The organism is Type-E symbiont of Plautia stali, assembly GCF_059731115.1.
Genome location: NZ_AP035906.1, coordinates 2,644,869 through 2,702,539, shown reverse-complemented (window position 1 = coordinate 2,702,539; position 57,671 = coordinate 2,644,869). Strand labels below are relative to the sequence as shown.

Sequence of the window (57,671 nt, the reverse complement as noted above, 5' to 3'; positions counted from 1 at the left end):
GCGCCCACCGTGACGGCGAATCGCTTCCGCTTCACCCAGTGCCAGGTTTAACGGATGCAGATGCCCGCCGCGCTTATCCAGCAAGCCGCCGACATAGCGATCGGTCGCCACTTCACGACGAATCGCGCGCTCATCCAGCAGCTCCAGATTATGGTTACCATAGCGCTCCCAGTTGGCTTTCTGGCTGCGCAAGTGCCCCATCTGACGCTGATTCAACGCGGCAAAAATGCCGCCAGGACGGTAATCACAGGCGATAGCATAACGGTCGATGCGATCGCGAATAATCTCCGCGCCCTCAAACATCATATTGCCCAGCATCTTCGCCACGTCTTTGCCGTAGCGTTGTTCAATTACATCCACATCGCGGCTGTAAGAATTCACTACCTGGCCCCCGTTACGACCGCTGGCTCCGAAACCAATCTTTGCCGCTTCGAGTAGCACCACGTCATAACCGGCTTCGGTCAAAAACAGCGCCGAGGAGAGGCCGGTAAATCCGCCGCCAATAATACAGACATCACACTGCACCGATTCCTGCAGTTCGGGCCACGGCTCATGCGCATTCGCGGTTGCGGCGTAATAACTTCCCACATGTTGCATCACATCCTCCTTTAGCGCGTGAACTCAGAAATTCGCTGGGGTGTGCGCACTGACGATGCGACACGGCAGCTCAGACGTATTGGTAAAACTGTGCGGCAAGCCGGTATCGATCACGTAACTCTCGCCACAATAAAGGTGATAACTCTGACCATTAACCACCAGCGTGATTTCTCCTTCCAGCACCGTGCCGGTCTCTTCACCAGGATGACGCAGTTTCTCTCCGGTGCTGGAACCCGGTTCGTAGCGTTCAATCAACATCGCCAGCGCACGTTTTTCAGCGCCGTTCTCCACCAAACGCAACGACACGCCGAGGCTGCCGATCTCCACGCACTCTTCCGGACGTACGATCACGCGCGGCGTGCTGTTTACCTTTGGCTCCGAGAAAAACTCTGACAACGACAAGCCGTACACCTTCAGCAATTTCTGCAAGGTACTCAGCGCTGGGCTGACTTTGTCCTGCTCAATGGTGCTGATAGCACTGTGTGTGAGTCCTGACAACTCAGCGACGCGACGCTGAGACAATCCCATCTCCTGCCGGATTTGCGATAAACGTCGTCCGGGCGCCAGAGTGGCATCATTCATGGCTGTATTTCCTTGTGATAACAGAGAGCCGCGTGGATAAAAGCCGCAAACAGGCGTTGCGAAACCGGGTCGTCATCGGAGTGCCACTCCGGATGCCACTGCACCGCAAGTGCAAACGGATGCTGGCGCAAACTCACCGCTTCAATCAGCCCATCAGGCGCACGTGCTTCAATACGCAGCTGCGGGCCGGGTTCGCGGATGCCTTGTCCATGTAGAGAGTTCACGGCAAAGGATTGCGCGCTGCCAAGCACCTGGCTCAACAAACCTTCCGCTTCAGGCTGAACCTCATGCACCGGCGCGTATTGCTGTTCGAGCGGCAGCGCATCATCTTCACGATGCTCCTGAAACAGATGCGTCATATGCAGCTGGCGATACAGGGAACCCCCGTTGGCCACCACCAACTCCTGCAAGCCACGGCAAATACCGAAAATCGGCATCTTTTTGCCAATCGCATGAGTGATGATGCCGAAGGCGAGGCGGTCACGCGCCGGATCGGCATGCTCCTCTTTACCTTCTTCACCGTAATGCCAGGGTTCGATATTACTCGGGCTGCCGGTAAGCAAAATGCCGTCCAGCAGCGTCATACTGTTTTCTAATAGATGAGGGGCATGCATCAGTTGATGCGGCAAAGGCAAGGGAACACCACCGGCAAGCACGATGGCATCGAGATACTTATTGTGAACCGTTTGCCCGAGATGGCTGCCGATGTGGTTCTGACACATCACTACGCCAATCAAGGGTTTGTCAAAAATAATGCCCATAACGTCTCCGCGTTGCTGTTCAATATTTTCACCGTTTTTGCGCATCCGGCCTGAAAAGTGTGCAATATATTGTCAATCTAGCAACCGGTTGTTCGTTCTTTCAACAGAATTGTTACATTTGCACACTTTTTGCGTTAGCGCTATGTTAGAGGAGTGGCTGTTATTTTGAGCATTGCGCGAACCAATATTAAACGGTAAAGGGCGGGTGGGAACATGACGAACCTCGTAGAAGTAGAAGACTTCACGCGGCACAGTGAAGAGAAACGAACAAGCGCGTTCCAGCTGGAGGTTAAATCCTGGCTGGAACGCCATCCTGAAACGCAGTATGTCGATATTCTTCTTAATGATTTAAATGGGGTCTTTCGCGGTAAGCGCATTCCCATCTCTGCATTGGCAAAACTGGAAAAAGGGTGTTACTTCCCGGCCTCGGTTTTCGCCATGGATATCCTCGGAAATACCGTCGAAGAAGCCGGACTCGGACAGTCACTGGGCGAACCCGACAACCTCTGTATCCCGGTTCCCGGAACTTTAATTCCTTCTGCCGCCGATCCTGAACGCATCGCGCAATTGCTGCTGACAATGTGTAACCAAGATGGCACTCCCTTTGACGTTGAACCCCGCAATGTCCTCAATCGGCTGTGGCAGCAACTGCGCAATCGAGGGCTATTCCCGGTGGTAGCGGTAGAGCTGGAGTTCTATCTGGTCGATAAAAAGCGTGATGCGGAAGGGTACATCCAGCCACCCTGTGCGCCGGGTAGTGACGAACGTAATATCCAGAGTCAGGTTTATTCAGTCGATAATCTCGACCATTTCGCTGATGTTCTGCGGGATATCGACGATATTGCCAAACAGCAGGGCATTCCCGCTGATGGTGCGCTGGCGGAAGCCTCGCCGGGCCAGTTTGAAATCAACCTGCATCATACCCGTGATGTATTGAAAGCCTGCGACCATGCGATTTTGCTCAAACGCCTGGTGCGTCAGGTGGCCGAAAACCACGGTATGACTGCGACCTTTATGGCGAAACCTTATGAAGAGTACGCGGGTAGCGGGATGCATGTGCATATCAGCATGCTGGATGCCGCCGATCATAATGCCTTTTCACTCGACGACGGCAGCGATTCACCGCTGTTGAAACGCGCGCTGGCCGGGATGATCGATTTGATGCCGGCTTCAATGGCACTTCTGGCACCGAACGTTAATGCCTATCGCCGCTTCTTACCGGAAGCCTACGTGCCGTTACAGGCCTCCTGGGGGCACAATAACCGAACTGTTGCTTTACGTATTCCCTGCGGCGATGTGGATAACCATCGCGTGGAGTATCGTGTGGCCGGTGCGGATGCAAATCCTTACCTGGTCGTGTCAACAATTCTTGCCGGTATTTTGCACGGTCTGGATAATCAGCTACCCTTACCGCATGCGGTGCAGGGCAATGGACATGAGGCAGAAGGGCTGCCATTGCCGGTGCGACAGAGCGATGCGCTGTACGAATTCGAGAATAGCTATCCTCTGCAAAAACTGCTCGGCGAGCATTTCAGCGGCGTGTGGCACAGCTGCAAACAGAACGAGTTAATGCAGTTTGAACGGCTTATCACCGCCACGGAGATTGACTGGATGCTGAAGAACGCCTGACTCGCAGAAGAATTTCGCTAACGTCTTGTGCCGATGGCATAAGTTGGGGCAGAATACGTCCCCTGCAAAATTCGAAACATAACCGACGCTTATCACGTCGGTTATTTTTTTGCAGATTGCAGTACACACACACATTACCGAGGCCGGACACGCATCCGGATAGATAGATACTGACAACACGCTTGGGCGTGAGATTTGAGGAAAACAAAGATGGGGCTGTTTACAATTGCACCAGCGCAAGCTGGTTCTCGCTTTCGTGATGATTACGGCGCGGCGACAATCGCAAACACTAATATCACTTCTCACTGCAGCACTTTGCGCAGTATCCCGCAGATCACCTCTGTTGGGGGCCTGAACAATGTCGCTTAACACCGCCGCACCACAGCGTGCACACCTGAAAAAATCCCTGACCTTGATCCCGGTTGTCATGATGGGCCTGGCGTATATGCAGCCAATGACCCTGTTTGATACTTTCGGTATCGTCTCTGGATTGACCGACGGCCACGTCGCCACCGCTTATGCTTTCGCGCTGATCGCGATACTGTTTACTGCCGTGAGCTACGGCAAGCTGGTACGCCGCTTCCCATCTGCGGGCTCCGCTTACACCTATGCTCAGAAGGCTATCAGTCCGCACGTCGGCTTTATGGTGGGCTGGTCATCACTGCTGGACTATTTGTTCATGCCGATGATCAACATCCTGCTGGCGAAAAGCTACTTTGAGACGCTGGTGCCGGGCATTCCGTCGTGGATTTTCGTGGTGTTGCTGGTGGCCTTTATGACCATCTCTAACCTCCGTGGTATCAAAACCGTTGCCAACTTCAACAGCGTGATCGTCGTGCTGCAGGTTGTGGTGATGGTGGTGATTACTGGTATGGTGGTTTACGGTGTGGCGCACGGTGTTGGCGCAGGAACATTGACCAGCAGCAAGCCTTTCTGGTCTGAGAATGCCCATGTGGTGCCGATGATTACCGGTGCAACCATACTTTGCTTCTCGTTCCTCGGCTTTGATGGCATCAGTTCGCTGTCAGAAGAGACCAAAGATGCAGAACGTACTATCCCGCGCGCGATTTTCCTGACCGCGCTGATTGGTGGTGTGATCTTTATCGGTGTGTCTTACTTCCTGCAGTTGTACTTCCCGGACATCTCGCGTTTCCAGAATCCGGACTCTTCACAGCCTGAAATCATGCTGTTCGTGGCAGGTAAAGCCTTGCAGATCGGCATCCTGATTTTCTCTGTGGTTACCGTACTGGCTTCCGGTATGGCGGCACACGCGGGCGTTTCCCGTCTGATGTATGTGATGGGCCGTGATGGCGTGTTCCCGCAGCGTTTCTTTGGCTTCGTGCATCCGAAATACCGCACGCCGTCGCTGAACGTGCTGTTGGTGGGCGCTGTGGCACTGCTGGCGATTAACTTCGACCTGGTGACCGCCACTGCGCTGATCAACTTCGGTGCGCTGGTGGCATTCACCTTCGTCAACCTGTCAGTGATTGCGCAGTTCTGGATCCGTGAAAAGCGTAACAAGACGCTGAAAGATCACCTCAACTATCTGGTGCTGCCAGTGATGGGTGCTTTGACAGTGGGTGCACTGTGGATCAACCTGGAAGAGACCTCGATGGTGCTCGGCCTGGTGTGGGCAGCGGTCGGTATTATTTACCTGGCGTTTGTTACTCGCACCTTCCGCAATCCGGTTCCGCAGTTCAGCGAAGAAGTGTAATTTTCGTTGCGCATTATGCGCAGCGGATAAAGACTTCGTGTCGTATGCAAAAGGTCGCCTTGTTGGCGACCTTTTGCTTTTAGACCAGCAAACTCAACCCGCCAGCACCAACTCCCAACTCCCCGCACTAAGCGTTTCACGTCCCGCTTTACTTAATTCTGTATCGGTTACGAGGGTATCGAAGCGCTCCAGCGGTAATGCCAGATGGGTGGCAATCTTGTTGTATTTCGAGCTGTCGCTCAACAGCACGCGCTTACTGCTGACATCGCTGGCCGCCAGCTTGACCGGCACCTTATCTTCATCGGGTGTAAACAAGCCGCGCGGCCCCCAGCAGGATGCGGAGATAAACGCGATATCAATCGCCAGCATGCGCAGACTTCTCGCCGCTGATTCGCCGACGCTGGAGCGATTCTCGCGACATACGGTGCCGCCAGTGTGAATCAGCTTGCAGCCGCTGCTCTCCATCAATAGCCGGGCAATCACGAAATCATTGGTGACCACCAACAAATCGTCACGCTCGACCAGTTCGCGAGCCAGCGCCAGCGTGGTGGTGCCTGCGTCGAGATAAATACAGCTGTTGCGCGGAATATGGCGCGCGGCAAACTGACCAATCGCCATCTTTTCACTGCTGTACATGCTGGTTTTCGCCAGATGTGATGGCTCAGCAGCCAGACGATCCGCCGAGCGCACGCCGCCCGATACCGACAGCACGGCACCTTGCTCCTCCAGCTTTTGCACATCACGACGTATCGTCATGTGTGATACACCTAAACGCTCGGTAAGCTCGGCAATGCTTACCACGCCGCGTTCGGCAACCAGCGCTAAAATTTGTTGATGACGTTCTACCGGAATCACATCGCTCTCCCTGAATTACCAATTTTTCACATTGTAAGGCATCAATTCACAGCCTGCAGCACAATTTATCCCAGGCAAATGTTAGCAAATATCCCGCCAGAACAGGGGTTCCTGCAGGGATTCCGAAGTGTGAATCGATGTTATACGCTGTGCGTGTAAGTTAATTTTTGTGATTTACCGCACGTTTCTCCGCCAGTAACTGCGGCAGAATTAACACCATTGAACAAAATATCACTTAAATTAACAACGGAGGTGTGCTGTGTCAGCAACCGTGAATAACATTGGCGTCATTGGTTTGGGTTCCATGGGCATGGGCGCAGCGCAGTCCTGTATTCGCGCTGGATTGAACACCTGGGGCGTTGATTTAAATCCGCAGGCGCTGGAAACCCTGCGTCAGGCCGGCGCGCGTGATGCGCAAACTTCCGCTGCCAGCTTCGCGCAAGAGTTAGATGCCGTACTGCTGCTGGTGGTTAACGCGGCGCAGGTGAAAGCGATTTTGTTTGGCGAAACCGGTCTGGCGGCACAACTCAAGCCGGGCACGGTGGTGATGGTTTCTTCCACCATTTCTTCACAAGACGCGCAGGCGATTGAACAGCAACTGGCACAACATCAACTGCTGATGCTGGATGCGCCAGTCTCAGGCGGCGCAGCAAAAGCGGCAGTAGGCGAGATGACCGTGATGGCGTCCGGCAGCGATGAAGCCTTCGCCCTGCTGAAGCCGGTGCTGGACGCGGTTGCCGCCAAAGTGTATCGCGTGGGCAGCGAAATTGGCCTGGGATCAACGGTGAAAATTATTCACCAGCTGTTGGCGGGCGTACATATTGCGGTGGGTGCAGAAGCGATGGCGCTGGCTGCGCGTGCAGGCATCCCACTCGATACCATGTATGACGTGGTGACCAACGCTGCGGGTAACTCGTGGATGTTTGAGAACCGCATGCGTCATGTGGTGGACGGTGACTACTCACCAAAATCTGCCGTCGATATCTTTGTGAAAGATCTCAACCTGGTGGCCGATACCGCCAAATCGTTGCATTTCCCACTGCCGCTGGCGTCTACCGCACTCAACATGTTCACCGAAGCCAGCAATGCCGGTCACGGTCGTGAAGATGACAGCGCAGTCATCAAGATTTTCAGCGGCATCACGCTGCCCGAGTCAAAGGAGAAGTCACCATGCGTTTAGGCGTGATTGCAGACGACTTTACCGGTGCAACGGACATTGCCAGCTTCCTGGTGCAAAACGGTCTGCCCACTATTCAGTTTAACGGCGTGCCGCAAGGTCATGACGATCTGAGCGCGCAGGCGATTGTCATCAGCCTGAAGTCACGTTCTTGCCCGGCACAGCAGGCAATCGACCAGTCTCTGGCAGCGCTTGCCTGGCTGCAACAGCAGGGCTGTGACCGTTTCTATTTCAAATATTGCTCAACCTTCGACAGCACCGAACACGGCAACATCGGTCCCGTCACCGATGCACTACTGGCCGCACTGGGCGAAACGCAAACGGTGATCTCACCGTCGCTGCCGGTGAACGGTCGTACCGTGTATCAGGGCTATCTGTTTGTTGCCGATCAGCTGCTGTCTGAATCGGGCATGCGCCATCATCCGGTGACACCAATGACCGACAGCAATCTGGTGCGTCTGATGACGCGCCAGGCGAAAGGGCAGGCGGCGGTGATCAATGCTGCTCAGCTGGACAAAGGCGCGGAAGCGGTGCGTGAACAGCTGGGTGAGCTGAAAGCGCAGGGCATCAACTACGTGGTGCTGGATGCGCTCAACGAGCAGCATCTGCTAACCCAGGGCGAAGCGCTGAAAGAAACCGTGTTGGTGACCGGCGGTTCCGGACTGGCAATCGGTATCGCACGCGCCTGGGCTACCCAGCAGCAAAACAGCGATGCCGAGCAAGCGGGGCGTCCACAAGGCGAACGTGCAGTGGTGATCTCTGGCTCTTGCTCGCAGATGACCAATCGTCAGGTGCAGGCTTATCGCCAGCAGGCGCCATCACATGAAGTGTTGGTTGAGCGCTGCCTCGACGATGCGCAAGGCTACGCGCAGGAGCTGTGTGATTGGGTGGCGGCGAATAACCAGCAGCCTCTGGCACCTTTGCTCTTTGCCACAGCCGATGCCCAGCAACTGCAGGCAATTCAGCAGCAGTATGGCGCGGCACGCAGCAGCGAAGCGGTTGAGCACTTGTTTGCCGCCGTGACTCGTGAGCTGAAATCACGCGGCTGGCAGCGCTTTATTGTCGCCGGTGGCGAAACCTCTGGCGTGGTCGCGCAAAGCCTGGGCGTAACGGCCTTCCACATCGGCCCGATGATCTCCCCTGGCGTGCCGTGGGTGCGTGACATCCAGCAGCCGCTGTCGCTGGCCCTGAAGTCAGGCAACTTTGGCGACGAACAATTCTTTGCCCGCGCACAAACGGAGTTTTCAGCATGACCGAACAACAAGCACGTGAAGAGATGGTGCAACTGGGCGCCTCCTTTTTCCAGCGCGGTTACGCCACCGGTTCAGCAGGCAACCTGTCACTGCTGCTGGAAGACGGCAACCTGCTGGCCACGCCAACCGGATCCTGCCTCGGCGAACTGCAGGCCGACCGCCTGTCAAAAGTGACGATGCAGGGCGAGTGGATTTCGGGTGACAAGCCTTCTAAGGAAGTGGCGTTTCACCGCGCGCTCTATCTAAACAATCCCGCCTGTAAAGCGGTGGTGCATCTGCACAGTCACTATCTGACGGCGCTTTCGTGCCTCAACGATCTCGACAGCGAAAACTGTATTCGTCCGTTCACGCCCTATGTGGTGATGCGCGTGGGCGATGTGCCGGTCGTACCTTATTACAAACCGGGTGATGACCGCCTGGCTGAAGATCTTGCGCAGCTCGCGCCACGTTACAACGCTTTCCTGCTGGCCAATCACGGCCCGGTAGTGGTGGGTAAATCGCTGCGTGAAGCCGCGAATAACACTGAAGAACTGGAAGAGACCGCGCGTCTGATGTTCACGCTCGGCGACCGCTCTATTCGTTATCTGACTGATGGCGAAGTGGCGGAATTGAGGAATTACTGATGCCTAAGTTTGCAGCCAATTTATCCACGCAGTTCGGCGAAGTGCCGTTTATTGAACGCTTTGCCGCAGCGGCGAACGCCGGTTTCCGTGCCGTTGAGTTTCTGTTCCCGTATGACTATCCGGCCGAGGTGATCCAAGCCGAGCTGGAGAAACATCATCTGGAGTTGGTGCTGTTCAACACCGCAGCCGGAAACGTGCAGGCCGGGGAGTGGGGCGTATCCGCGATTCCTGGTCGTGAAGAAGAGGCGCGTGCCGATATCGATCGTGCGCTGGAATATGCACTGGCGCTCAACTGCCCGCAGGTGCATGTGATGGCGGCGACAGTGCCCAACGGTGCCAATCGTACCGCTTACGAAGAGACCTTTGTGCGCAATATGCATTACGCCGCTGAGCGTTTTGCGCCGCACGGTATTCGCCTGCTGCTGGAAGCGCTGAACCCGATGACGAAGCCGAACTACCTCTACTCCAGCCAGTATCAAACGCTGGCGATGATGGAACGTATCGATCGTCCGAACGTGTTCACGCAGTTGGATCTGTTCCATGCGCAGCTGGTGGACGGCAATCTCAGCCATCTGATTCGCGAATACGCTGGACGTTATCGCCATATTCAGATCGCCTCTGCGCCGCATCGTCACGAACCAGACGAAGGCGAAATCAACTATCCGTACCTGTTCAGCCTGCTGGATGAAGTCGGCTATGACGGCTGGGTCGGCTGCGAGTATTTCCCACGCGGTCGCACCGAAGCGGGCCTCGGCTGGTTCGCGCCTTACGCGAAATAACTTTTGTTGTACCGCCCAGCACAGTGCGTTGCGCCCTGTGCTGGGAAAAAATTGTCTGAATCCGTCAATGCCAGAGAAAGCTGTACCCAAATTATACTAATAGAATTAGAGGTTTATCATGTCTACCGCGTTGCTGTTAGCTATCGCTACTGCCAGCATTGTGATATTGCTGCTATTGGTGATTAAAGCCAAAGTCCATCCGTTTGTTGCTTTACTGATTGTCAGTTTGACCGTCGCCATCAGCACCGGTATCCCGGCTGATAAGATCATGGAAACCATCTTTAGCGGCATGGGCAACCTGCTGGGTCACATCACCATCATCATCGTGCTGGGGGCGATGCTCGGCGCAGTGATTGAAGCCTCGGGCGGTGCCGAATCGCTGGCGCAGCGCTTCAGTAAATCGCTCGGTATCAAGCGTACCGTCGCAGCCTTAACCATGGCGGCGTTTATCCTCGGTATTCCGGTGTTCTTTGAAGTCGGCTTTATCATTGTGATCCCGCTGATTTACGGCTTTACCAAAGTGGCGCGTGTCTCGCCGCTGAAGTTTGGTTTGCCGATGGCGGGCGTGATGTTGACCGTGCATGTCGCGTTGCCGACACACCCAGGCGCAGCCGCCGCCGCCGGTATTCTGCATACCGATATGGGCTGGTTAATGATGCTTGGCATCCTGATTTCGATCCCTGTGGGTATCGTCGGTTACTACGTGGCAAAAGTGATGAACCTGCGTCAATACCACCTCTCAGTGGATGTACTTGAGCAGTTGCAGCTGGCGAAACCTGAAGGCACGCCAAAAAGCGAAGTGCCACCACCGGGTGCGATGACCATTGCGGGTCTGATTGTGGTGCCGATTGTGTTGATCGTGTTAGGTACGCTGGCGCACACCATGCTGGCGGAAGGCAGCATTCTGCGTGACGTGATGACGGTGATTGGTAACCCGCCAATTGCCCTGCTGATTGCACTGGCCCTGGCAGCATGGTTACTGGGCGTGCGCCGCGGCTGGAGCAAAGAGAAGCTGGAAGATCTGACCGGTCGCGCAATTCCTGGCTCTGCAAGTGTGATTCTGGTGGCGGGTGCGGGCGGTGCGTTTGGTAAAGTGCTGGTGGAATCCGGTGTCGGTAAAGCCCTGGCGGTGACGCTGGAAACCCTGCATCTGCCGCTGGTGCCCGCTGCTTTTATCTTGTCACTGGCATTGCGTGCGTCTCAGGGATCGGCCACGGTGGCGATTCTCACCACTAGCGGTTTGTTGAGTCAGGCGGTGGGCGATGTGACCGATATGCAACGTGTGCTGGTCACATTGGCGGCGTGCTTCGGTGGCCTGGGCTTGTCCCACGTTAACGATGCCGGCTTCTGGGTGGTAACACGTTATCTGGGGCTATCCGTCGCCGATGGCCTGAAAACCTGGACGGTGCTGACTACGCTGATGGGGTTAAGTGGTTTTGCGCTGACCTGGCTGGTGTGGGGGATGATTTAAGGTTCACAGCGGTCGCCATTAAGGCGACCCTTAAGTGACAACGGGTATGGCGCACATTTATGTGCGCCTGCATCTGAAATGCATTTCAAACGAACTTCAATCTGGTAAACATCTATGCACACCAGGTTGCGATATGCCACGATCACGCGCGTGAGCGATTAAGACACCAACTCCTGCGCATACAAATACAGCGCTTTCAGCTGCGCCATCTTCTCCGCGTTATCCTCATGCAAACTCGCTAACGACTCCAGCTCTAACAGGAACCCCTGCACGCGATCGGCATTCAGCGCTTCACGGCGATGCTGCAACCAGCGCTGCTGCTCTTGATCATCCAGCGTGCCGGGGAAGTTACGCGCACGATAGCGGAACAGCAGTTTCGCAATGCGCTTGTCGTCGAAGGTCAAATCCAGAGCCGGTAGATTTTGCGGCGGCGTTTGGCGCACGATGTTCATCGCTGCGCGATCGGCATCGCTGAAGAAGCCGTCATACAGTTGCGCATCGACATCATCCGATGGCTTGAACGGCTCGGCTTCCGCAAACAGCGTCACCGCTTTCTCACGCACTTCAGCGTGCTGACGCAGCAGCGCCAGGTTCGCCAGACAGCGTTCTCGATCTATATTCAGGCGTGCAGCATCTTCAGGACGTAAGGTATTCGCTGGGGCTAACACCGGGCATTTATTAATGTGCACCAGCTTAATCGGTACCGCCGCGCGGTCGCCCAGTTCACTCTGTTTGGTGTACAACCGCTCGCGCAGTTCATCCGCATTCAGCTCCAGCAGTGGCTGCATATCGCCCGCCAGATCCACTACGATCAGCGCATTACGATTATCCGGATGCCATGCCAGCGGAACGACCCAACTGGTGTTGCCACGTGCCGCACCGAACATGCCGGAGACGTGCACCAGCGGCTTCATCTGCGGAATATCAATCAGGTTCATCAGTTTCTGCTTGTTGCGATGGGTAAACAGAAACTCAAACAGCTTCGGCTGCTTCTCTTTCACCAGTTTCGCCATCGCCAGCGTGGCATACACATCCGACATCGCATCGTGCGCCTGTTCGTGCGCCACGCCATTGGCCTTGGTGAGATGTTCCAGTTTGAAGCTGGGGAAGCCGTCATCATTTTCCGGCCAGATAATGCCTTCCGGGCGCAGGGCATAACAGGCGCGCATCACATCCAGCAGATCCCAACGTGAGTTGCCGTTCTGCCAGCTCCAGCCGTAAGGATCGAAGAAGTTGCGATAGAAGATATTGCGCGTCACTTCATCGTCGAAGCGCACATTGTTGTAACCGATCACACAGGTTTGCGGCTCGGTAAACAGCCCATGAATGCGTTCAGCAAATGCCGTTTCCGTCACGCCACGCGCTTTAGCCACCTGTGGCGTGATGGCGGTGATCATCACCGCTTCCGGCTGCGGCAGATAGTCATCAGCGGGCTGGCAGTAAAATACCTGCGGTTCACCTACGGCATTGAAATCTTTATCGGTGCGCAGCCCGGCAAACTGCGCCGGACGGTCCAGTGAGGGACTCTTACCGAAGGTCTCGTAATCGTGGAACAAAAAGGTGAACTCAGAGGCGGGCACGGCAGTATCCTGGCAATAGAAAATCAACGCACAGAATAGTCGTGTGCAGCAGGCAGCACAACCTTGTTTACCGCTGCTGTGGGCAGGCGCACAGCATTTGTCCGCAGTTCATACTTTTTTTCAATTTATTCAACTATCCAGGCGCTAATTGCCGTAAAACGTGCGGCGGTAAATTCATTTTTTGATTTGAGGAAGAAGTGTTGAAAAGGCGTCTGCTGGTAACTGTATCTGGAATGATTGTTTGGGCATCACTGGCACACGCTGACGACAGCATGCCATTCCCACTGACGCCTCCGCCGATTGATGCGGCTTCGTGGGTGTTAATGGACGCCACCACGGGCCAGATCCTCACTGCCGGCAATCCCGATGAAGAGCGTAACCCGGCGAGTCTCACCAAGCTGATGACCGGCTATGTAGTGGATCGCGCGGTTGATCAGAAAAAAATCACCCGTGACGATGTGGTCACCGTGGGTAAGGATGCCTGGGCGGCGGGTAATCCGGTGTTCAAAGGCTCCTCGCTGATGTTCCTCAAGCCGGGCGATAAAGTCACCGTGCGCGATCTGATGCGTGGCGTGATCATCGATTCGGGTAACGATGCCTGCGTGGCGCTGGCCGATTATGTGGCGGGCAGCCAGGACAGCTTCGTCAATATGATGAACAACTACGTACAGAAGCTTGGCCTGACGCATACTCACTTTGAAACTGTGCACGGCCTCGATGCGCCGGGTCAGCACACCACCGCGCGAGATTTGGCGGTGCTGTCACGCGCTATTATCAGCGGTGAGCAAGACTTCTACGCCATGTACGCGGAGAAAACCCTGAGCTGGAACGGGATTACGCAAAATAACCGTAACGGTTTGTTATGGGATCAAAACCTTCACGTTGATGGCATGAAAACAGGCCATACTGAAACGGCAGGTTTCAACATCATCGCGTCAAACATTGTTGGTCGTCATCGCCTGATTGCGGTGATCATGGGCGGTAAGAGCTCGAAAGGACGTGAAGAGCAGGCGCGTAAACTGCTGGTGTGGGGTCAGAACAACTTCGATACCGTGCAACTGTTCCATGCAGGTAAGAAAATCGGCACCGAAAACGTCTGGTACGGCAATCCGCACAAAGTGGATGTCGGCACCACTCAGGATATTTATCTGTCTCTGCCGCGTACCGAAGTTTCAAACGTCATGGCGAAATATGTGATTGAGCGTAAAGACCTGGAAGCGCCACTGAAAGCCGGTGAGCAGGTGGGTGAAATCCAGGTCATGGACAAAGACAAGCAGCTGGCGAGCTATCCGCTGTATGCCTTACAAGGCGTGGGTAAAGCCGGCATCATCACGCGTATCAGTGACTACGTGAAACTGAAACTGTAATCCGCAGCGGATGGCGCGGCCGCTCCCGTCGATATCGGGGAGCGGCCAGAGCGGGCTTTCTGCTGCTGAACGGAGGCAAAAGTATGAAAGCATCAATCGTCGAGCGTAATCCTCAAAGCTGGCTGGGCTATCATCTGCAGGGACCCTGGCAGGAAACGGTGCCGCACGGATTTAACCAGCTTAAAAGCTGGGTCGAGCAGCATGGTGTAGAAGGCGAATGGCTCGCCATCTATTACGGTAATCCTGAAATTCTTCCGCCGGAAGAGCTACGCGTTGAAACGGTGATCACCGCGCCTACCGATGCTGTGCCCTCCTATGGCGACGACATCGAGCAAGGCCTGCTGCCCGGTGGGCAATATTTTCATGCGCGCATGGAAGTGATGAACAACGATTTTTTCACTGCCTGGCACAGCCTGTTTGATCATCTCAAGACGAAAACCGATTGGCAGGTGGATAATCGTCCCTGCTTCGAACACTACCTTTCCGACGGCTCTGACAGCGGCGACTGGCTGGTGGATATGTACATTCCGGTACGTGCAGCCGACTAATATCATCAGTGCGTTACTTCTATGTTTCATAAGCGAAAATAAGATGTAGCGCACTTGTTGAATCGCAAAAAAAGTGCGGAAATAGTGCTGCGCAGCACTCATTGTTCGTGTCGCGCCAGGGTAACATAGCGCGCAAATTTTTATCGTTCCCGGACCACCATGTTACGCGCCGACAAACCCATCTCTGCCATTGAGTTCTGGTTCTACCGCCACTATCGCGCTGTGCACGGCGTGCGCATCGCTATCGCCTTTGTGCTCTGTTTTCTGTTTGTGCGTTTGACGGATATTCCGGAAGGCACCTGGCCGCTGATTACCTTGGTGGTGGTGATGGGCCCGATCTCGACCTGGGGCAATGTGTTTCCGCGCGTCATCCAGCGCATCAGCGGCACCTTTGCCGGGTTGGCATCGGGATTAATCGCCCTGAAGCTGGAGCTGATCTCGCTGCCAATGATGCTGTCGTGGTGCTTCGTGGTGATGATCATTTGCGGCTATCTGACGCTCGGCAAACACCCTTATATGGCGCTGCTGATAGGTATCACCCTCGGCGTAGTGGTGGGGGCTCCGGCCGGTGACTTCACCGTGGCGTTATGGCGCGGTGGCGATGTGATCCTCGGTTCGATCATGGCGCTGCTGTTCAGTGCCATTCTCGCCCAGCGTGCTTATACGCACTGGCGCATTCAGCTGTCGGATTCGTTTATCGCCATGGCGAAACTGCATCACACTGGCTTCTCCGCCAACCTGCTGGAGAAACCGCGACTGAACAAACCGTTCCAGAAACAACTCTCCAGCGTGATCAAAATGCGCGCGCTGCTGGAACCGGCCAGCAAAGAGACGCGTATTCCGAAATCAGTGTTTGAAGCGATTCAGACCATCAACCGTAATATGGTTAACACGATGCAGATGCAAATTGATGCATGGTGGTCATCACGTGAGAGCCACCTGTTGCTGCTCAATGCCCCGACGCTGCGCCGCAGTCAGAAAATGACCGAAGACACGTTGAACGCGCTGGCCACATTGATGGTGAAAGGGGAGACGGAAGGCGTGATCGCCAACAGCCATGAACTGGAGGAGATCACCCAGGAACTGGAACAGTTGATTGCCAACCGCAGCGGGCGCTTAGAGACCACGGCGATCTATGGCTACGTGTGGTTGAGTCTGGAACAGGCGCGTCAACTGGAGCGCATTACGGATCTGGTCCGTCTGGCACTGCGCAAATAGTTTTCTCAGGCAATGACTTAATGTGAATCACCCTTTCTTTGCGCTAAGATAAGTGCCAGTCCGAAATTAGCTGTGAAAATTGCGAATCCAGCTAGCAAGCCGCTAAGCTGTAGCTCATGACTATTCCGCCTGCCGCGGCAGGCTCAAAGAAAGGTGCCAACATGGAAAATGCCAAGCAATCATTTCAGGACGTTCTGGAGTTTGTGCGTATGTTTCGTCGTAAAAACAAACTGCAGCGCGAAATCGTGGATAACGAGAAGAAAGTCCGTGATAACCAGAAACGTGTGTTGCTGCTGGACAACCTGAGCGAGTACATCAAACCAGGCATGAGCGTTGAGGCGATTCAGGAAATCATTGCATCTATGCGTGTGGACTATGAAGACCGCGTCGATGAGTACATCATCAAAAACGCTGACCTGTCGAAAGAGCGTCGCGAGCTGTCGAAGAAGTTGAAAGCGATGGGCGAGCCAAAGCCGCAGTAAAAATGTTGGGACCGCAAGGTCCCAATTTTTTTGCATCGTGGCGGGTTACAGCACGCATCTCCATCCGCTGTCTGCGCCATATTCTTCAGCTTCAATACGTTCAGGCTTTTGGTTTTAACTTCCGCGCTAATGCCTGCAGCTGTCCGGCAATCTCCGCCAAATCCACGCCATCTTGCATCGGTACAGCAGTTGTCTCACGCAATACCAGTTCAGTCTTTAAGGGCATGGGCTGCACCACTTCCCCCGCTAACTCTGCCAGCAAGCGATCCACGCTTACCGCACCCAACTGTTGCAAATCCTGACGCACGGTGGTGAGCGGCGGCTGATACCACGCACTTTCGGCGGTGTCGTCGTAGCCGATAATCGACATCTCTCCGGGGATCTTCACGCCATGTTGATGCAGTGCCCGCATCGCACCGAGCGCCATCTGATCGTTCGCTACCAGCAGTGCCTGCGGTAAGCGATCTGGCCGCAATTGCAGCAGCGCCTGATAACCAGATGCAGCACTCCAGTCACCGTGCAGTACACACATCGGTTGCAGTTGATGCGATGCCAATGCCTGCTGCCATGCGGCAAAGCGCGCCCGCGCTGAAGCCGAACTTTCTGGCCCATTCAGCACGCCAATCTGCTGATGGCCCAGCGCGACAAGATGCTCTACCGCCTGCTGCGCCCCCGATTCACTCTGATACTGGCATTGGGCGACAGCGGCATGCTGTTCAACATCCAGAAACAGCACAGGCTTTGTGCCGCACTGCTGCTGTACCTGCGCCGCCTGTTCAGCATCGAGCGGCAGGTTGATCAGCAGCGCATCCACGCGCTGCGCCAGCAATTCATTCACCGTATCCTGAGCACTGCCAGCCGTGTTCGCCATGGCAATCACCAGATGATAACCCTGTGCTGCGGCACGTTCATGAATCGCCGAGGCGATCTGAGCCGGAGCCATCAGTGCCAGATCGCTGGTGGCCAGCCCGAGCGTGCGCGTAGCTTTACCCGCCAGCTTTTGTGCCACACGGTTGGGCACATAGTTAAGCTGCTGCATGGCGGCTTCGACTTTGGCTCGCGTGCGCGGCGAAACCTGCACGGAATGGTTGAGCACACGGGAAACGGTCTGGTAGGAAACCCCCGCCAGTGCAGCGACATCATCGAGGGTAACGGAACGCGCAGTCATAAACTCTCCTGAATCTGATAGCGGCGAGTGTAGCAAATTTTTCTCTGCTGTCGCGGAGTTAAGCCGCTACACTGCCAGTGTTAATGCGAGGAGAACGCGATGCAGCTCAATAGCCAACAGATTCAGGATATCAATACGCTTGCGGCCTGGCTGGCGCTTGACCATATGCCGACAGATGGCACGCTCGAGGTTGATTTGGCAATACTTGCCGGTCACGCGGTACTGCCCAACGTTGAAGGTGTGATTGCGCTGGCGAAGAAGTATCAGCTGCCTCTGATGATCAGCGGCGGTATCGGTCATTCCACGGTGTTACTGGCGGAGATGATCGCTAATCATCCCCTTTATCGTCAGATTTCTACCCAAGGTAAAAGCGAAGCAGAGCTTCTGGGCGACATGGCGCGGGTGTTTGCCGCACTGCCGGACGATCAGCTGCTGCTGGAGACCGCCTCACGCAACTGTGGTGAGAATGCCGCTTTTAGCCAAAAACTGCTGGATGAGCAGAAGTGGCAGCCGCAGCATGTATTGCTGGTGCAGGACCCACTGATGCAGCGACGTACCTGGGAAACCTTCCGCTACCAGTGGCGCGACCGCACCGATGCGCCTGAATTTATTAGCTGGCCGGTGTTTGTTCCGCAGGTCATGATGGATGCGGGTATGCTGCGCATTATCGGTGCGCCACCGCAAGGATTGTGGTCGATGGAGCGTTTTCTTTCGCTGCTGATGGGCGAGATCCAGCGCCTGCGCGATGATGAAAACGGCTACGGTCCACGCGGCAAAGGTTTCCTCGGGCATGTGGATATCCCGGACGAGGTAGAAGCAGGCTGGCAGCGCTTGATGCAACTGAAAGGCGTGCAGTCGCGGCTTGGATAAAACGCGTATAACCCCGATGCGGCGCACTTTATTGCGCATGGGGCGGCGATTTGGCTCAATCAGACTCACGCCTAACCCCGTAGCGGCGCAATTCATTGCGCATAAGTCAGCGAATTAGCCTTCTCAGATTCGCGCGATAATATTGCACCGCAACGGTATTAACCTGCGATTTAACGATTCTGCAAATACACCTGCAAATTCACATACACCGCATTCAACAACGGCGTCACCACGCCACTGCGTGCGCCTCGCACCAGCAGATCGCCAATCACCTGGTCCGCCTCAATCTCATAACCCTGGGTTAAGTCGCGATACATCGAGGAGGTCATCGCCACCTGCGGATTATTTAGCGTCTCATAAATCTTTGCCGTTACCGCTGGCCGTTCCTGATAGCCGTCAGCACCAAGCACGGAAAGCACCTCAGTAAAAATCCCCTGCAACAAGGCTTCACCACCTTGGGATCGCAACACCTGTTGGGTATTACCTCGCGCGATGCAGCACACCGCCCCTAATGTGCTCAGCAGCAGCCACTTCTCCCACAGTTCGCTGATGATGTTGTCAGCAAAGACCGTATCGAAGTGCGCGATGTTCAGCGTCTCATCGACACGTTGCAGACGTGCATCATTGTGCCCATCGAGTGCACCGTAGTAGAGGATATGCAGTGGCGTCATCTGCACCACTTCACCTTGTTCACCCAGCGTGGCGTTGATTTTGCATAAGCCGCCAATCACCTTGTCGCCAAAGCGTGCGCGCAGCGTATCGATATGCCGCATGCCGTTGAGGATCGGCATGATCAGTGTTTCTGGCCCGACGGCGGGTGCGATATCCTCGATAGCCTGATCGAGCCCGAAGCTTTTCACCGTCAGAATGATCAGATCAAACTGGCCGATAAGCTTGCCGGTTTGCGCCAGCTGCGGGTGAATCACTTCTGTGCCGCCCGGTGTTTTTAGCACCAGACCGTTTTGTTGCAGTTGCTGAAAACGGCGCTCGCGCACCAGAAAAGTCACATCACGTCCTGCTTGCGCCAGACGTGCACCGAAATACCCGCCGGTGGCACCGGCGCCGACAACCAGAATGCGCATGGTTAGATTTCCCGTTGAGAGTGAGACCCTTACCATAAATCGCAGCGGCAAGGGTTTCCAGCTATCAAATGTTTAATTTTGCACAGATTGCGGCAGTAACGCGCTGGGTAGATCCTGATAACAGACCGGGCGCAGGAACCGCTGTATCGCGGTTGCCCCCACTGAAGTGGTGCGACTATCACTGGTGGCCGGGAAGGGGCCGCCATGTACCATGGCATAGCCCACATCTACGCCGGTTGGGAAACCATTGGCGAGAATGCGTCCGGCACGTTGTTCAAGCATCGGCAACAATGTGGCGGCCAGCGGCTGATCCTGCGGTGCTAATTGCAGGGTGAGGGTGAGCTGTCCCTGAAGTACCTGCAGCGCGGCCTCAAGTTCATGCTGATTAGCACAGCGCACCAGCAACGAAACAGGGCCGAATACTTCATTCTGCATGCGGGGTTCATTGATGAAATCTCTCGCGTGGGTCATTAACAGCTGTGGCTGTCCCTGATTAGGGCCGTTTTTCTCTTGCCCAACGGCTAATCGCTCAACTCCCTCTAAAGCGGCTAGCGCGCTAGCATGTTGCTCACAGGCCACGGCAATGGCGGGCGTTAACATCGTTGTGCTGGGCTTCTGGTGTAGGGCGTCACAGGCGAACTGAACAAAGCGATCAAAATCTTCGCCATCACAAGCAAGTACCACGCCGGGGTTGGTGCAGAATTGGCCGCAGCCCAACGTCAATGAATCAACAAATCCTTGTGCTAATTTCTCTGCTCGTTGTTGCAGCGCGCCGGGCAGCAATAACATGGGGTTAATGCTACTCATCTCGGCATAAAGCGGAACCGGGCGCGGACGTTGCTGCGCCAACTGCAATAACGCCAGGCCGCCGCTGCGAGAGCCGGTAAATCCTACGGCGCAGATGGCGGGATGCTGCACCAACGCGCAGCCACTGAGCGTCGACGTGCCGTGTAGCAGTGAAAATACCCCTACCGGCAGTTCGCATTGTATGACGGCTTGCGTGATAGCGCGGGCCACAAGCTCACTGGTACCGGGATGCGCAGGGTGTGCTTTCACCACCACCGGGCAACCCGCCGCCAGTGCGGAAGCGGTATCGCCGCCTGCTACTGAGAAGGCCAGTGGAAAATTACTGGCGCCAAAAATGGCCACCGGACCTAATGGCACCAGGCGTTGACGCAGATCGGGACGCGGCAACGGTTGACGATCCGGTAGCGCAGGCTCAATAAGGGCTCCCTGAAATGCACCCTGGTCGACCACATCGGCGAACAGATTGAGCTGACCGATGGTACGCCCACGCTCTCCTTCAATCCGCGCGCGTGGCAGGGCCGTTTCCTGCATCGCACGTTCAATCAGTTCATCTCCGAGCGCCAGAATGTTTTCGCCAATCTGGCGCAGGAATCGCGCACGCACGTCGAGGCCAGCCTGGCCATAAGCGATCAACGCCTCTGCCGCGCTTTGACAGGCGGCATCAATTTGCGATGCATCGGCTTCAAAAAAATTCGGTTCCAGCGCGCAATCTCGTTGTGGATCGATGGCCTGAAAGGCCTGAGCTGCGCCGCGCTGGCGTTGTGTCGCAATAAAGAGTTCTCCCGTGAGTGTCATGCTGCCTCCTCCGTTAATGATTCCACCAGGCGCAACAGCGCCACCATGCCGGGATCGTCGAGCCCCTGCGATTTCCCGGCAAACATCCGGGCGCGCCCCATGCGGTTAGGTAAAGGGCGGAAATGATCGAGTGCCTGCTGCAGAGTGCGCTGCAGGTCGCCTGTTTGAGCGGGTTGTTCCAGGGTGATCGCCAGCGCGTGCAAGCCATCCAGGACCGTTTTATCGCCCAACGCAGCGCCGCCGCGTTGGGCTAAGGTGGCGATCACCTGATGCAGCAGTGCGGCAGTCTCGACACGCGTCAGTTCACTTTTATCCTGACTGAATTTGCTGGCGGTGATCAGCGCTTGCGCGAGTAAGGTACCGAAGCTGGAGCCCGAAGCTTGCATACAGGCCATGGCGGCAACGCGGAAAACGTCGCTCAAGGCTGCATTCGCTGCTACAGCCTGCAGTGCGCTGTCGGTCAGTTGTGCACACTTTTCCAGTGTGGCACCGAGATCGCCATCTCCCAGTTGACCATCCAGCGCATTTAACTCGGCACTGTATTCGGGGACGCGAGTACAAATGTGGCGTAAGGTGGTGGCTAATGGTGTCATGGCTGGCTCCAGAAAGGGCTTGAGGCGGGGGCGCACAACAGGGCTTCCAGCTCGCTATCGAGCGCGCACAGGCTAAGTGAGAAGCCACTCATTTCCATTGAAGTGGCGTAGCGGCCAATCAGAGGTTGCACCAATGTGACCTGCCGATCCGCCATGCGCTGTGCCACCCGGCGATAGAGAATGTAGAGTTCTTCCAGTGGCGTGGCGCCCAGACTGTTGACCATTACGCTGAGTCGCTCACCACGGCCGGCAGGGAGTTCCTCCAGCAGTCGATCAATCATCTCGTCGCACAATACATCGGCGGTGCGCAGTTCGCCTTGCCAGATGCCGGGTTCACCGTGGATGCCCATACCCAAAGCGATTTCGTTTTCCGCCAGACTAAAGGCTGGCGTGCCCGATTCCGGTACGATACACGGTGACAGCGCAACACCAATCGAACGCACCGCGTTGACAGCGCGTTGTGCCGTGGCGGTCACCGCCGATAAATCTGCTCCAGTTGCTGCTTTCGCACCGGCTAATTTATAGGCATATACCAGTCCTGCCACTCCCCGCCGTTTATGGGCTTCTGCTTGCGGAGCACTGGCCACATCGTCGGTCATACGTACCTGAGTGACAGCCATGCCTTCGAGTTCCGCCATTTCCGCGGCCATTTCAAAGTTCATGCGGTCACCGCCATAATTGCCATACAGCTGCAGCACGCCGGCGCCCTGATGGCTGGCCTGCATCGCCGTTAAACAGTCTGCTACACGCGGCCCGGCAAATACGTTACCGATGGCGCAGGCATCCACCAGTCCGCGACCCACGTAACCATGAAATAAGGGGAGATGGCCGGAGCCACCACCGGTCACGATCGCGACTTTAGGTTCCTGAGCATGATGCAGTGCCAACACGCGGCCGCTGTCACCCAGGCGTTGGTAGTGGTGAGGATGGGCGGCACACAGGCCGTCCAGCATCTCGTCGACGTAGCGTTGGGGATCGTTGCAAATCTTCTTCACTCTGCTTCTCCTGTTACCAGGCAACGCCCCCGCGCAATGTGCTGCGCTATTCGGGTAGCGCGGGAAGGTCGCCGCGGCGGGTTGTGATCGAACCTGCGGCAGCCGGGCGGGAAGGTGTCCATCCCAACTCCAGCGATATTTTGTTGGCCATCTCCATCACCAGGCCTGAAAGTCCTTCAAGGCGTGCCAGGGGCAGACGTTCAGCCGCACCGGAGACGCTAATGGCGGCAAAAACCTGACCGTTTGCCGCCCGCACGGGTGCGCCAATGCAGTGCACGTTCAGTTCGTTCTCCTGCAAATCTAGCGCATAGCCTCGTTCACGAATGCGCGCCAGTTCGGCTTCCAGCGCCTCACCATCCGTGATGGTGTAAGCCGTGCGTTGTGGCAGCGAATCGGCGATGATTTTGCGAATCAGCCGTGGAGACTGCCAGGCGAGAAACGCTTTGCCCACGCTGGTGCAGTGCACCAGTGCCGCTTCAATACGTGTGATAGTGGTATTGCCGGTACTGGTCATCTCCTGACGTTCAACAAACGCCATTTGTGCTCCATCGAAAATGCACATGTGCGTGCTTTCGCCGGTGATCAGTTGCAGTTGTGCGGCATAGGGGCGCGCATGGCTGTCGAGATCCAGGTTCTGAATCACTAAATTTCCCAACTGAAACAGCTTCATACCCAGCTTGTAAGTTTCGCGTTTGCCGTTCTGCTCCAGCAGACCAATATCCCGCAGCGACGAGACCAGCCGGTGCGTTGTCGCGCGCGGCAATCCGGTACGCGCCGCAATTTCCGCTGGCGTTAAATTGGCATCGCGCTGCGAAAAACATTCGAGAATTTGCAGTACCTTGGTCAGGCTTTTGATCGATGCCTGATTCAGTTTTTCCGCCTCGGTTCCGCTGTTTGTACTCATACCCACCTCAAAGATCAGCAACAGAGAAGCGTGCTTCACGCACCCGCTCAGTTCACAGTATTTTGCCCTCATGGCTCTTATACTGAGACACTTGCGCCAGAATAGCGCCTTTTCACGAGCCTGCCACCCCCAACTTCCCTGTATTTCGATTTGTATCTCATATTGTGGGATATGATTGTCAATATGTCGACTTAATCCTGATTATAAAGTGACTATCGGACGGTGTTCGACGATGAAGAACGATTAACGTTGAAGCCTGAAATGTAATTTAATGTCCTATTTTCAGTGTGTTAATGCTATTAACGACATAATAAGCGGTTATTGGATCGTATGAAATTTGATCTAGATATGTGATCTTAATTCCACAATGAGAGATTTGATGTTGATCAATTTAACTGTGTCTCACATTAATTGATTACCGCGAGTCGTTATCGCTTTAATCAGCGTCTTGAGAGACAGGAGCATAAAATGAGTCAGCAGATTGCAAGCCAGGCCAAAGAACTCAAAGCCAAACTGCGCGGCGTCTTGCCGCCGATCACCATGCCCTTCAACGCCGAAGGTGAATTGGTGCGCGGTGGCTTGAAAGAGCAGATCGATTTCATCATTAACTCAGGTGCCAGTGCGATTGTGGTGGGCGGCAGCACCGGGGAAGGGCATACGCTATCCGACGAAGAGTTTCGTCAGGCCATGCACGAAGCCTATGAAGCCAACAATGGCCGTGTGCCCTTTGTCGCCGGGTTGATTGTTAACAGCACCCGTCAGGCCATTGCACGGGTGAAAATGCTGGAAGGGATGAAGCTGGATGCGCTACAGGTGACGCCCGTGCATTACCTGTTCAAGCCTGACGATGACGCCACCGTTCGTCATTTCCGCGAAATTTATGAAGCCACGCAAATCCCTATTCTGATTTACAACGTGATCCCGTGGAATTACCTGAGTCTGGATCTGATGAATCGCATCATGGATGAAGTGACGGGTGTGGTCGGTATGAAGCAGAGCGGCGGGGATCTCAAGTCAGTTTCTGATTTGCTACTGCGCTGCCCTGAGAAAATTATCGTTAGTGGGGTGGATGCATTGCTCTATCCCGGCTTTGCCATCGGTTGTCAGGGCGCGATCTCGGCCTTAACCAGTGCCGTGCCGTCGGTGGTGGCCAGGATGTTCAAAGCAGTGGAAGAGAACGATCACGCCACCGCTCGCGATATCCATTTCCGTCTGAGTGATTTGTGGAGCCAGCTGCCGCACGACAATCTGCCCGCCTGCGTGAAATATATCCAGAGCCTGCAAGGCGTAACGCTGTATCAGCCGCGTCCACCCATGCAGCCGGTCAGCGATGCGCTCAAATCCAATATTAAAGCGGCGTTCGATCGTCTGATGGGCTGATTTGCACCCCCGCACAGCGGGACATTATAAAAAATCACGCCACGACCCTCTTAAAACGGGCGTGGCGGAGGTGCAGAAAGATGAAATTTGACCACAACCCTACACTTGAACGTGATGCGGCCTCGGCACCACGGGAAATTCCACGTGAGGTGGTGCGACCGAAGCACCATCTGCGCTGGGCAATTATCGGCATCATTATTCTGTTAACCATCACCAACTACCTCGATCGCGGCAATTTGTCGGTGGCGGCACCCCAGATCATGCAAGATCTCGGCATCAGCCACGCGATGATGGGCGTGATACTGTCGGCTTTTGTCTGGCCTTACGCCATTATGAACCTGCCAACCGGCTGGGCAGTGGACCGCTTTGGCGTCAAAGTCCTGCTGGCGCTGGCGGCAGGCCTCTGGTCACTGGTCGCGATTCTCACTGGCTTCGCGCGCAACATCGGCACTTTTATTGGCCTGCGTATCGCGTTAGGGATCAGCGAAGCACCGTTGTTCCCTGGGGCGTTAAAAGCCACCGATACCTGGTTCCCGGATCGTGAAAAGGCGGCGGCGACCAGCGCCTATATTGCAGCCACTCAAGTGGGGTTAGCCCTGGCTCCACCAATCTCCACGCTGTTAATGGCGGCCTTCGGCTGGCCAGCCATGTTTATCATTATGGGATTGATTGGCTTTGTCGCACTGGCGGGCTGGCTGGTGCTGTATCGTGAGCCGGAGAAACATCCCTGGCTGCATAAGGATGAACTGCGCTATATCCGCGAAGGGCAGGCCACGGCGCAGCAGGCATCCGATGCGCCACGCGTGACAGTGCGCGAGTGGGGTGGGCTCTTCAGACATGCCTCTGTCTGGTACATGGTCATCGGTGGATTTTGTCTGCAGTACGTTTTCTGGTTTTACATTGGCTGGTTGCCAACCTACCTGCAACAGGCGCAGGGTTTTACCCTGAGCCGGGCGGGCTGGCTGTCCGCGCTACCTTACATTGCAGGTGGGGTGGCGGTACTGATTGGCGGGCGCTTCTCAGATCGCCTGGTAAGGAAGGGATTGGATCCCTTCAATGCGCGTCGATATACCATTGCGGGAGCCGCGTTGCTGACGGCAGGCGCGATGTTTGTGACAGCACTGGTGAATGGAGCGGCGCTTGCCGTGGTGATGCTTACACTGGGCATGTTCACATACAGCTTGTCGTCGGGTAACTACTGGACACTGGCGGCAGAGGTGGTCACCACGAAGAAATGGGTGGCTTCCGTAGGCAGTATTCAGAATTTTGGCGGCTTTCTTGGCGGGGCGTTCGCGCCCGTGGTCACCGGGATAGTAGTGGATCATTTTGGCGGGTTCGTGCCGGCACTGATGCTGGCAGGATTCATGGCGTTGATATCGGCAGGCATGTATGGCCTGGCCTTGCGCCACCGTCTACCGGTCTGACTTTTCAGGAGTGACACCATGGATGCGACATCGCAACTTGCGACCGCTGAAGAGCGCAGCGCGCCCCCTGAACTGACGCAGCGTCAGCTCAGGCTGACCCTGATCTCTTCACTGATTGGCACCGCGCTGGAGTGGTATGACTTTTATCTGTATGGCACGGCGGCGGCGCTGATCTTCAACCACTTGTTCTTCCCCTCGCTGTCACCGCTAAGCGGGACGCTGGCCGCTTTTGCCAGTTATGGCGTGGGCTTCCTCGTACGTCCAATCGGCGGGCTGTTCTGGGGCTATATCGGCGATAAATACGGTCGCCGGCCGGTGCTGATTGGCACCCTGATCCTGATGGGTTTAAGCACCACCGCGATTGGCCTATTGCCGGGATATGCCAGTATCGGCATTGCGGCCCCGTTGTTATTAACCTTCTTGCGCTTACTGCAAGGTTTTGGTGCAGGAGCCGAGTTCAGTTCGGCTATCACCCTCAATGCAGAGAAAGCACCCGCTCATCGGCGCGGTTTCTACGCCAGCTGGTCGGGCGTGGGCATTGGCTGCGGAGTCTTACTTTCTGCATCGGCCTTTGCCCTGGCACAACAGATGCCACCAGAGGATTTCGTGAGTTGGGGTTGGCGCGTGCCGTTCCTGCTCAGCATCGTGGCGGTGTTTGTTGGTGGTGCGATCCGCCTCTATGTGACCGAATCCCCCGTGTTTCGCAAGCTGGCAGCAGAGCAGAAGCTGACGCGCGCCCCTTTTGTATCGGTGTGGCAAAACCAGCGTCGCAACTTTTTTGTGGCGCTGGGTGCCCGCATGGCGGAGAACACTGCGGGTTTCTTCCTGCAGGTGTGGACGATCTCCTATGTCACACAATCACTGCACGTTAACAGTGCGATTCCCGTGGCGGGTGTGTTGCTTGGGTCGGGTATCGGTTGCATCACTATTCCCCTGTTCGGTGCGCTCTCCGACCGTGTCGGCCGCAAGCCGGTTTACATCGGCGGTGCACTGTTGTTTGGCGCGGGGATGTTCCCGTACTTTTGGTTGCTCAACAGCGGCAATCCTTGGCTGATCATTAGCGCCATGGTGGCGATGATCTCGCTGGCTAACTACTCGATGTTTTCGGTGCAGGCGGCGTGGTTTGCCGAACTGTTTGATGGAAGGACGCGTGTCACCGCCATCTCCATGTCACGCGAAATCTCCTCGATCTTTGCCGGCGGGTTGGCGCCGATCATCGCCAGCAGCCTTTTGTTGTGGTCAGGAGGCCATTACGGCGCCGTGGCGATCTATATGATCGTCCTGAGCATTATCACCATTGTTTCCGTGTGGCTGGGTCCTGAGACCCGCGGTTGCCGCCTCGACTAAACCTCAATCCTGCGTCGGGAGTTCAGCATGCACTCACATGAATTGACCGCCAGTGCGGCGGTCAGTCGCACCGCTTCGCGCGGAGAAATGCGCAAAATCGTCACCGCCAGTGTGATGGGTACCATAATCGAGTATTACGACTTCACGCTTTACACCACCGCCACCGCGCTGGTGTTCAATAAAATCTTTTTCCCCGGTGAATCTCCGTTGGTGGGGAGTCTGGCGGCCTTCGCCACCTACTTTGTCGGCTACTGTGCACGTCCGCTGGGCGGGGTGCTGTTTGGTCACTTCGGCGATCGCATAGGCCGCAAGTTCGCCTTGATGATGACGCTGATCATCATGGGTCTTGGTACCTTCCTGATCGGTCTGATTCCGCCTTACGCCCAGATTGGCGTCTGGGCACCCATCGCTTTGGTGGTGCTGCGCTGTCTGCAGGGTATTGGCATTGGCGGCGAATATGGCGGCGGGATGACCATGGTGGTGGAACATGCACCGCCGGAACGGCGTGGGTTTTACAGTTCACTGGTGCATATCGGCGTGCCAGCCGGGTTCCTGCTGCCGATTATTTTTATCACCCTTCTTAATGTGGCATTGGACGAAGCCGATTTCCTCAGCTGGGGCTGGCGCGTGCCGTTCCTGCTCAGTGTTGTGCTGCTGGGAGTGGGGATGTTTATTCGTAGCCAGATTGAGGAAACGCCGGCCTTCAAACGGATGAAACGTGATGGCACCCAGGCGAAAGTGCCGGTGCTGGAGGCCTTACGCTATCACACGCGGGATGTGCTGCTGGGTATCGGGGCCAAAATTGCCGAAAGCGGACTTTTCAACATCTACGCGGTGTTTGCCATTAGCTACTGTGTCAACGTGCTGGGGATGAAAAGCCAGGTCGTTTTGTATGGCATTCTGCTGGCTTGCTTGCTGGAGTGTTTCACTTTACCGCTGTTTGGTCGCATGGCCGATCGTTATGGCAAAAAGCGCGTCTATATTGGCGGGATGATCGCTCAGGCGTTGCTGGCGTGGCCCTTTATGCTGATGCTGGCAAGCGGGCAACTCCCCTTGATTTATCTGGCTATCGCACTGGGGCTGGCGATTGGGCACGGCAGCACCTTTGGTGCACAGGGTGCATTCTTCTCTTCGCTGTTCCCGGCACGGGTGCGCTACAGCGGCTTATCCCTGGTGCAACAGATCGGCCCGATTCTTGGTGGCGGGTTATCACCGATGATCGCCACCGCGCTGCTGGTCAGCGGGGAAGGTTATGGTTGGGTGATTGGCTATATGGTGTTTATGGCGCTGCTCTCTGCCCTCAGTGCGTGGCGGCTGCGAGACGCAAAGATGGAATAACCGGCAGGCTGTTGCATTCAATCAATCCACTTTTGCCTATGATTAAAAAAGGCTCAAACTGTTCGTATTTATTCGTACAATGGGTCTATGCTGTTGCGCAGCGGCGGGCAATGGTGCTCGCCCACTTTTCCAGTCGAACAGACTAAGGACGCATCATGCCCCGACCCCTACCTATCGAACGTTATCGCAATATCGGCATCTCCGCGCACATCGATGCCGGTAAAACCACCACCACTGAGCGCATCCTGTTTTACACCGGAATGAGCCACAAGTTAGGTGAAGTGCACGATGGCGCGGCAACCACAGACTGGATGGCGCAGGAGCAGGAGCGCGGCATTACCATTACCTCGGCGGCAGTGAGTTGCTTCTGGCCGGGCATGGATGGCAGCTTCACGCCACACCGCATCAATATCATTGATACCCCCGGACACGTCGATTTCACCATCGAAGTGGAGCGATCCATGCGCGTGCTGGACGGTGCCGTGATGGTGTATGACGCCGTCGGTGGCGTACAGCCGCAGTCGGAAACTGTGTGGCGTCAGGCCAACAAATACCACGTACCGCGCATTGCTTTCGTCAACAAGATGGACCGCCAGGGCGCGGACTTCTTCCGCGTGGTGCAGATGATGAAAGATCGTCTGCATGCCAATCCGGTACCGATCGTGATTCCGATTGGTGCGGAAGAGCATTTTGCAGGCGTAGTGGATCTCAACAAGATGCGCGCCATCTACTGGGATGAGGCCAGCCAGGGCATGACGTTCAGCTATGCGCCGATCCCCGAGGAGCTGCAGGCGCAGGCCGCCGAATGGCGCGAAAATATGGTGGCTGCTGCGGCGGAAGCCAGTGAAGCGCTGATGGATCGCTATCTGGAGCAGGGCGACCTGAGCGAAGAAGAAGTGATCGCCGGATTGCGCCAACGTACCCTGATTGGCGAGATCCAGCCGATGCTGTGTGGTAGCGCGTTCAAAAACAAAGGTGTGCAGCGCATGCTTGATGCGGTGATTGAGCTGATGCCGTCGCCGCTGGACGTGCCGCCGGTTTCCGGTGTGAACGAAAAAGGCGAGCACGATGAGCGCCATGCTGATGACGATGAACCGTTCTCGGCGCTGGCCTTCAAACTGATGAGCGATCCCTATGTGGGCCAACTCACCTTCGTGCGTGTCTACTCCGGTGTATTGCGCAAAGGCGACAGCGTGTGGAATGCGGTGAAAGGGCGCAAGGAGCGTATCGGGCGCATCGTGCAGATGCAGGCTAACGATCGTATCGAAATCGAAGAGATTCGTGCGGGTGACATTGCCGCCTGTGTGGGCTTAAAAGAGGTCACTACCGGTGAAACGCTGTGCGATCCCAATGCAGTGATCACGCTGGAACGCATGGAGTTTCCGGACCCGGTGATCTCGCTGTCGATTGAGCCGAAAACCAAGGCAGATCAGGAGAAAATGGGGCTGGCGCTGCAGCGTCTGGCGGCGGAAGATCCGTCATTCCGCCTGCACACCGATGAGGAGTCAGGCCAGACGATTATTTCCGGCATGGGCGAGTTGCATCTGGAGATCATCGTTGATCGCATGAAGCGTGAATTCGGTGTCGAAGCCAACATTGGTCGGCCACAGGTCACCTATCGCGAAACCATTCGTAAGACGGTGCGCGATGTGGAAGGCAAGTTTGTGCGCCAGTCGGGTGGTAAAGGTCAGTATGGTCATGTGGTGCTGACGCTGGAACCGCAGGCTGCAGGCACCGGTTTTGCCTTTGAAGATGCCACCAAAGGCGGCGTGGTGCCGCGCGAGTTTATTCCTTCTGTGGAGAAGGGGATTCGTGAGGCTCTGAACAGTGGTGTACTGGCGGGTTATCCGGTGGTAGACCTTAAGGCCACGCTGACTTTTGGTTCGTATCATGACGTCGACTCCTCGGAAATGGCGTTCCGCATGGCGGCGATTTTCGGTTTCAAAGCCGCAGCAAAACAGGCTGACCCGGTGATTCTTGAGCCGGTGATGCAGGTGGAAGTGGAGACGCCAGAGGATTACGCCGGTGGGGTGATGGGCGATCTCTCTTCGCGTCGCGGTACGCTGCAAGGTATGGATGAGCGCTTTGGTGCGCGCATCATCCGAGCCGAAGTGCCGCTGTCAGAGATGTTTGGCTACGCCACCACGCTGCGATCCATGTCGCAGGGCCGTGCGACTTACAGCATGGAATTTGCGCATTACGCTGAAGCGCCACGCAATGTGGCCGAGGGAATTATTGCGTCACGCGCAGAGTGATTTTTTGGGCGGCAAGGATGCCGCCTTTAAGCTGCGTGATATATTGCGTATAGCTGCAGCGCGATTAAAGATGGTCGTTGCGCGATAAATTACATCGCGGCTGTTCAAATCACAGCAACTTCACACCGTATTCCGCTGCTTGATCTTCCCACGCTTGCACCTCATCGTAGAATGCGCGTTCTGGCACCGCAAAACCGCTGATCAGGCTCGCCGCCAGCAGATGCTGATACTTCTTATCAGTAGTGAGTTCGGTCAGTGCGCTGCGCAGATGCTCAAGCGTTTGAGCATCGGTTTTTGCTGAGGTGATTAACGGCAATGCGGCACACAGCGGGGTTTCGCCAATGATCTCTAGCCCGGCCAGTGCTTCAGGGTGATGAGCACGCAACAGCGCCCAGGTGATGCAATCGATCGCCGCGATATCCGCTTGTTGTTCACGCAACGCGCCTAACGATTGACGATGGCTGCCACTCTGCAGCGCTTCACTGAAGAAATGCCCGTCGTGTGCCAGAGGGGCGATCACATAACGCAGCGAATTGTAGCCCGAGTGCGAGTCATCACTGTTGCATACGGCGCGGCGACCACGAAAATCGCTCAGGATGAGATTTTCATCCTCTTTGCGCGCCACCAGCCAGCTGCGATAGCGTAGTCCCTCACAGCCTTGCGCGCTGGATTGAAACGCGCCGACCAGTTGCACATCAGGCAATAAAGCAACCAGCGGATAGCCACAGGTCTGGCTTAACAGCAAATCAGCGTCGCGCCAGTGGGGTAAGAGTTCGTTGTGCCATTCAACCTCAGCCTGCACGCCGCGTTGTTTCAGCAGCGTCGTTAGCGCTGCGGTCAGGCCAAGCGTCGTCGGATGATGGATATCGTACATCGGCAGTGAAATGATCGGCATGCTGTGCATCCTTGTGCGTTCCCGGATGGGCGTTAACGTTGACCGGTTTGCGCCAGAAACGCAGCAACCACTCGCCATAACCAGCGACGCGGAAACCGTGATTGCGCTGATGGTAGCCGTCGCGATACAGCAGATAGACTTTGCGCAAGCCGTACCAGGGCAAACCGGGCAGATCGTGATGTACAGAATGATAGTTGAGATTCAGAAATAGCAAACGCCACGGCCAGGCGGCTTCATTATTCACGGAGCGTGCCAGTGGAGCTTCTTCAGCGCGATGTTCGTAGAAAGAACGTATTTTGGTCAGCGCCAATGCCGGATAACTCACGGCAACCACGAACCACAGCGGCGATAATCCATGCTGCTGTATCCAGTAAAAAAGCCCGCCTAGCAGCGTAAAATGAACCATCCACATAGTAATAGCCGCACGATCCCGTGCCAACACCATCACTTTCAGCGTGGCCGCAATATCCAGCAGCGGACCTAACAGCAAACGGCCGGGAAAAGTATTATGCAGGTGAATCAACCGCTGCTGCCACGGCTTGAGTTGTGCCCAGCGTTCCGGTGACAGGTAGTATGTCTCCGGATCTTCATCCGGTTCGGTCAGGGTGTGATTGCGGTGATGCGCCAGATGTGAATCGCGATACAGCCCATACGGATACCACACCGCCAACGGCAGGGTACCAAACAGCTGATTGAGCCCTGGAAAACGCGTGGGATGGCCATGGATCAGCTCATGCTGCAGCGACATATACCAGGTGGTGAAAACAATCAGCAGCAGAGTGGTTAAAAACAGACCCAGCGTTTGCCAATAGATGACGCAGCCAAACCAGCCGCCATACACCCCGACCATCAGCGCCCAGGTGGGCAGTTCACTGCGCCACAGCCAATTGCGGCCCAGCTGATGCACCACTTCACGCTGCTGTGCATTGATATAGTCGTTTGCCATGCGGATGCCATAAACCTGTGAATCGGATGAATTCCCCGCAAGATGATTGATCACCGTGATAAACACAAAGACCGTGTTTTTATGACTTATGCAAAAAAGTTGATGAAGCGCGCGAAAACTATTGGCTATCAGTCACCTCTCGCCTGGCGTAACCTTTCTCCATCGAAACCTAATGCATCATGTGCGGGCCAGTGCGGTCCCTCTGGAGAATTTCACCATGAAAAAGATTGGCTTCTTATCCTTTGGTCACTGGACCCCGTCATCGCAGTAAGCCACCCGTTCCGCTCAGGACGTGTTACTGCAATCCATCGATTTAGCCGTGGCTGCAGAAGAGCTGGGCGCGGATGGCGCTTACTATCGCGTGCACCACTTTGCGCGTCAGTTAAGTTCACCGTTCCCGCTGCTGGCGGCGGTCGGTGCCAAAACCAATCGCATTGAGATTGGTACTGGCGTGATCGATATGCGTTATGAAAACCCGCTGTATATGGCGGAAGATGCCGGTGCGGCAGACCTGATTTCTAACGGCCGTCTGCAACTCGGTCTGAGTCGCGGATCCCCGGAGCAGGTGATTGAAGGCTATCGTTACTTTGGGTTTAACCCGAAAGAGGGTGAAACCGATGCCGATATGGGACGTCGTCACACCGAAGAGTTGCTGGAAGTGCTGCGCGGTGAGGGTTTTGCTAAACCGAATCCACAGCCGATGTTCCCGAATCCACCGGGCTTACTACGTCTGGAGCCGTTCTCAGAAGGACTGCGTGAGCGTATTTGGTGGGGTTCCGGTTCAAATGCAACGTCCATCTGGGCAGCTCAGCAGGGGATGAATCTGCAAAGCTCCACCCTGAAGGATGATGAGACTGGCGAGCCGTTCCACATCCAGCAGGCCAAACAGATTCGCGCTTACCGTGAAGCCTGGAAAGCCGCCGGACATCAGCGCACGCCGCGTGTGTCAGTGAGCCGCAGTATCTTTGCGCTGACCAATGACATCGACCGTGCTTACTTTGGTCGCAGTGGTCAGGATCAGGACTCCGTGGGCTTCCTCGATGAGAAAACCCGCGCCATTTTTGGTCGTAGCTATGCGGCAGAGCCAGATCAGCTGATCAAACAGCTGGCACAGGACGAAGGGATTGCCGAAGCCGATACGCTGCTGCTTACCATCCCGAATCAGCTGGGCGTGGATTACTGTGCGCACGTGATGGAAAGCATCCTGACCCATGTGGCACCGGAACTGGGCTGGCGTTAAAACTAAAGAGGCGCACTTTGCGAAGTGCGCCTCTTTTCTTAATTAACCCCTAACTTCCACCACAGCTTATCCAATGCGTAGTAGCGGTCGCGTTCGCTTTCGGGTTGGTTGAGGTCGCGTTTCCATGGCTTAGCCAGAATAAAGTGCAGGTTCTTCACTTCATCCTCTTGCCACATGGCGCTGTGCTGGAACGGAAGTGTTTTCAGTGCGTTGTAAATATACGGCAGCGGCAGCCAGCGATTCTCAAACACTTCATTAAGTAAATCCTGTTCAGAGAACGGATAGCGGCGTAGATCAGTGATAGCAGCGACTTTTTGCTGTAGCCAGCTAAACACCTCTTGATCCGGTTCGAGCACTAAAAAGCCACCATTCAGATAGCGGTCCAGGCTGGCAGGAGCCGCTTCACCGCGATCCTGCCAGGTGTAATGGCAATTTTCCGGCTGCCAGCTGGCGGGATAACTGGCGATTTTATTCGGATTACAGCGACAGGCGTGGCACGCGGCCAGCGCATGATCGCCGAGGTCCAGCGTAAACAGCTCATCCATATTGCGCAGCACCAGCATGTCGGCATCAAGAAATACCACGCGCTCACAGCCGGTCAGTTCCCATGCCCGCAGCTTGCTCCACACTTCACCAAATTGCGCAGAGGCATAATGCTGCTCCAGTTCCGCATTCGGCATCAGAGGATCGACTGGATGAATCACACAGCCCAATGCCTGCAAATCTTCACGCGTTTCGATGTCGATCGCATCGGTCACCATCACAATCAATGGCCATGCGGTTTCGCTGCGTTTTAGTGAACGGTGCAGCGCTTTCACGCCGATAAAATAGTCCGGTTGTGTCAGTAGTGTTACCCAGGCGTACATAAATCTTCCCCCGTCAAAATTCAATCAAACAAAGCCGTGGCATAGTCATTGCTAAAACGACGCTGCGGATCGAGTTGTTCCCGTACCGCGCGGAACGCATCCCACTGCGGATAGATATCCCGCCAGCTGTAGCGCTGCGGATCGTAGTATTTTCCCCAGTGCGGTCGTCCGCCTTCTGCTGCCAGTAATTTCTCCACCTCGGTGAGGAAATGCAGACCGTCCTGTGACAGCGAACCGTCATCGGCGTAATAGACCACGAAGCCAAAGAAACAGGTCGGCTGCTGATAAGCTGGACTAAGCCAGGCTTCTGACGCGCCCGTGCAGCGCAAAATGATGGGGTAGTGCATGTGCGGGTGATTCTCCGCATACCAGGCTTTGATTTTGCCGATAATTTCCGGTGTTTTATCCAGCGGCACGCCAATTTCCACGTTAATTTGCGGCACGGCAATACCGCGACAAAACAGCTGGTAGATGTCGCCGCTGAGGTCGGTGAAATCGCGGAATCGCGTGACCGTACGGAACTGTTTACCGCCTTTGCCTTCAATCTGCGTATCACGATGCATCTGCGCCAGCGTCTGATCGATGGTGTCATTCAGACTGCTGTCAGTGTCATCGCCATGCTCGATCACCTCTCCACCATTGGCGTGCCACGCCTGAACATCTGCTTCACTGGCGGGGTTGGCATTCCACACGTGCATCAGGTTGTCATCCACAAACCACCAGGCTTTGCTCAGTTCATACTGTTGATTCCAGCGCGGCAGATCCTGCTCCAGCGTATCGGCAGACTCGGCAAATTTATGGCAGGTAAACAGGCGAAACGGCTGGGTGCGCAACGTTATGGCGGTCACAATCCCCAGCGAACCTAATGAGGTTTGCGCCGCAGGGAAATCACTATCGCCACGTTGAAACTCCCGCACGCTGCCGTCGGCCATAACCATGCGGATGCTTATCACTTCATCCGCCAGTGAACTCTGATCCAATCCCTGGCCATGGGTGCCCGTCGCTATCGCGCCCGCCAGCGTCTGAACGGATATCACGCCTGGCGAACAGCCTAACATGCGATTGCGCGCGGTGAGTGCGTCGAACACCTGCTGCAGCAGCGTGCCTGCCGCGAAAGTGATGCTGTCGTCATCCTCTCCCAATACGCCTTGCATGGCGCTGAGATCGAGTAACAGATCGTCGGCATTCACACACAGCATGCGGCCGGGTGATAAACGGCTGCCGATGACGCGCACTTTGCCTGTTGACGAACTCAGCAGCTGTTGCAGTTCGGCTTCGTTTTGCGGCTGATGGACTTGCTCACGCTGGCCCACCACGGTGTTTTGCGCCCAGTTCCACAGGACACTGTCGTGCTCGGTATTTTGCGGGTTGCGAAGGGGGTAAAGGAGGGAATCTCTGTTCACTACGGCGTTCCTTATACTGAGGTCTGTGACGGTCCCAAAGCTTTAAGCGTAGACCATCACAGCACTGCCCATGTTTAAGGTGCCTTGCAGATGTAGCGCAGCGTTGCGGTCACGGCCAGTTGGCGGTTACGACGGATGCTGTCCTCTTCCGTATCCTCAGGGGTGAACAGGAAGTGGAAGGTGTAGCGGTTGGCGACGTGGTGCACACAGATACTGCTCAATAAGCGGTGCACGTCCACGGTGTTCAGGCCATCAATAAAGATGCCTTGCTGCTGACCGCGCGTCAGAATGTCATCCAGCAGATCCAGCGTACTTTTGTTCAACGCTTTGATGCGCTCGGACTGCACAATATAGCGACCGCGCAACAGGTTTTCCGTACACACCAAACGCATGAAATCCTGATGGGTGGCGTGATAGTCGAAGCTGGCTTCGACCAGTTTAATCATCGCCTGCTCGGGTTCCATCTGTGCAAGGTTCAATCCGGTTTCGTGTTCACGAATCGCCTGATAGACCTGCTCCAGCACCTCGATATACAGCTTCTCTTTGTTGACGAAGTGATACACCACCATGCGCTTAGTGGTCTGCGCGTGTTCAGCAATCTGCTCAAGGCGTGCGCCCTGCATACCGAACTCGGCGAAGGTTTTCAGGGCACCGGCAAGGATGCGTTTTTTCAGCCCTTCCGGGTCATTTTTACGTTTCGTTGTAGTGTCCGACATAGCGCTCAATAACAGGTCAATCAAAACGGCATGGTACCACAGCCGTCCGTTCACTTGTGGCGATGCGAGCGGCTGCGTGTCTTTATTCTTTTCAGGAATAGCATTCCCGGATAAATCATAATGCAGGAATAAGCATCTGCGTATACTGCGGCTATCTGTTCATCACGACAGTGTACTTTGACCGCTGCAATTATAACGATTAGGAAATAACTATGCACACACGTCTGGCATCCGCCAAAACGACATTCTTGTTAACCGCCGGCGCTTTGCTGCTGGCGAGCACCGTATTAGCACCGCTGTCACTGGCGCACGCCGCCGATAAAACCTCAGTCAAAGTCGGCATCATGAGCGGAGAAGATGAAGACGTCTGGCGCGAAGTGATCAAGCAAGCCGCTGCCAAAGGACTGACGGTGAAAACCGTGATTTTTAACGACTACAACCAGCCGAATGAGGCACTGCAAAATGGTGAGGTGGATGCCAATGCCTTCCAGCACCAGCCTTTCCTCAATAACCAAATCAAAGTGAATCATTACGATATCGTTCGCGTGGGCGATACGGCAGTGTGGCCGATTGGTCTCTACTCGAAGAAAGTGAAGAAGGCGGCTGAGCTGAAAGACGGGGCGGTAATTGGTGTGCCGAACGATCCTTCCAACGAAGCGCGTGGCTTAGTGCTGCTGGAAAAGCAAGGTCTGATCAAGCTGAAGCCTGGCGTCGGCATTGCCGCCACCACGGCAGATATCACCGCCAACCCTCATCACCTGCAAATTAAGGAGCTCGACTCCGGCATAATTGGCCGTTCAGTGCCGGATCTGGATGCGGCGGTGGTGAACACCGACTGGGCATTGAAAAGCGGTCTGACTGCCGCCGATCGTATCGCGCAGGAGCCGGTGAAGGACAACCCTTACAACAACTTTATCGCCGTGAAGAAAGAGAACGTGAGCGCGCCATGGGTGAAAACCCTGGTGTCCTCGTATCAGAACGACGCTGTGAAGACCGTGTTTGATAAGGTCTATAAAGGCACCGGCGAAACGGCCTGGTAAGGATTAAGCATGACGATTTTCTCGGGTGTCGAAGCACCGTTTAGCGCGTTAACGCGTGGCGTGGTAGAGAATACGCAAGACCGTGAACGTCTTGCTCGCGAAAGCGGCAGCGTAGTGCACTTGCAGGGCGTTTCACGTCGCTTTGGGCAAACTCAGGCGCTGCGCGATATTTCACTGACGGTGCAGAAAGGTGAAATTCTCGGCCTGATTGGCCGCAGTGGTGCGGGCAAATCGACGTTGATTCGCTGTCTGAACGGACTGGAGCAACCTGACGAAGGCGTCATTGAAATCGAAGGCCGGAAAATTACCGGCCTGTCGGAAAAACAGCTGCAATCTGTGCGTAGTCGCGTCGGTATGGTGTTCCAGCACTTCAACCTGCTGTCGGCGAAAACCGTGGCGCAGAATGTCGCGTTGCCGCTGAAAATTGCCGGTCTGGATAAGGTGCAACGTGCCCAACGCGTGGCGGAATTACTGGAATTGGTGGGGCTGGCGGATAAGGCACAGCACTATCCGGCGGCGCTCTCAGGCGGTCAGAAACAGCGTGTTGGCATTGCTCGTGCACTGGCGGCAAGCCCGGCACTGCTGCTATGTGATGAAGCCACTTCAGCACTGGATCCTGAAACCACCCGTTCTATTCTCGCGCTGCTTAAATCACTCAACCAAAAACTGGGTATTACTATTCTGCTGATCACCCATGAAATGGAAGTCATCAAGTCGGTGGCGCAACGCGTGGCGGTAATTGACGCGGGTGAGATCATTGAGCAAGGCCTGGTGTGGCAGGTGTTTGCGCATCCTCAATCTGAGCTGACGCGCACCTTATTGCGTGGATTGCTGCCGCAGCTGCCTGAAGCGCTGGCCGCACGGGTTACCGAGAGGAGACAGGGTGAGGCCATCTATAGCGTGCACTTTGCCGGCGAGGATGCGCAGGGCGATTTGCTGACCCGATTTGCGGCGGCGTTGCCGGACAAGTTCCGCTTATTACAGGGCGGCATCGATCATATTCAGCACTACGCCGTGGTGCGTTTTTTTATCGCGCTTCCGGTCGCCAACGTGGCCGATGAGCAACAGATTCTCAGCTGGCTGCGCGGGCAGCAGGCGCAAGTGGAGTTAGTCGGTTATGTCGCCAGTGATGATTGATTTATTGCTCAACGCGTTGGGCGAAACGGTGTTGATGACGCTGATTTCAGGATTGTTTTCACTGGTTGCCGGTTTACCGTTGGGGCTGATTCTGGTGATGACCAGCGCAGGCGGCATCGCAGAACACCGTGGCATTAACCGGGTGCTGGGGCTGGTGATCAACGGCTTCCGCTCGCTCCCTTTCATCATTTTGCTGGTGGCGCTGATTCCGTTTACCCGCTTTCTGGTCGGTACGTCACTGGGGACGTGGGCGGCGATAGTTCCGCTGTCGATCACCGCAACGCCGTATTTTGCTCGCGTGGCAGAAGTGTCATTACGCGATGTGGATCGCGGCCTGATTGATGCGGTACGCGCGATGGGTGCCAGTAAGCTCCGTATCGTCTGGGATGTTTTAATCCCAGAAGCGCTGCCCGGCATTCTCTCGGGGTTTGTGGTGACGCTGGTGGCATTAATCGGCGCATCGGCGATGGCGGGAGCGATTGGTGCGGGCGGATTAGGCGACCTGGCGATCCGTTACGGTTATCAACGCTTTGAAACCTCAGTGATGATCGCGGTGATTGCGGTGTTGATTGTGCTGGTATGTGGCATTCAGTGGGTCGGCGATCGACTGGTGCAGCACATCGATAAGCGACACTAGACGTCGCGCGATAAATCGCGTCACTAGCGGTTTTACAAACATAGCGAACCGTAGTGAACGTCCAGCACGTCAAGCCTTTGCAGGGTGTAGCCTTCAGGTCGGCCCAATACGGGTGAGCCAGGACTCGCCCGCAGCAAAACAGCCGCAGCGGGGCAATTTATTGCGTATTTTTGCCGTAAATCAGTTGTGCCTTTTCCCGCAATCCTTATCACTATTTCTTGATAAACATCAGCAGCTAACGCGCTTAGAGTGATGGTAATGTCTTGCCAATATTCAGGAGAATTCGTTATGCCGCTGAATACCCTTCAGCTCACGCTGGAAAACTATCTCGAACAGCACAGCGCCTCATATATTGCGGTGGCGAAATCGATCTTTGCGAAACCGGAAACCGGCAACAACGAATACTTTGCCAGTGAGCAGCTGACGCAGTTGCTCACTGAGCAGAGATTTGAGGTCACGCGCAACGTCGCCGGACATGAAACCGCGTTTTACGCGGTCAAAGCCAGCAGTAAACCGGGCCCGACCATTGCCTTCCTGGCGGAATACGATGCGCTCATTGGCATCGGCCATGCCTGCGGACACAACCTGATCGGCACCACCAGCGTCGCGGCGGCCATCACGCTGTCTCAGGTGCTGGAACAAACCGGCGGCCGTGTCGTGGTGTTAGGAACGCCAGCGGAAGAGGGCGGATTAGCCGGTCCTGGCGGGCCAAAAGGCAACGTGAAGAAGCGTTTTGTCGAAGCCGGGCTGCTCGAAGATGTCGATGTGGCGCTGATGGTGCATCCATCCGGTAAAACGCGCCTTACTGAATCGACGCTGGCGAACAATCATCTCTATTTCCATTTTTATGGCAAACCCTCACACGCTGCCAGCGCCCCGCATGAAGGCATCAATGCGCTGGATGCGTTGGTGCTGCTATACAACGGCATCAGCGTACTGCGCCAGCAGTTGCCGGACGGCGTGCGTGTGCACGGCATTATCACCAACGGCGGTCAGGCACCCAACGTGATCCCGGAATACGCTTCGGCGCACTACTACATTCGTGCCGATAGCCGCGAGTTGGTGGAATCCTTAGAGCCGAAATTAAGAGCGATTGCCGAGGGTGTGGCGCTGGCGACCGGTGCACGTGTGGAGATTGATCATCAAATCGGTCCGCGTGATTTCAAGCTTAACCCCGCGCTGGATGCGGTGCTGCTGGAGGAGTTTCGTGCAGCGGGCGAGCAGGTCGATCTCTCGCCGCAGCGCAATAAAGTCTCAACTGATGCCGGGGACATCAGCCATGCGGTGCCCACCGCGCACCCGTGGCTGAAAATTGGTCCGGATGATCTGATTTTTCACACTGTGCCCTTCCGTGAAGCCGCCAACTCTGAGCGCGGTTATCAGGCGTTGCTGATTGGCGCCCGCGTGCTGGCACGCACCGGGTTGCGTCTGCTGATTGATGCAAACGCACTTCAAGCCGTAAAAGCAGATTTCACGCGCCAACCTTAAAGGAGAATATGGTGTCGCAAACGTATCGTCGTAAACTCAAAACCTTAGTCGGTGCCAGCAGCGTGATTTCCGCGGGCAATGACAGCCAACCGGGCGTGGGTATCGCACGCGCCATTGAACTGGCGAAAATCGCTGAACGCGAGAAAATCACCGGCCTGTTCACTGCTGATTTACTGCAGGCCGATCCCGCTGGATTAGCGGGCACCACCGGCACGCAGGACCCGCTGATTGCCTTAGCGGCGTTAAGTCAGGTGACGTCGCAGATTGGCTTAATCGCTACGGTCAGCACCAGTTGGTTACATCCTTATAATCTGGCGCGCCAGGTCGCTACACTGGATCACATCAGCGGCGGCAGAGCTGGGTGGAATGCGGTGACTTCCTCCGTCGGTGAGGAGAATTTTGGTGAAAGCCAGTTGCCACCACCGCAGGAACGCTATGCACGCGCCACCGAATTTATTGAGGTGATGAACGCGCTGTATGACGCCAACGAACGTGCAGCAGTGCAGCGCACGGCAAGCGGTGGCATTCGTATTGATCATCGCAAACTCCATCCTATCCACTATCGTGGTGATTTCTTCCAGGTTGCCGGACCGCTCAACGTACCGCCGCCGCCGCAGCGCCGTCCGGTGCAGTTTCAGGCCGGGCAATCTGAGGCGGGTGTCACGCTGGGTGCGCGCTATGCCGAAGTGATCTACACATCGCAGCCCACCTTTGAGGCGGCGCAGACATTTGTGGCAGATGTGCAGCAGCGGGCACGACGTTTTGGTCGCGAACAGAATCCGCCGCTGATCATGAACTCATTCCATTCCATCATTGGCGAGAGTGATGCGGATGTGGCTCGTCGCCTGCGTGACAAACACGAACGGATAGATTTCGAACAGGGCAGGCTGCGCGTTGCGGATATGCTGGGCGGTGAGGTGGATCTGTCTGACTTGCCGTTCGACCAGTCATTGCCCGCTTCGCTGATTCCGCAACTGGAGCAGGTGCATCGCCGCCAGGGCCGCGCCGCCATCTTCCGGCAGTATGCGCTGGAGGGGTTGACGCTACGTGAACTGATTATCAAAGCAGAAGAGACCGGCCACTGGTTTGTGGCAGGCACGCCAGAACAACTCGCCGATGCCATCGAACAGCGTTATCAGGCGGGCGTGCTGGACGTCATTTCCCTGCACGGCCTGGGTAGCCCGGACCAGCAAGATTTGCTGCTCAACGGACTGCTCCCTGAATTACGTCGCCGTAATTTGCTGGATAACGACTATCAGGGCAGCGATTTCCGCAGCAGCCTGGAGCTGGCACCTTTATCGCCTGCAGTGGATTAGCATCTTTGTTAATGAGGGCCATGCCCGCTCAGGATAACTGAGCGGGCATTTTTTTTTGGAATCCCTATCGACACGTCATTACAGATAAAGTGCGTGACTCGGCTTGCTTCGCCACACTGATTATCGCCTTTAACCTATATAGTAGTTGACCTATATTGATAGGAGCGTATCATGTGGCAGATAGTAACAACGGACACTTTTGATAATTGGCTTGTGGCGCAAGATGACACTGATAGAGCATGCGTTTTGTCCGCATTGATCGTATTGCAGCAAGCAGGACCAGCGTTATGCAGGCCTTACGCTGATACCCTCAAAGGCTCTCGTTTTAGCAATATGAAAGAGCTTCGTATTCAAAGCAAAGGTGATCCTATTCGGGCATTTTACGCATTCGATCCCCGGCGCAGCGGTGTAGTGCTTTGTGCGGGTCATAAGTGTGGCAATGAAAAGCGTTTTTATGCTGAGCTGATCCCGCTCGCAGATAAAGAATTTACCCATCATCTTCAACGCGAAGAGAGAAAGGAGTAACGACATGGGCAGAACACTCGAACAGATTCTTGCGGCCGAGAAGGCTGAAGTCGTCGCTAAAGCCAATTCCATGGCTGAAGAAGTATTACTGAATATTCACCTTGCTGAATTGCGTGAAAGAGTAAACAAAACACAGGTGGAGATAGCGCAGCAATTAAATATTAAACAACCCACCGTGGCTGGAATGGAAAAACCTGGCCGGGACTTAAAACTCTCGACGTTGAAGCGCTATGTTGAAGCCGCTGGCGGAAAACTGCGTCTCAACATCGAGCTCCCCGATGGCTCGCATTATGAGTTTGTTGTTTAATTCCCTTCTTTGACTTTTTATCCGCGAAAAAACAGTGCGATCTGGCGCACTGTTTCGCGTACTTGCACGCCGACTCACTCCTACCTGCTTGCTCCCCAACCCATGAAAACCCATCCCACCACGTAACTTTTTTGCATACATGAAAAATACAAAGGAAATACAATTAAGTAGTATGATTTTACCGTGGTTTGAAATTAATAAATTAATTTTCAATGAGTTATACGTATAACTTTTTCGAATTATTTTTTCAGATGAATTTTGGAGATGATCACAATCTCAAGTTTTGGGTGTCCTGGGCATGTTTACACCACCTGAAATTCAGCATAGTTTGAACATGGAGTTAACCTGTGATTAACAGACAAAAGCGAACAAATGCGTATTGGGTCAACACACCGCTAAACAATGATGAAGACAGACGATCTGCAAGTGGGTCATGCTTAATTTCATTATTTATGTTCAGGGATTAAACGCAGGGTTTTTCAATTTCGAGGTCAATTTCTTTTTTAAAGAAATACCTAAATCAGTCAATGATTTTTTTTCTGTTTCTTTAACGTTCCGCCAAATCATTTTTGATTAGGACAGATCGCTGCGCCTGCAGAGAAATGAATAATTCAGGAGAGACCCTGTTATGAGCAACACCAATATATCCATTGAAGATGTCCCGCTTAATAATTTTCACCAGTTAATGTCGCTGCGCGCGGGTGGCGGTTGGATCCTCGATGGCTACGTGCTGAGTATTATCGGCGTGGCGATCGTGCAGTTTTCCCAGCATCTGCAACTTGATACCTTCTGGCAGGGCATGGTGGCCGCTTCAGCGATGCTCGGCACCTTCTGCAGTGGTTTCCTTGGCGGGTGGTTGACCGATATTGTGGGTCGTCGTCGTCTGTTCTTTGTCGGGCCAATCCTGTTTATCCTGGGTTCGGTCGGCACTTTCTGGGCGGAATCGGCCCTCACGCTGTTTATCCTGCGTTTCCTGGTGGGGGTCGGAGTGGGGCTGGAGTATCCGGTTGCCGGGTCACTGCTCACTGAATTCCTGCCGCAAAAGCATCGTGGCAAACGTTTGGCCGGTTTGACCATTCTCTGGTTTGCCGGTGCAGCCCTCGCTTATATCGTGGGTAACCTTATTCTCTCGATTGGCGGTGATGCCGCATGGCGTCTGGTACTGGCCAGCCCGGCCGTGCTGGGGGTACTCCTTTTCGTTCTGCGCATCGGCACGCCGGAATCGCCACGCTGGTTAGTCAGCAAAGGTCGCTTCAATGAGGCTGAGCAGATCATCAAGAAAGTCTACGGTCCAGAATTCTCGCTGAAAAATATGCCCGCGGAGTCAGTGGATGCCAAAGTTACGTTGAAAGATCTGGTGCGCTCTGGCTACGGCAAGCGTATGTTGTTTGTCTCGGTGTTTTGGAGTGCGGCCGTTGTGCCGATGTTTGCGGTGTATTCGTTCGCACCCGTAGTATTGAAAGCCCTGAATCTGGACGGTGAATGGGCATCGCTAGGTTCGATCGCCATCACCTTGCTGTTTGTGGTGGGCTGTGTTGTGGCAACCCGTTTGATTGATAGCATGGGCCGCCGCCGTCTGATCATCCACAGCTTTTTATGGTCAAGCCTGGCGCTGTTGGCATTGGGGATGTTCTCCCACGGTTCAGAAATGCTGGTGCTGGTGATGTTTGGCGCTTACGCGGTATTTATCGGCGGAGCACAGGTGCTGGAGTTAGTGTATCCGAACGAGCTGTTCCCAACGGAAGTGCGTGCCTTCGCCGTCGGTATGGGTTCATCCATGTCACGTATCGGTTCTGCTGCGGGAACCTGGCTGGTGCCGATTTCCCTGCAAAATCTAGGCATCGAATACACCATGTATGCTGCCGCGATTGTTTCCTTTATTGGTCTGCTGGTATCGGTATGGCTCGCACCGGAGACGCGTAATATGACATTGAGTCAGGCGGCTTCGCTGGCGCGGTAATATAAAGAAGATAAAAACAGAAGTGTGAAGGCCGCTCAGTGAATTCTGAGCGGCCTTTTCGTATTGAGCGTTCTGCAATACAACAAGCCCATAGGAAGACTGGCCGAATAATTAATGGTCAGGCTTCCTCGTTTCTCAACAATAAATCATAAAAACAAAAAGCCCGCTCAGGTTTCCCTGAGCGGGCTTCTCTAAATATGGCTCCTCTGACTGGACTCGAACCAGTGACATACGGATTAACAGTCCGCCGTTCTACCGACTGAACTACAGAGGAATCGTGTGAACGAGGCGCATATTAGCGATGCCGATCCCCAATGTCAAAGCCCGATCGCACACTTCTGGTTTAAGTGCGCGTAAAAGCAGCGGAATGCTGTTTTTCTGCCTTGAACGTTCAGATTTCAAACTGCCAGCAAGATCTCACTTTAAGCGCATTTCCTTTGAGATGTTAGATGCATGTCAAAGTTTTGTTATTTGCCGATTTTAAAACAATCATTTCAGTGCTTTTATGATGAAAATTTCAAATGCTGATCAGATGAAACAAATGAACTGCTTATCATCACGGGTGAAATCAGTTTTGGCGTCTGAAACAGCATTTCGAAAATAACCTTTTGATAAGTAGATAGTTGCAGGAAAGAGCAGTACCGAAACGATAGCGTTAGACCAGAAGCCTTACCTCTACAACCAGATAAATAACGCCAGTGCCGTTGAGTGAATGTAAAAAATATTTTTCATTCGTCGTATCAGCCCAACTGAGCATGTTAACGAATAAGAAGGGTTACCTATGAAATTCAAAAAAGCGTTAGTGACTTCCCTGTTAGCTTGCATGTTACCTGCCGCTGTTATGGCAAAAGACCTTCAGGTGGGCGTCTCTATGGCGCTGTTTGACGATAACTTCCTGACCATTCTGCGCACCGCGATGCAGAAAGAGATGACCAAAGATGGCGTTAAGGGTCAGGTCGAAGATGCGAAAGGCGACGTCTCCCAACAGCTGCAACAAATTCAGAACTTCATCGGTCAGGGCGTTGACGCCATTATCGTTAACCCAGTGGATACCAATGCCGTCAAACCTTTGATGGATGCGGCCTCTAAAGCGGGTGTGCCGCTGATCTTTGTTAACCGCAAACCGGCAGGTGAATTGACCGACAAAATGGCTTACGTCGGCTCTGACTCCGAATTAGCGGGCCGTCTGCAAATGGAAGCGCTGGCAAAAGCGATGAACGGTAAAGGCAACGTCGCGATTCTGATGGGCGACCTGGCTAACGAATCTACCCGTGACCGTACCAAAGGTGTTGAAGCGGTGGTGGCTAAATACCCGGGCCTTAAAGTGGTACAGAAACAGACCGCGAAATTCACCCGTAATGACGCAGTAGATGTGGTGAGTAACTGGATGACCGCAGGCGATGACATTCAGGCCATTGCTTCGAACAACGATGAAATGGCGATTGGTGCGCTGCAGGCGCTGGGCAAAAACCCGAACCACATCCTGATCGCGGGTGTGGATGGTACGCCGGATGCGTTGCAGATGCTGAAGAACGGCAAAATGGTCGCCACCGTGTTCCAGGATGCTAAAGGTCAGGGTGAAGGCGCGGTACAGGCTGCGGTGAAACTGGCGAAAGGCGAGAAGGTTGAGAAGGTGATTAACATCCCTTACCAGCTGATCACCAAAGACAACATGGCGCAGTTCGAATCACGTAATCAGAAATAATCGTTCCCGACTTAGCCGTACGGAGGTGATGTATGACCGCATTTGCGCTTGAAGCCGAAGGCATCAGCAAGTTCTTCCCCGGAGTGAAGGCACTCGACAATGTCTCACTACGCATTAAACCGGGGTCGGTACATGCCCTGATGGGTGAAAATGGCGCGGGCAAATCCACTTTAATGAAATGCCTTATCGGGATGTATCGTCCCGATAAGGGCACCATTCGCATTAAAGGGGAGCCGGTGCAGTTCCAGGACACCATGGACGCGCTGCGTTCGGGGATCTCGATGATCCACCAGGAACTGAATCTGGTGCCTTACATGACTGTGGCTGAGAACATCTGGCTCGGTCGCGAACCGATGAAGTACGGCTTTGTTGACCACGCGTTGCTGAACAAGCAAACGCAGGAATTACTCAACAAACTCAATATCCGTTTAAAAGCCGATCGTATGGTTGGCGAGCTGAGTATCGCTGCTCAGCAGATGGTGGAAATTGCCAAAGCGGTGTCGTGGAACTCCGACATTGTGATTATGGACGAACCGACCTCGGCACTGACGGAAACCGAAGTGGCGCATCTGTTCACCATCATCCGCGACCTGCGCGAGCAGGGTAAAGCCATCATCTATATCAGTCACAAGATGGATGAGATTTTCACCATCACCGATGAGATCAGCATTTTCCGCGACGGCACCTGGGTGGGCAGTAACAGCACTTCCGAGTTTACCCGTCAGTCGCTGATTACTCAGATGGTGGGGCGTGAACTGACGCAGTTGTTCCCGAAATTCAATGGTGAGATCGGTGAAGAAGTGTTGACGGTTCGCAATCTGACCTGCAAAGACCGTTTCACCGATATCAATTTCACGGTGCGCAAGGGCGAAATCCTCGGCGTTGCCGGTCTGGTGGGGGCGGGACGCAGTGAAGTGATGGAAAGTTTGTTCGGGATGGAAAGCTTCGACAGCGGTGAAGTGCTGATCGATGGCGTGCCGGTCAAAATCGATTCGCCTTCCACGGCGATTGAGAAGGGCATGGCGTTCCTGACCGAAGACCGTAAAAAGTCCGGCTTATTCCTGGTGTTGTCGGTGATGGAGAACATGAGCATCGTCAACATGCCGGATTATGTCAGTAAAGCCGGTTTCGTTAGCCACATGAAGATGGCACAGGACTGCATGGAGCAGATCCGCAAGCTCAATATTAAAACGCCGACCATGGATCAGATCATCAACAACCTCAGTGGCGGTAACCAGCAGAAGGTGCTGATTGCGCGCTGGCTGCTGGCTCAACCGAAGATTCTGATCCTCGATGAACCGACGCGCGGTATTGACGTCGGGGCAAAAGCCGAGATTTACCGCTTAATCAGCGAACTGGCAAACCGTGGCGTGGCCATCATTATGGTCTCGTCGGAGTTGCCGGAAATTCTGGGCATGAGCGACCGCGTGATGGTTATGCACGGCGGACGTATAACTGGCATCCTCGATAAAGAAGAGGCCAATCAGGAAACCATTTTGTCGTTGGCATCCGAGTGAGGCGCGAGACATCTATGAGTAACGTAAAAATTACGGCCCCGCAGGCCGCGGAATCGACATCCTTCTTTGGCAACCTGCGCCATAAGTTGCCGAAAGATACCGGCATCTTTGTGGTGATGTTGGGTATTGCCTTAATCTTTGAGATTGCAGGCTGGTACGTTCGTGACCAATCTTTCCTGCTCAACACCAACCGTCTGGTATTGATTGTTTTACAGGTGGCGATCATCGGCATCATTGCGGTGGGCGTGACCCAGGTCATCATCACCACGGGGATTGACCTGTCGTCTGGTTCGGTGATTGCACTGACAGCGGTGGTGGCGGCTAGCCTGGCGCAAACCTCTGACAGCCTGACACCAATGTATCCGTCACTGGTTAACCTGCCTGCCGTCATTCCGATTGTGGCCGGTATTGGTGTAGGTTTGCTGTGCGGGGTCATGAACGGTTTCCTGATTACCAAAACCGGTATCCCGCCATTTATCGCCACACTGGGCATGATGGTGTCGGCGCGTGGTCTGGCGCAGTATTACACGCAAGGTAACCCGATCAGCTTCCTGTCAGATGGTTTTACCTCCATCGGCCAGGGCGCGATGCCGGTGATCATCTTCCTGGTGGTGGCCTTCCTGTTCCACATCGCCCTGAAGCATACCCGTTACGGTAAGTATGTGTATGCAATTGGCGGCAACATGACTTCGGCCAAAGTGTCAGGGATCAACGTTAATAAATACCTGATCATCGTCTATACCATCGCGGGTGCGCTCTCTGGCCTGGCGGGTGTGGTGCTGGCGGCGCGCGTCAGTAGCGGTCAGTCAAGTATGGGGATGGCGTACGAGTTGGATGCGATTGCCGCAGCCGTTATCGGCGGTAGCAGCCTGATGGGCGGCGTGGGTCGCATCACCGGGACGCTGATTGGTGCGGTGATTCTGGGTCTGATTAAGAGCGGATTCACCTTCGTGGGTGTGGATGCTTACGTGCAGGACATCATTAAAGGCATCATTATCGTCGCCGCAGTTTCCATCGATATGCACCGCAACCGCAAAAAACGCTGATACGCTTCATACTTCACACTGTAGCTGCGTTGGCTGCGCCCGTTTACCCTGGTCACATAGTAATCTATGCTCCCAGGTCTAAACGGGCTTGCCGCCTTGCTACAGCGCGAATTTTTTCGCGTATCTGCTTTGAGTAGGTTGCGAAACAAATCATTTTTACTTTCACGTCCATCAGTTATCTATGCTCCCATGGCTAAACAATCTTGCCGCCTTGTTACAGCGCGAATGACTTAGCGTATCGCCTTGATCGTGTTGGAATCAAAATCCCGCTTCTTGAGTCCTGTTACGCTTTAGCTGCCTTTCCTCACAATAAGTTTTCCCACTGGTTGATCCTGCTCCTTTCCCCGCGTTTGCTTTCGTTCTGACCGTTTTAGGTCATTTTCTGTGAGTTATGCACCACTGCGACGCTTTCGGTCATCACTTTTTTGCACATCTGCCACGCAAGTTGCGCACCATAGTGGTGCATTTTGATTTATTTTTAATCACTCGGTGTCATGTGCTCAGCTTATTAACTCTTAAGAGGTAATCAGAAAGGCTTATTTTCCGTGCCGTTAGGAATATTCTGGCACTGCTTTTTCACGCTTCGAATAAACCTGGCCTGCATATTGCAACTTCATGAACACAAGCCAGCAGGCTGAGACACCCAAACGGGTTATTCGGGGATTGACGGAGGCAATATGAACTTAAGACGACTGAAGTACTTTGTAAAAATCGTCGATATCGGCAGCCTGACTCAGGCAGCAGAAGTGCTGCACATCGCGCAGCCTGCGCTTAGCCAGCAAGTTGCGACGCTGGAAAACGAACTCGATCAGCAGTTACTGATTCGCACCAAACGTGGCGTAACACCAACCGAGGCAGGCAAAATTCTTTATGCTCATGCTCGTACGATTCTGCGGCAGTGTGAACAGGCGCAAACGGCTGTCATCAACGCGGGCCAGGCGTTAAATGGTCAGGTATCAATTGGTCTGGCACCGGGCACCGCCGCTTCTTCGTTGACGATGCCGCTGCTGCAAACGGTGCGGGAACAATTCCCGGATGTACTGGTGTATCTGCATGAGAATAGCGGCACCTCTTTAAATGAAAAAGTGATGAACGGTCAGCTGGATATGGCGGTGCTGTATGACCGTGCGCCGACAGCCGGCATTAACAGCATTCCATTGATGAAAGAAGAGTTGTATCTGGTCGGTGCGACCGCATGTCCGGGCGCTACCGTTGATCTCGCCGACGTGGCGCAGATGAATTTGTTCCTGCCGCGTGACTACAGCGCGGTGCGCAAACGTGTTGATGAAGCATTCTCGCTGCGTCGTCTGAGCGCAAAAATCATCGGTGAAATCGAGTCAATCTCAACCCTGACTGCCGCAGTTTCCAGCGGCATGGGTGTGACCGTTCTGCCGGAATCAGCGGCTCGCGCCCTGGTGAGTTCAACTCACGCGTGGATGGCACGTATTAACAGCCCATCGCTGAATCTGCCGCTCTCGCTGAATATCTCTGCGCGCTTGCCACTGTCACCTTCCGCGCAGGCAGTGAAAAACATCCTGCTGTCACTGCTGAATAAGCCGATGACGGAAGAGCGCGAGTTGATGCTGGTCGGTTAATCCCTTCTTCTTTACCCCAGCTATCTACGGCTGGGGTAACCCCTTCACGCTTTAACACCCGCAAACGCGTCGAGATAAATCACCCTACTTATTACTATTCCGCATAACACACCGTTTTTTATTATTTCCTGCAATGACGCCAACTTCATAACATGGACGAAACAGGGCAGGGAACAGGAGAAAAGGGTGTGAATTTCCAGCAACTTAAAATTATACGCGAAGCGGCTCGTTGCGAATTCAACCTGACAGAAGTGGCGAATACGTTGTTCACCTCGCAATCCGGGGTTAGCCGCCATATTCGCGATCTGGAAGATGAACTCGGCGTCGAGATTTTTATCCGTCGTGGCAAGCGACTGTTAGGCATGACAGAACCGGGCAAGGCGCTGTTGACCATTGCTGAACGCATCCTGGATGAAGCTGGCAAAGTACGTCGCCTGGCGGATGTGTTTACCAATGAAACCAGCGGCGTGCTAACCATTGCCACTACGCATACCCAGGCACGTTATAGCCTGCCGCGCGTGATAAAAGCATTTCGTCAGCTCTATCCCAATGTGCGTCTTGAACTCAATCAGGGATCGCCGCAGGAGATCGTGTCCATGTTGCTGGCGGGCGAAGCCGATATTGGCATTGCTTCCGAGCAGCTGGTGAATAACAGTAGTCTCGCGGCTTTCCCGTGGTTTAGCTGGCATCACTCGTTGTTAGTGCCGCATGACCATGAATTGCTGCAGCATCAGCCGGTGACGCTGGCCAGTTTGAGCCGCCATCCGCTGATCACTTATCGGCAGGGTATCACCGGTCGCTCGCGAGTGGACCGTGCATTCCAGGCGGCGGGTATCAAGCCGGATATCGTGCTCAGCGCGCAGGACTCCGACGTGGTGAAAACCTATGTTGAGTTGGGTCTCGGCGTCGGCATCCTGGCTGATCAGGCGTGCGACATTTATGAAGGTGAAGATTTGGTGAAAATCGACACCCATCATCTGTTTGATGCCAACACCGTATGGCTAGGATTGAAGCGCGGCCAGCTGCAACGCAATTACGTCTGGCAGTTTCTGGAACTGTGTAACGCCAATCTGTCGCTGGAGGAGATTAAGCGTCAGGCGCTCTCCTATGAAACGGAGTCTGAACCTGCTATCGATTTCCAGATTTAATGCAGTGGTCGTCATAAATGGCGACCACACATTTCCTACAGGGTGCGCATTCCTGCGCGCCTGGCCTCAAACCGCAGCGTAATCAATGACGCATTCATGCGCTCCTGGCAACAAACCTCACCGTAATCAATGACGCATTTATGCACAGCATAAAATTTCTTTTGGCGCGCTAAAACACATCCTGGCCCGGTTTCCACCCCTTAGAAAAACATCCTGCACTGCTGCGCCACGTTACAGTGAAATGAACAGGATAAAGGGGATGAAAATGTCGCGGATTCAACTAAAAGATGCAGAACTGTTACGCCAGCAGGCGTTGTTTGGCGGGCGCTGGCAGGACGCGCACGCCGGGGCCACGCTGCCGGTGATTGATCCCTCTACTCAGCAACAGATTGCCACTATTCCGGCACTGGGTGCAGCCGAAACCGAGCAGGCAATAGATTATGCTGAGTCGGTGCGTGTCAGTTGGGGCAAAACCCCAAATGCATCGCGCGCGGCACTGCTGGATAAATGGCATCAGCTGATTCTCGACAATTCTGACGATTTGGCGATTATCATGACCGCCGAGCAGGGCAAACCGCTGGCAGAGGCCAAAGGTGAGGTGCTATACGGCGCCAGCTTTGTGAAGTGGTTCGCTGAAGAAGCGCGCCGCATCTATGGCGATACCATTCCGGCGCCGAGTGAAGATCGTCGTATTTTAGTATTGAAGCAGCCGGTGGGCGTGGCAGCAGCCATCACGCCGTGGAACTTCCCGATTGCGATGATCACCCGCAAAGTGGCGCCTGCGCTGGCCGCCGGTTGCCCGATCATCGTCAAACCTTCTGAACTGACGCCGCTGTCGGCTCTGGCACTGGCGGTGCTGGCAGAGCGGGCAGGTTTTCCCACTGGCGTACTTCAGGTGCTCACCGGATTACCCACCGAGATCGGCAGCACGCTGACTGCCAGCCGCACGGTGCGCAAAATCTCCTTTACCGGATCCACACGCGTCGGCCAACTGCTGATGCAACAAAGTGCCGACAGCATTAAACGCCTTAGCCTGGAACTGGGCGGTAATGCGCCACTGATTGTGTTTGATGATGCCGATCTCGATGTCACTATCCCTGGCGTCATGGCGAGTAAATTCCGTAATGCCGGTCAGACCTGCGTCTGCGCCAATCGCATTTTGGTGCAACGCGGTATCTATGAGCGTTTCAGCGAGAAACTCCTGGAGGCAGTGGCAACCCTTAAAGTGGGGGATGGCTTTGAACCCAGTAGCACGATTGGGCCACTGATTAACGATCGCGCTGTTGAGAAGGTGAACAGCCATATTGATGATGCGCTTAGCCAGGGAGCGACCTTGCTGCGTGGCGGGATCAGTGCAGCGAATGGCACCTTTGTTGAGCCGACCGTGTTGGGTAATGTCACCAGCAGTATGCGCATTGCGCATGAAGAAACCTTCGGCCCCGTCGCACCGCTTTTTGTCTTCGATACCGAAGAGGAGGCGATACGCATGGCGAATGACACGCCTTATGGATTGGGCGCATATTTCTTTACGGAGAATATACGTCGAGCCTGGCGCGTGGCGGAATCATTAGAATTTGGCATGGTCGGTTTTAATACCGGTGCGATATCTTTAGATGCGGCACCTTTTGGCGGAATTAAATTATCCGGATTAGGACGTGAAGGTTCGCGCTATGGAATTGAAGAGTATCTGGAGCAGAAAACGTTTCATATGGGCAGTTTATAAATGCAGCAATGCGTGTTAAATCGCACCGCTCCAAATAGGTAATCGCGCAATTCATTGCGCATAATGACTTTCATCACCCATTTCATAAACAGCGCCGGTAACCTCAGGTTCACGGCGCTGTTTTATTTTGTGCGCGGCGTCATACTTTTCCGGCCCATCACCGTTTTAGTGCAAGTTTCGTGCGAGCTGCACCGTAGGGATGCACGAATTTTGTGAAGTAAATCATCTGTTTATTCCTTCGGCAAATCCGCAAATTTTCCCTCTTCAATACGGCAGAAAATTTTTCTGGGCTGTTTTTTACGCATTTTTATTTTTTACTGGGCTGGCATACTTTCTGCATTAGCTTATTAACGTGACAGATAAATGTAGTGCAAATCGTTAATTGGCGCACATGTGATGGGTGTAACAAATAAGGAATTTTCCATGTTAAGTTTCGACCCTGAAAAAGTTTCTCTCCCGATTGGCCATTATATTGGTGGTCATCATGTTTCCACCCAGGGCGCGCGTTTTGCCGTAAAAAGGCCATCTGATGGCAAAGTCTATGCCGAGCTGAGCGAAGCCCAGGCCAGCGATGTTGATAGGGCTGTCACCCTGGCCCATGAAGCGCTGAAAACCAGTGGCTGGCGCAGCTGCCCACCACGGCAACGTGGAAAAGTGTTACGCCGCTGGGCGGATCTGATTGAAAGCGATCCGTTACTGGCTCAGCTCGAAGCGCTGGGGTCGACGCGGCCGATCAGCGATGTGGTACAGCATGAGATTCCGTTTACCGCAGAGGCCATCCGTTTCTACGCCGAGTGCGCAGACAAATACAGTGGCGATCTGTTCCCGACGCAGGAAAGCAGCCTCGGGATGCTGATTTCGGAGCCATACGGCGTGATTGGCGCGATTACACCGTGGAATTTCCCGCTGTCGATGGCCTCGTGGAAATGCGGTCCAGCACTAGCAGCGGGTAATGCCGTGGTGCTGAAACCTTCGGAGCTGACACCTTTCTCTACCGTACGCATGGCGGAACTGGCGGTGCAGGCTGGTTTACCGGCGGGCATTCTGAATATTGTGCAGGGCAGTGGCGCAGTGACCGGCAGCGCGCTGGTCACCCATCCGCTGGTACGCAAAGTCTCGTTCACTGGTTCCACGGTGACGGGCGCACGCATCATGAGTGACGCAGCACAGCATGGCATGAAGCCTGTCACACTGGAGTTAGGTGGCAAAAGCCCACAGCTGGTGTTCGATGATGCGGGCGATATCGATGTCCTGGCACAGCGCATCCTGCGCGGCTTCACCGCCAACGGTGGACAGGCATGCGTCGCGGGTACTCGCTTGATTGTGCAACGTGGCATTGCTCAACCGCTGCTGGATCGCCTGGTGGCGCTCTGCCAGCAGCCGCAGCCGGGTGTCACCTGGCAAGACAGCAGCCGTTATGCGCCGCTGATCGATGAGCGCCAGGGCAACAAGGTGGCATCGGTGATCGCCGAAGCCAAAGCGCAGGGCGCAGAAGTGTTAGTGGGCGGCGAACGTTTTGCGGATACCGCCGAAGGTTGGTTCTGGCAGCCTACGCTGTTATGTGGTGTGGCGGCTGATAACCCGGCGGTGCAGCAGGAGATCTTTGGCCCGGTGCTCACCGTGCAGGAGTTTGACAGCGAAGAAGAAGGGCTCGCGCTGGCGGCGCACGAAACCTATGGGCTGTGTGCCGGCGTGCATACGCTGAGCCTGCCGCGTGCCATGCGAGCGATGCGTGCCATCGAATCAGGCACTGTATGGATCAACCGCTACGGTCGCTCCGGCGATTTCATTATTCCCACCGGCGGCTTCCTGGGCTCCGGTATTGGCAAGGATCTGGGGCGTCAGGCGTTTCAGGCCTGCCAGCGCCAGAAGAGTGTATTAATCGATTTCTAAATTCACGTATCAGACAACGACGAGGTCGCGTCATGGCACTGTTTAAACCGAAATTCATCACCTTTGATTGCTACGGCACCCTGATTAACTTTGACATGGCAGGAGCGGCAGAGCGCTGCTTCAAAGATCGGGTGTCAGCGCAAGAGATGCTGGCCTTCACCACCGATTTCGCCATCTATCGCCGCGATGAAGTGCTGGGGGCGTGGAAACCTTACTACGACGTCGTCAGCGATGCGTTAGAGCGCACCTGTAAAAAATGGGGCGTGCAGTGGAGCAAAGCCGATAGCGACTTTATCTACACCGATTGCGCCACCTGGGGGCCGCACCCAGACGTGCCCGCAGGACTTGCCAAAGTGGCGAAAGAGTTCCCACTGGTGCTGCTCACCAACTCCATGAACGATTTGATTCCCCATCATGTGCCGCGTCTCGGCGCACCGATCCACATGACCATTACCGCCGAAGAAGTCGGGGCGTATAAGCCGCAGATGAAGGGCTTTGAATACATGCTGGATAAGCTGAACTGCGGCCCGGAAGAGATTCTGCATGTCTCCTCCAGCCTGCGTTATGACCTGATGACCTGCTACGACATGGGCATTAAAAACAAAGTGTGGGTCAATCGTGGCCACGATCCGGCCAACCCGGCGTACCAATACACCGAGATTAAAGACATCGGCGGTCTGCCCGCTGTCGTTGGACTCTAAGCCCGGAGGCGGCGATGAAACTCGAATCATTCTGGCAAGCCACCGCACCGGCGTTTACCGGCGCAGCGAGTGGCGCACTGCCGTCGGTGGCCGACGTCGTGGTGATTGGCGGCGGTTTTACCGGCATCTCAACCGCACTGAATCTTGCACGACAGGGCATCAACGTGGTGGTGCTGGAAAGTGGCAACGTGATGAGTCAGGCCTCCGCACGTAACGGTGGACACTGCAATACCGGCGTATCGCAAAACTTTGCTTCGCTGGTAGCCAGCCAGG

General features: G+C 54.8%; 50 protein-coding genes, 1 tRNA gene and 1 pseudogene (2 of these 52 cut by a window edge). 35 read left to right on the top strand and 17 right to left on the bottom strand.

Annotated elements, in window-relative coordinates; translation table 11 throughout:
- The 3 genes in view from AC6I8L_RS12455 to puuD are tightly spaced (at most 24 nt apart) and all read right to left on the bottom strand, a layout consistent with a single transcriptional unit that may run on beyond the window.
- Positions 1–597, bottom strand: partial view of an NAD(P)/FAD-dependent oxidoreductase gene (locus tag AC6I8L_RS12455; RefSeq protein WP_058962042.1) — the 5' end (the start) only. The gene continues 681 nt to the left of window position 1, outside the view; 597 of the gene's 1,278 nt are visible here — the first part of the coding sequence; it begins with the start codon at positions 595–597; the stop codon falls past the left edge of the window.
- A 24-nt stretch (positions 598–621) separates the two neighbouring features.
- Positions 622–1,179, bottom strand: coding sequence for an HTH-type transcriptional regulator PuuR (gene puuR / locus AC6I8L_RS12450; RefSeq protein WP_034824711.1), 558 nt, complete (start codon positions 1,177–1,179; stop codon positions 622–624).
- On the bottom strand, positions 1,176–1,940 hold the full coding sequence (gene puuD, locus AC6I8L_RS12445) for a gamma-glutamyl-gamma-aminobutyrate hydrolase (protein WP_058962049.1): 765 nt from the start codon (positions 1,938–1,940) through the stop codon (positions 1,176–1,178). The genes puuR and puuD overlap by 4 nt, the downstream gene beginning before the upstream one ends.
- Positions 1,941–2,153: 213 nt before the next feature.
- On the opposite strand from puuD, the gene AC6I8L_RS12440 reads away from it, so the two are divergent.
- Entirely contained in the window at positions 2,154–3,569 is a 1,416-nt protein-coding gene (locus tag AC6I8L_RS12440; RefSeq protein WP_058962043.1) for a glutamine synthetase family protein, read from the top strand.
- Positions 3,570–3,927: 358 nt separating this feature from the next.
- On the top strand, positions 3,928–5,283 hold the full coding sequence (locus tag AC6I8L_RS12435; protein WP_058962044.1) for an APC family permease: 1,356 nt from the start codon (positions 3,928–3,930) through the stop codon (positions 5,281–5,283).
- A gap of 93 nt (positions 5,284–5,376) precedes the next feature.
- Here the strand turns inward: AC6I8L_RS12435 and ygbI are convergent, their stop codons facing one another.
- Positions 5,377–6,138 carry a DNA-binding transcriptional repressor YgbI gene (gene ygbI / locus AC6I8L_RS12430; protein ID WP_034824708.1) on the bottom strand — a complete coding sequence of 254 codons (762 nt, stop codon included), beginning with the start codon at positions 6,136–6,138 and terminating at the stop codon, positions 5,377–5,379.
- Between the two features lie 304 nt (positions 6,139–6,442).
- Between ygbI and ltnD the strand changes: the two genes are divergently transcribed.
- The 5 genes from ltnD (at position 6,443) to AC6I8L_RS12405 (ending at position 11,441) form a co-directional block, all read left to right on the top strand.
- A complete protein-coding gene (gene ltnD / locus AC6I8L_RS12425; protein WP_058962289.1) occupies positions 6,443–7,318 on the top strand; it encodes an L-threonate dehydrogenase in 876 nt (291 codons plus the stop codon).
- Positions 7,309–8,568 carry a 3-oxo-tetronate kinase gene (gene otnK, locus AC6I8L_RS12420; protein WP_498013927.1) on the top strand — a complete coding sequence of 420 codons (1,260 nt, stop codon included), beginning with the start codon at positions 7,309–7,311 and terminating at the stop codon, positions 8,566–8,568. The genes ltnD and otnK overlap by 10 nt, the downstream gene beginning before the upstream one ends.
- A complete protein-coding gene (otnC, locus tag AC6I8L_RS12415) occupies positions 8,565–9,191 on the top strand; it encodes a 3-oxo-tetronate 4-phosphate decarboxylase (RefSeq protein ID WP_034824702.1) in 627 nt (208 codons plus the stop codon). Before otnK ends, otnC begins: the two co-directional genes overlap by 4 nt.
- Positions 9,191–9,970 (top strand): HPr family phosphocarrier protein, encoded by a 780-nt coding sequence (locus AC6I8L_RS12410; RefSeq protein WP_058962288.1) that lies wholly within the window; start codon positions 9,191–9,193, stop codon positions 9,968–9,970. The genes otnC and AC6I8L_RS12410 overlap by 1 nt, the downstream gene beginning before the upstream one ends.
- A gap of 118 nt (positions 9,971–10,088) precedes the next feature.
- Complete coding sequence (locus AC6I8L_RS12405) at positions 10,089–11,441, top strand: GntP family transporter (protein ID WP_058962287.1); 1,353 nt, start codon at positions 10,089–10,091, stop codon at positions 11,439–11,441.
- A 158-nt stretch (positions 11,442–11,599) separates the two neighbouring features.
- Here the strand turns inward: AC6I8L_RS12405 and sbcB are convergent, their stop codons facing one another.
- Positions 11,600–13,021: an exodeoxyribonuclease I gene (gene sbcB, locus AC6I8L_RS12400; protein ID WP_058962286.1), complete on the bottom strand. Its 1,422-nt coding sequence runs from the start codon at positions 13,019–13,021 to the stop codon at positions 11,600–11,602.
- A gap of 200 nt (positions 13,022–13,221) precedes the next feature.
- On the opposite strand from sbcB, the gene dacD reads away from it, so the two are divergent.
- The 4 genes from dacD to tmaR all read left to right on the top strand — a co-directional run bounded on the left by dacD (position 13,222) and on the right by tmaR (position 16,636).
- Positions 13,222–14,388, top strand: a complete 1,167-nt coding sequence (gene dacD, locus AC6I8L_RS12395; protein ID WP_201785698.1) for a serine-type D-Ala-D-Ala carboxypeptidase DacD — start codon at positions 13,222–13,224, stop codon at positions 14,386–14,388.
- A gap of 83 nt (positions 14,389–14,471) precedes the next feature.
- Positions 14,472–14,936, top strand: coding sequence for a GyrI-like domain-containing protein (locus tag AC6I8L_RS12390; RefSeq protein ID WP_058962284.1), 465 nt, complete (start codon positions 14,472–14,474; stop codon positions 14,934–14,936).
- Positions 14,937–15,095: 159 nt separating this feature from the next.
- Positions 15,096–16,154, top strand: a complete 1,059-nt coding sequence (locus tag AC6I8L_RS12385) for an FUSC family protein (protein WP_058962283.1) — start codon at positions 15,096–15,098, stop codon at positions 16,152–16,154.
- A 161-nt stretch (positions 16,155–16,315) separates the two neighbouring features.
- Positions 16,316–16,636 (top strand): PTS system regulator TmaR, encoded by a 321-nt coding sequence (gene tmaR / locus AC6I8L_RS12380; protein ID WP_034824689.1) that lies wholly within the window; start codon positions 16,316–16,318, stop codon positions 16,634–16,636.
- Positions 16,637–16,736: 100 nt separating this feature from the next.
- On the opposite strand, the gene AC6I8L_RS12375 is transcribed toward tmaR, so the two are convergent.
- Positions 16,737–17,804, bottom strand: a complete 1,068-nt coding sequence (locus AC6I8L_RS12375) for a LacI family DNA-binding transcriptional regulator (protein WP_058962282.1) — start codon at positions 17,802–17,804, stop codon at positions 16,737–16,739.
- 99 nt (positions 17,805–17,903) lie between these two features.
- Between AC6I8L_RS12375 and AC6I8L_RS12370 the strand changes: the two genes are divergently transcribed.
- On the top strand, positions 17,904–18,674 hold the full coding sequence (locus tag AC6I8L_RS12370; protein ID WP_058962281.1) for a YdcF family protein: 771 nt from the start codon (positions 17,904–17,906) through the stop codon (positions 18,672–18,674).
- Positions 18,675–18,844: 170 nt separating this feature from the next.
- Here AC6I8L_RS12370 and AC6I8L_RS12365 read toward each other — a convergent pair whose 3' ends face one another.
- From AC6I8L_RS12365 to AC6I8L_RS12345, 5 genes are all read right to left on the bottom strand, one after another.
- Positions 18,845–19,756 carry a ketopantoate reductase family protein gene (locus AC6I8L_RS12365; protein WP_058962280.1) on the bottom strand — a complete coding sequence of 304 codons (912 nt, stop codon included), beginning with the start codon at positions 19,754–19,756 and terminating at the stop codon, positions 18,845–18,847.
- A 72-nt stretch (positions 19,757–19,828) separates the two neighbouring features.
- The gene (locus AC6I8L_RS12360; RefSeq protein WP_479398933.1) at positions 19,829–21,358 is read right to left on the bottom strand and encodes an aldehyde dehydrogenase (NADP(+)); all 1,530 of its coding nucleotides are present in this window, start codon (positions 21,356–21,358) and stop codon (positions 19,829–19,831) included.
- Positions 21,355–21,951 carry a dihydroxyacetone kinase subunit L gene (locus AC6I8L_RS12355; protein WP_058962279.1) on the bottom strand — a complete coding sequence of 199 codons (597 nt, stop codon included), beginning with the start codon at positions 21,949–21,951 and terminating at the stop codon, positions 21,355–21,357. Before AC6I8L_RS12355 ends, AC6I8L_RS12360 begins: the two co-directional genes overlap by 4 nt.
- Positions 21,948–22,946, bottom strand: coding sequence for a dihydroxyacetone kinase subunit DhaK (locus AC6I8L_RS12350; RefSeq protein ID WP_058962278.1), 999 nt, complete (start codon positions 22,944–22,946; stop codon positions 21,948–21,950). Before AC6I8L_RS12350 ends, AC6I8L_RS12355 begins: the two co-directional genes overlap by 4 nt.
- Before the next feature lie 46 nt (positions 22,947–22,992).
- Positions 22,993–23,889 (bottom strand): IclR family transcriptional regulator, encoded by an 897-nt coding sequence (locus tag AC6I8L_RS12345; protein WP_058962277.1) that lies wholly within the window; start codon positions 23,887–23,889, stop codon positions 22,993–22,995.
- A 429-nt stretch (positions 23,890–24,318) separates the two neighbouring features.
- On the opposite strand from AC6I8L_RS12345, the gene AC6I8L_RS12340 reads away from it, so the two are divergent.
- The 5 genes from AC6I8L_RS12340 (at position 24,319) to fusA (ending at position 31,594) form a co-directional block, all read left to right on the top strand.
- Complete coding sequence (locus AC6I8L_RS12340; RefSeq protein WP_058962276.1) at positions 24,319–25,230, top strand: dihydrodipicolinate synthase family protein; 912 nt, start codon at positions 24,319–24,321, stop codon at positions 25,228–25,230.
- An 80-nt stretch (positions 25,231–25,310) separates the two neighbouring features.
- Positions 25,311–26,654, top strand: coding sequence for an MFS transporter (locus tag AC6I8L_RS12335; RefSeq protein WP_058962275.1), 1,344 nt, complete (start codon positions 25,311–25,313; stop codon positions 26,652–26,654).
- 18 nt (positions 26,655–26,672) lie between these two features.
- Positions 26,673–28,001 carry an MFS transporter gene (locus tag AC6I8L_RS12330; RefSeq protein ID WP_064511362.1) on the top strand — a complete coding sequence of 443 codons (1,329 nt, stop codon included), beginning with the start codon at positions 26,673–26,675 and terminating at the stop codon, positions 27,999–28,001.
- Between the two features lie 27 nt (positions 28,002–28,028).
- The gene (locus tag AC6I8L_RS12325) at positions 28,029–29,339 is read left to right on the top strand and encodes an MFS transporter (protein WP_058962274.1); all 1,311 of its coding nucleotides are present in this window, start codon (positions 28,029–28,031) and stop codon (positions 29,337–29,339) included.
- A gap of 155 nt (positions 29,340–29,494) precedes the next feature.
- Positions 29,495–31,594, top strand: a complete 2,100-nt coding sequence (fusA, locus tag AC6I8L_RS12320; protein ID WP_058962273.1) for an elongation factor G — start codon at positions 29,495–29,497, stop codon at positions 31,592–31,594.
- Positions 31,595–31,703: 109 nt separating this feature from the next.
- Here fusA and AC6I8L_RS12315 read toward each other — a convergent pair whose 3' ends face one another.
- On the bottom strand, positions 31,704–32,489 hold the full coding sequence (locus tag AC6I8L_RS12315) for a phosphate/phosphite/phosphonate ABC transporter substrate-binding protein (RefSeq protein WP_479400731.1): 786 nt from the start codon (positions 32,487–32,489) through the stop codon (positions 31,704–31,706).
- A complete protein-coding gene (locus tag AC6I8L_RS12310) occupies positions 32,386–33,435 on the bottom strand; it encodes a fatty acid desaturase (RefSeq protein ID WP_498013926.1) in 1,050 nt (349 codons plus the stop codon). The genes AC6I8L_RS12315 and AC6I8L_RS12310 overlap by 104 nt, the downstream gene beginning before the upstream one ends.
- Before the next feature lie 217 nt (positions 33,436–33,652).
- Between AC6I8L_RS12310 and AC6I8L_RS12305 the strand changes: the two are divergent.
- Positions 33,653–34,675 (top strand): annotated as a pseudogene (locus tag AC6I8L_RS12305) (LLM class flavin-dependent oxidoreductase).
- 38 nt (positions 34,676–34,713) lie between these two features.
- On the opposite strand, the gene AC6I8L_RS12300 reads toward AC6I8L_RS12305, so the two are convergent.
- From AC6I8L_RS12300 to AC6I8L_RS12290, 3 genes are all read right to left on the bottom strand, one after another.
- The gene (locus AC6I8L_RS12300; RefSeq protein WP_058962325.1) at positions 34,714–35,541 is read right to left on the bottom strand and encodes a glycosyltransferase family 8 protein; all 828 of its coding nucleotides are present in this window, start codon (positions 35,539–35,541) and stop codon (positions 34,714–34,716) included.
- Positions 35,542–35,561: 20 nt separating this feature from the next.
- Positions 35,562–36,944, bottom strand: coding sequence for a D-arabinono-1,4-lactone oxidase (locus AC6I8L_RS12295; protein WP_058962324.1), 1,383 nt, complete (start codon positions 36,942–36,944; stop codon positions 35,562–35,564).
- Positions 36,945–37,018: 74 nt separating this feature from the next.
- Entirely contained in the window at positions 37,019–37,660 is a 642-nt protein-coding gene (locus AC6I8L_RS12290) for a TetR/AcrR family transcriptional regulator (RefSeq protein ID WP_058962323.1), read from the bottom strand.
- 212 nt (positions 37,661–37,872) lie between these two features.
- Here AC6I8L_RS12290 and AC6I8L_RS12285 point away from each other — a divergent pair, with 212 nt between their 5' ends.
- The 8 genes from AC6I8L_RS12285 to AC6I8L_RS12250 all read left to right on the top strand — a co-directional run bounded on the left by AC6I8L_RS12285 (position 37,873) and on the right by AC6I8L_RS12250 (position 46,070).
- Entirely contained in the window at positions 37,873–38,700 is an 828-nt protein-coding gene (locus tag AC6I8L_RS12285; RefSeq protein ID WP_058962322.1) for a MetQ/NlpA family ABC transporter substrate-binding protein, read from the top strand.
- A gap of 9 nt (positions 38,701–38,709) precedes the next feature.
- Positions 38,710–39,837 carry a methionine ABC transporter ATP-binding protein gene (locus tag AC6I8L_RS12280; RefSeq protein WP_058962321.1) on the top strand — a complete coding sequence of 376 codons (1,128 nt, stop codon included), beginning with the start codon at positions 38,710–38,712 and terminating at the stop codon, positions 39,835–39,837.
- Positions 39,818–40,474 (top strand): methionine ABC transporter permease, encoded by a 657-nt coding sequence (locus AC6I8L_RS12275; RefSeq protein WP_058962320.1) that lies wholly within the window; start codon positions 39,818–39,820, stop codon positions 40,472–40,474. The genes AC6I8L_RS12280 and AC6I8L_RS12275 overlap by 20 nt, the downstream gene beginning before the upstream one ends.
- A 288-nt stretch (positions 40,475–40,762) precedes the next feature.
- Positions 40,763–41,962, top strand: a complete 1,200-nt coding sequence (locus AC6I8L_RS12270) for a M20 family metallopeptidase (protein ID WP_058962319.1) — start codon at positions 40,763–40,765, stop codon at positions 41,960–41,962.
- An 11-nt stretch (positions 41,963–41,973) separates the two neighbouring features.
- Positions 41,974–43,278 carry an NtaA/DmoA family FMN-dependent monooxygenase gene (locus tag AC6I8L_RS12265; protein ID WP_058962328.1) on the top strand — a complete coding sequence of 435 codons (1,305 nt, stop codon included), beginning with the start codon at positions 41,974–41,976 and terminating at the stop codon, positions 43,276–43,278.
- 171 nt (positions 43,279–43,449) lie between these two features.
- Positions 43,450–43,803: a type II toxin-antitoxin system RelE/ParE family toxin gene (locus AC6I8L_RS12260; protein WP_058962318.1), complete on the top strand. Its 354-nt coding sequence runs from the start codon at positions 43,450–43,452 to the stop codon at positions 43,801–43,803.
- A 4-nt stretch (positions 43,804–43,807) separates the two neighbouring features.
- The gene (gene proR, locus AC6I8L_RS12255) at positions 43,808–44,110 is read left to right on the top strand and encodes a transcriptional regulator ProR (RefSeq protein ID WP_058962317.1); all 303 of its coding nucleotides are present in this window, start codon (positions 43,808–43,810) and stop codon (positions 44,108–44,110) included.
- 628 nt (positions 44,111–44,738) lie between these two features.
- Complete coding sequence (locus AC6I8L_RS12250) at positions 44,739–46,070, top strand: MFS transporter (RefSeq protein WP_058962316.1); 1,332 nt, start codon at positions 44,739–44,741, stop codon at positions 46,068–46,070.
- Between the two features lie 198 nt (positions 46,071–46,268).
- Here AC6I8L_RS12250 and AC6I8L_RS12245 read toward each other — a convergent pair.
- A tRNA-Asn gene (locus AC6I8L_RS12245) sits at positions 46,269–46,344 on the bottom strand.
- A 507-nt stretch (positions 46,345–46,851) separates the two neighbouring features.
- On the opposite strand from AC6I8L_RS12245, the gene AC6I8L_RS12240 reads away from it, so the two are divergent.
- The 9 genes from AC6I8L_RS12240 to AC6I8L_RS12200 form a co-directional block, all read left to right on the top strand.
- Entirely contained in the window at positions 46,852–47,775 is a 924-nt protein-coding gene (locus AC6I8L_RS12240; protein WP_058962315.1) for a sugar ABC transporter substrate-binding protein, read from the top strand.
- A gap of 32 nt (positions 47,776–47,807) precedes the next feature.
- Entirely contained in the window at positions 47,808–49,292 is a 1,485-nt protein-coding gene (locus AC6I8L_RS12235; RefSeq protein WP_058962314.1) for a sugar ABC transporter ATP-binding protein, read from the top strand.
- 14 nt (positions 49,293–49,306) lie between these two features.
- On the top strand, positions 49,307–50,338 hold the full coding sequence (locus AC6I8L_RS12230) for an ABC transporter permease (protein WP_038646197.1): 1,032 nt from the start codon (positions 49,307–49,309) through the stop codon (positions 50,336–50,338).
- 677 nt (positions 50,339–51,015) lie between these two features.
- On the top strand, positions 51,016–51,933 hold the full coding sequence (gene nac, locus AC6I8L_RS12225) for a nitrogen assimilation transcriptional regulator NAC (protein WP_034824624.1): 918 nt from the start codon (positions 51,016–51,018) through the stop codon (positions 51,931–51,933).
- Positions 51,934–52,121: 188 nt separating this feature from the next.
- Positions 52,122–53,081: an HTH-type transcriptional regulator Cbl gene (cbl, locus tag AC6I8L_RS12220; RefSeq protein WP_058962313.1), complete on the top strand. Its 960-nt coding sequence runs from the start codon at positions 52,122–52,124 to the stop codon at positions 53,079–53,081.
- A gap of 265 nt (positions 53,082–53,346) precedes the next feature.
- Positions 53,347–54,804: an NAD-dependent succinate-semialdehyde dehydrogenase gene (locus AC6I8L_RS12215; protein WP_058962327.1), complete on the top strand. Its 1,458-nt coding sequence runs from the start codon at positions 53,347–53,349 to the stop codon at positions 54,802–54,804.
- A 423-nt stretch (positions 54,805–55,227) separates the two neighbouring features.
- The gene (locus AC6I8L_RS12210) at positions 55,228–56,697 is read left to right on the top strand and encodes an aldehyde dehydrogenase family protein (protein ID WP_058962312.1); all 1,470 of its coding nucleotides are present in this window, start codon (positions 55,228–55,230) and stop codon (positions 56,695–56,697) included.
- A 32-nt stretch (positions 56,698–56,729) separates the two neighbouring features.
- Complete coding sequence (locus AC6I8L_RS12205; protein ID WP_058962311.1) at positions 56,730–57,398, top strand: haloacid dehalogenase type II; 669 nt, start codon at positions 56,730–56,732, stop codon at positions 57,396–57,398.
- 14 nt (positions 57,399–57,412) lie between these two features.
- Positions 57,413–57,671: the start of an NAD(P)/FAD-dependent oxidoreductase gene (locus AC6I8L_RS12200; protein ID WP_479398903.1), read on the top strand. It continues 1,019 nt past the right edge of the window; 259 of the gene's 1,278 nt are visible here — the first part of the coding sequence; the start codon lies at positions 57,413–57,415; its stop codon lies beyond the right edge, outside the window.

What these genes read in the sequence shown, in the direction of transcription:
- tmaR (WP_034824689.1), top strand. Translation starts at nt 16,316, where the DNA reads ATGGAAAATGCCAAGCAATCATTTCAGGACGTTCTGGAGTTTGTGCGT.
- AC6I8L_RS12330 (WP_064511362.1), top strand. Translation starts at nt 26,673, where the DNA reads ATGGATGCGACATCGCAACTTGCGACCGCTGAAGAGCGCAGCGCGCCC.
- AC6I8L_RS12260 (WP_058962318.1), top strand. Translation starts at nt 43,450, where the DNA reads ATGTGGCAGATAGTAACAACGGACACTTTTGATAATTGGCTTGTGGCG.
- AC6I8L_RS12370 (WP_058962281.1), top strand. Translation starts at nt 17,904, where the DNA reads ATGCAGCTCAATAGCCAACAGATTCAGGATATCAATACGCTTGCGGCC.
- AC6I8L_RS12360 (WP_479398933.1), bottom strand. Translation starts at nt 21,358, where the DNA reads ATGACACTCACGGGAGAACTCTTTATTGCGACACAACGCCAGCGCGGC.
- AC6I8L_RS12315 (WP_479400731.1), bottom strand. Translation starts at nt 32,489, where the DNA reads ATGCCGATCATTTCACTGCCGATGTACGATATCCATCATCCGACGACG.
- AC6I8L_RS12385 (WP_058962283.1), top strand. Translation starts at nt 15,096, where the DNA reads ATGTTACGCGCCGACAAACCCATCTCTGCCATTGAGTTCTGGTTCTAC.
- AC6I8L_RS12375 (WP_058962282.1), bottom strand. Translation starts at nt 17,804, where the DNA reads ATGACTGCGCGTTCCGTTACCCTCGATGATGTCGCTGCACTGGCGGGG.
- AC6I8L_RS12270 (WP_058962319.1), top strand. Translation starts at nt 40,763, where the DNA reads ATGCCGCTGAATACCCTTCAGCTCACGCTGGAAAACTATCTCGAACAG.
- otnC (WP_034824702.1), top strand. Translation starts at nt 8,565, where the DNA reads ATGACCGAACAACAAGCACGTGAAGAGATGGTGCAACTGGGCGCCTCC.
- AC6I8L_RS12300 (WP_058962325.1), bottom strand. Translation starts at nt 35,541, where the DNA reads ATGTACGCCTGGGTAACACTACTGACACAACCGGACTATTTTATCGGC.
- AC6I8L_RS12390 (WP_058962284.1), top strand. Translation starts at nt 14,472, where the DNA reads ATGAAAGCATCAATCGTCGAGCGTAATCCTCAAAGCTGGCTGGGCTAT.
- AC6I8L_RS12230 (WP_038646197.1), top strand. Translation starts at nt 49,307, where the DNA reads ATGAGTAACGTAAAAATTACGGCCCCGCAGGCCGCGGAATCGACATCC.
- AC6I8L_RS12250 (WP_058962316.1), top strand. Translation starts at nt 44,739, where the DNA reads ATGAGCAACACCAATATATCCATTGAAGATGTCCCGCTTAATAATTTT.
- AC6I8L_RS12325 (WP_058962274.1), top strand. Translation starts at nt 28,029, where the DNA reads ATGCACTCACATGAATTGACCGCCAGTGCGGCGGTCAGTCGCACCGCT.
- AC6I8L_RS12290 (WP_058962323.1), bottom strand. Translation starts at nt 37,660, where the DNA reads ATGTCGGACACTACAACGAAACGTAAAAATGACCCGGAAGGGCTGAAA.
- AC6I8L_RS12275 (WP_058962320.1), top strand. Translation starts at nt 39,818, where the DNA reads ATGTCGCCAGTGATGATTGATTTATTGCTCAACGCGTTGGGCGAAACG.
- AC6I8L_RS12215 (WP_058962327.1), top strand. Translation starts at nt 53,347, where the DNA reads ATGTCGCGGATTCAACTAAAAGATGCAGAACTGTTACGCCAGCAGGCG.
- puuR (WP_034824711.1), bottom strand. Translation starts at nt 1,179, where the DNA reads ATGAATGATGCCACTCTGGCGCCCGGACGACGTTTATCGCAAATCCGG.
- puuD (WP_058962049.1), bottom strand. Translation starts at nt 1,940, where the DNA reads ATGGGCATTATTTTTGACAAACCCTTGATTGGCGTAGTGATGTGTCAG.
- otnK (WP_498013927.1), top strand. Translation starts at nt 7,309, where the DNA reads ATGCGTTTAGGCGTGATTGCAGACGACTTTACCGGTGCAACGGACATT.
- AC6I8L_RS12365 (WP_058962280.1), bottom strand. Translation starts at nt 19,756, where the DNA reads ATGCGCATTCTGGTTGTCGGCGCCGGTGCCACCGGCGGGTATTTCGGT.
- AC6I8L_RS12280 (WP_058962321.1), top strand. Translation starts at nt 38,710, where the DNA reads ATGACGATTTTCTCGGGTGTCGAAGCACCGTTTAGCGCGTTAACGCGT.
- nac (WP_034824624.1), top strand. Translation starts at nt 51,016, where the DNA reads ATGAACTTAAGACGACTGAAGTACTTTGTAAAAATCGTCGATATCGGC.
- AC6I8L_RS12340 (WP_058962276.1), top strand. Translation starts at nt 24,319, where the DNA reads ATGAGTCAGCAGATTGCAAGCCAGGCCAAAGAACTCAAAGCCAAACTG.
- AC6I8L_RS12240 (WP_058962315.1), top strand. Translation starts at nt 46,852, where the DNA reads ATGAAATTCAAAAAAGCGTTAGTGACTTCCCTGTTAGCTTGCATGTTA.
- fusA (WP_058962273.1), top strand. Translation starts at nt 29,495, where the DNA reads ATGCCCCGACCCCTACCTATCGAACGTTATCGCAATATCGGCATCTCC.
- AC6I8L_RS12410 (WP_058962288.1), top strand. Translation starts at nt 9,191, where the DNA reads ATGCCTAAGTTTGCAGCCAATTTATCCACGCAGTTCGGCGAAGTGCCG.
- AC6I8L_RS12435 (WP_058962044.1), top strand. Translation starts at nt 3,928, where the DNA reads ATGTCGCTTAACACCGCCGCACCACAGCGTGCACACCTGAAAAAATCC.
- AC6I8L_RS12205 (WP_058962311.1), top strand. Translation starts at nt 56,730, where the DNA reads ATGGCACTGTTTAAACCGAAATTCATCACCTTTGATTGCTACGGCACC.
- AC6I8L_RS12405 (WP_058962287.1), top strand. Translation starts at nt 10,089, where the DNA reads ATGTCTACCGCGTTGCTGTTAGCTATCGCTACTGCCAGCATTGTGATA.
- AC6I8L_RS12210 (WP_058962312.1), top strand. Translation starts at nt 55,228, where the DNA reads ATGTTAAGTTTCGACCCTGAAAAAGTTTCTCTCCCGATTGGCCATTAT.
- AC6I8L_RS12235 (WP_058962314.1), top strand. Translation starts at nt 47,808, where the DNA reads ATGACCGCATTTGCGCTTGAAGCCGAAGGCATCAGCAAGTTCTTCCCC.
- AC6I8L_RS12355 (WP_058962279.1), bottom strand. Translation starts at nt 21,951, where the DNA reads ATGACACCATTAGCCACCACCTTACGCCACATTTGTACTCGCGTCCCC.
- ltnD (WP_058962289.1), top strand. Translation starts at nt 6,443, where the DNA reads ATGGGCATGGGCGCAGCGCAGTCCTGTATTCGCGCTGGATTGAACACC.
- proR (WP_058962317.1), top strand. Translation starts at nt 43,808, where the DNA reads ATGGGCAGAACACTCGAACAGATTCTTGCGGCCGAGAAGGCTGAAGTC.
- AC6I8L_RS12335 (WP_058962275.1), top strand. Translation starts at nt 25,311, where the DNA reads ATGAAATTTGACCACAACCCTACACTTGAACGTGATGCGGCCTCGGCA.
- AC6I8L_RS12285 (WP_058962322.1), top strand. Translation starts at nt 37,873, where the DNA reads ATGCACACACGTCTGGCATCCGCCAAAACGACATTCTTGTTAACCGCC.
- AC6I8L_RS12440 (WP_058962043.1), top strand. Translation starts at nt 2,154, where the DNA reads ATGACGAACCTCGTAGAAGTAGAAGACTTCACGCGGCACAGTGAAGAG.
- AC6I8L_RS12310 (WP_498013926.1), bottom strand. Translation starts at nt 33,435, where the DNA reads ATGGCAAACGACTATATCAATGCACAGCAGCGTGAAGTGGTGCATCAG.